This is a genomic window from Amycolatopsis sp. NPDC000009, assembly GCF_055563465.1.
This window is the reverse complement of the sequence record NZ_JBVHDI010000025.1, coordinates 20,752-78,422: the sequence shown is the minus strand read 5'-3', so window position 1 is coordinate 78,422 and position 57,671 is coordinate 20,752. Positions and strand designations below refer to the sequence as shown.

At 69.8% G+C, this 57,671-nt stretch carries 33 protein-coding genes (1 of these 33 running past the window's edge); 16 read left to right on the top strand and 17 right to left on the bottom strand.

The genetic code is table 11. The features are described 5' to 3' along the window. Together ACZ3HL_RS39380 and ACZ3HL_RS39375 are read right to left on the bottom strand one after the other, a co-directional pair. Positions 1-868 carry the 5' portion of an alginate lyase family protein gene (locus tag ACZ3HL_RS39380; RefSeq protein ID WP_465421986.1) on the bottom strand. It extends 302 nt beyond the left edge of the window, so 868 of the gene's 1,170 nt are visible here — the first part of the coding sequence; the start codon lies at positions 866-868; its stop codon lies off the left edge, out of view. Positions 869-1,082: 214 nt separating this feature from the next. After that, positions 1,083-3,299: a glycosyl hydrolase family 18 protein gene (locus ACZ3HL_RS39375; protein WP_465536723.1), complete on the bottom strand. Its 2,217-nt coding sequence runs from the start codon at positions 3,297-3,299 to the stop codon at positions 1,083-1,085. A 220-nt stretch (positions 3,300-3,519) separates the two neighbouring features. Here ACZ3HL_RS39375 and ACZ3HL_RS39370 point away from each other — a divergent pair, with 220 nt between their 5' ends. Together ACZ3HL_RS39370 and ACZ3HL_RS39365 are read left to right on the top strand one after the other, a co-directional pair. After that, entirely contained in the window at positions 3,520-4,122 is a 603-nt protein-coding gene (locus ACZ3HL_RS39370; protein WP_465421982.1) for an RNA polymerase sigma factor, read from the top strand. After that, positions 4,115-5,014 (top strand): CU044_5270 family protein, encoded by a 900-nt coding sequence (locus ACZ3HL_RS39365; protein WP_465421980.1) that lies wholly within the window; start codon positions 4,115-4,117, stop codon positions 5,012-5,014. Before ACZ3HL_RS39370 ends, ACZ3HL_RS39365 begins: the two co-directional genes overlap by 8 nt. Positions 5,015-5,018: 4 nt before the next feature. Here ACZ3HL_RS39365 and ACZ3HL_RS39360 read toward each other — a convergent pair whose 3' ends face one another. Together ACZ3HL_RS39360 and ACZ3HL_RS39355 are read right to left on the bottom strand one after the other, a co-directional pair. Then, complete coding sequence (locus tag ACZ3HL_RS39360; RefSeq protein ID WP_465536721.1) at positions 5,019-5,798, bottom strand: enoyl-CoA hydratase/isomerase family protein; 780 nt, start codon at positions 5,796-5,798, stop codon at positions 5,019-5,021. Positions 5,799-5,832: 34 nt separating this feature from the next. Next, on the bottom strand, positions 5,833-6,723 hold the full coding sequence (locus tag ACZ3HL_RS39355; RefSeq protein WP_465421976.1) for a PaaX family transcriptional regulator: 891 nt from the start codon (positions 6,721-6,723) through the stop codon (positions 5,833-5,835). Positions 6,724-6,869: 146 nt separating this feature from the next. Between ACZ3HL_RS39355 and ACZ3HL_RS39350 the strand changes: the two genes are divergently transcribed. Then, a complete protein-coding gene (locus ACZ3HL_RS39350) occupies positions 6,870-8,507 on the top strand; it encodes an ABC-F family ATP-binding cassette domain-containing protein (protein WP_465536719.1) in 1,638 nt (545 codons plus the stop codon). A gap of 54 nt (positions 8,508-8,561) precedes the next feature. Here the strand turns inward: ACZ3HL_RS39350 and ACZ3HL_RS39345 are convergent, their stop codons facing one another. The 6 genes from ACZ3HL_RS39345 to ACZ3HL_RS39320 form a co-directional block, all read right to left on the bottom strand. Further along, complete coding sequence (locus tag ACZ3HL_RS39345; RefSeq protein WP_465421972.1) at positions 8,562-9,383, bottom strand: carbohydrate ABC transporter permease; 822 nt, start codon at positions 9,381-9,383, stop codon at positions 8,562-8,564. Next, the gene (locus tag ACZ3HL_RS39340; protein WP_465536716.1) at positions 9,380-10,267 is read right to left on the bottom strand and encodes a carbohydrate ABC transporter permease; all 888 of its coding nucleotides are present in this window, start codon (positions 10,265-10,267) and stop codon (positions 9,380-9,382) included. Before ACZ3HL_RS39340 ends, ACZ3HL_RS39345 begins: the two co-directional genes overlap by 4 nt. Positions 10,268-10,274: 7 nt before the next feature. Next, complete coding sequence (locus tag ACZ3HL_RS39335; protein ID WP_465536714.1) at positions 10,275-11,546, bottom strand: extracellular solute-binding protein; 1,272 nt, start codon at positions 11,544-11,546, stop codon at positions 10,275-10,277. Positions 11,547-11,670: 124 nt separating this feature from the next. Beyond that, entirely contained in the window at positions 11,671-13,776 is a 2,106-nt protein-coding gene (locus tag ACZ3HL_RS39330) for an alpha-galactosidase (protein ID WP_465536711.1), read from the bottom strand. Positions 13,777-14,145: 369 nt separating this feature from the next. Next, positions 14,146-14,583 carry a PPOX class F420-dependent oxidoreductase gene (locus ACZ3HL_RS39325; protein WP_465536708.1) on the bottom strand — a complete coding sequence of 146 codons (438 nt, stop codon included), beginning with the start codon at positions 14,581-14,583 and terminating at the stop codon, positions 14,146-14,148. Between the two features lie 40 nt (positions 14,584-14,623). Beyond that, entirely contained in the window at positions 14,624-15,571 is a 948-nt protein-coding gene (locus ACZ3HL_RS39320; RefSeq protein ID WP_465536706.1) for a methionyl-tRNA formyltransferase, read from the bottom strand. A 137-nt stretch (positions 15,572-15,708) separates the two neighbouring features. Between ACZ3HL_RS39320 and ACZ3HL_RS39315 the strand changes: the two genes are divergently transcribed. The 4 genes from ACZ3HL_RS39315 (at position 15,709) to ACZ3HL_RS39300 (ending at position 40,710) form a co-directional block, all read left to right on the top strand. Further along, the gene (locus ACZ3HL_RS39315; protein ID WP_465536704.1) at positions 15,709-17,052 is read left to right on the top strand and encodes a lysine N(6)-hydroxylase/L-ornithine N(5)-oxygenase family protein; all 1,344 of its coding nucleotides are present in this window, start codon (positions 15,709-15,711) and stop codon (positions 17,050-17,052) included. A gap of 44 nt (positions 17,053-17,096) precedes the next feature. Beyond that, positions 17,097-39,356 (top strand): non-ribosomal peptide synthase/polyketide synthase, encoded by a 22,260-nt coding sequence (locus ACZ3HL_RS39310; protein WP_465536809.1) that lies wholly within the window; start codon positions 17,097-17,099, stop codon positions 39,354-39,356. After that, complete coding sequence (locus tag ACZ3HL_RS39305; RefSeq protein WP_007029404.1) at positions 39,353-39,562, top strand: MbtH family protein; 210 nt, start codon at positions 39,353-39,355, stop codon at positions 39,560-39,562. The genes ACZ3HL_RS39310 and ACZ3HL_RS39305 overlap by 4 nt, the downstream gene beginning before the upstream one ends. 122 nt (positions 39,563-39,684) lie before the next feature. Next, on the top strand, positions 39,685-40,710 hold the full coding sequence (locus tag ACZ3HL_RS39300) for a metallophosphoesterase family protein (protein ID WP_465536703.1): 1,026 nt from the start codon (positions 39,685-39,687) through the stop codon (positions 40,708-40,710). Positions 40,711-40,894: 184 nt separating this feature from the next. On the opposite strand, the gene ACZ3HL_RS39295 is transcribed toward ACZ3HL_RS39300, so the two are convergent. The 3 genes from ACZ3HL_RS39295 to ACZ3HL_RS39285 form a co-directional block, all read right to left on the bottom strand. Continuing rightward, on the bottom strand, positions 40,895-41,980 hold the full coding sequence (locus ACZ3HL_RS39295; protein WP_465421953.1) for an iron-siderophore ABC transporter substrate-binding protein: 1,086 nt from the start codon (positions 41,978-41,980) through the stop codon (positions 40,895-40,897). A 113-nt stretch (positions 41,981-42,093) separates the two neighbouring features. Then, a complete protein-coding gene (locus ACZ3HL_RS39290; RefSeq protein ID WP_465536701.1) occupies positions 42,094-43,851 on the bottom strand; it encodes an ABC transporter ATP-binding protein in 1,758 nt (585 codons plus the stop codon). After that, positions 43,848-45,533: an ABC transporter ATP-binding protein gene (locus ACZ3HL_RS39285; protein ID WP_465536699.1), complete on the bottom strand. Its 1,686-nt coding sequence runs from the start codon at positions 45,531-45,533 to the stop codon at positions 43,848-43,850. Before ACZ3HL_RS39285 ends, ACZ3HL_RS39290 begins: the two co-directional genes overlap by 4 nt. Before the next feature lie 105 nt (positions 45,534-45,638). Here ACZ3HL_RS39285 and ACZ3HL_RS39280 point away from each other — a divergent pair, with 105 nt between their 5' ends. Both ACZ3HL_RS39280 and ACZ3HL_RS39275 read left to right on the top strand, forming a co-directional pair. After that, positions 45,639-46,682 (top strand): FecCD family ABC transporter permease, encoded by a 1,044-nt coding sequence (locus tag ACZ3HL_RS39280; protein ID WP_465536697.1) that lies wholly within the window; start codon positions 45,639-45,641, stop codon positions 46,680-46,682. A 23-nt stretch (positions 46,683-46,705) separates the two neighbouring features. Further along, positions 46,706-47,743 carry a FecCD family ABC transporter permease gene (locus tag ACZ3HL_RS39275; RefSeq protein ID WP_465536696.1) on the top strand — a complete coding sequence of 346 codons (1,038 nt, stop codon included), beginning with the start codon at positions 46,706-46,708 and terminating at the stop codon, positions 47,741-47,743. Here ACZ3HL_RS39275 and ACZ3HL_RS39270 read toward each other — a convergent pair. Beyond that, the gene (locus tag ACZ3HL_RS39270; protein ID WP_465536693.1) at positions 47,724-48,575 is read right to left on the bottom strand and encodes a DMT family protein; all 852 of its coding nucleotides are present in this window, start codon (positions 48,573-48,575) and stop codon (positions 47,724-47,726) included. The genes ACZ3HL_RS39275 and ACZ3HL_RS39270 overlap by 20 nt on opposite strands. A gap of 176 nt (positions 48,576-48,751) precedes the next feature. On the opposite strand from ACZ3HL_RS39270, the gene ACZ3HL_RS39265 reads away from it, so the two are divergent. Both ACZ3HL_RS39265 and ACZ3HL_RS39260 read left to right on the top strand, forming a co-directional pair. Beyond that, entirely contained in the window at positions 48,752-49,276 is a 525-nt protein-coding gene (locus ACZ3HL_RS39265; protein ID WP_465536691.1) for a DinB family protein, read from the top strand. A gap of 17 nt (positions 49,277-49,293) precedes the next feature. Next, a complete protein-coding gene (locus ACZ3HL_RS39260; protein WP_465536689.1) occupies positions 49,294-50,004 on the top strand; it encodes an MBL fold metallo-hydrolase in 711 nt (236 codons plus the stop codon). Between the two features lie 22 nt (positions 50,005-50,026). On the opposite strand, the gene ACZ3HL_RS39255 is transcribed toward ACZ3HL_RS39260, so the two are convergent. After that, a protein-coding gene (locus ACZ3HL_RS39255; RefSeq protein WP_465536687.1) for an IS5 family transposase occupies positions 50,027-50,886 on the bottom strand; the annotation gives its coding sequence in 2 pieces (ribosomal slippage) (positions 50,027-50,493 and positions 50,493-50,886; 861 coding nt in all). Between the two features lie 127 nt (positions 50,887-51,013). Between ACZ3HL_RS39255 and ACZ3HL_RS39250 the strand changes: the two genes are divergently transcribed. Continuing rightward, positions 51,014-52,117 carry an LLM class flavin-dependent oxidoreductase gene (locus ACZ3HL_RS39250; protein WP_465536685.1) on the top strand — a complete coding sequence of 368 codons (1,104 nt, stop codon included), beginning with the start codon at positions 51,014-51,016 and terminating at the stop codon, positions 52,115-52,117. Positions 52,118-52,120: 3 nt separating this feature from the next. Here ACZ3HL_RS39250 and ACZ3HL_RS39245 read toward each other — a convergent pair whose 3' ends face one another. Next, complete coding sequence (locus tag ACZ3HL_RS39245) at positions 52,121-52,888, bottom strand: IclR family transcriptional regulator (protein ID WP_126732100.1); 768 nt, start codon at positions 52,886-52,888, stop codon at positions 52,121-52,123. A gap of 41 nt (positions 52,889-52,929) precedes the next feature. Here ACZ3HL_RS39245 and ACZ3HL_RS39240 point away from each other — a divergent pair, with 41 nt between their 5' ends. Continuing rightward, positions 52,930-53,832 carry an acetaldehyde dehydrogenase (acetylating) gene (locus ACZ3HL_RS39240; RefSeq protein WP_465536683.1) on the top strand — a complete coding sequence of 301 codons (903 nt, stop codon included), beginning with the start codon at positions 52,930-52,932 and terminating at the stop codon, positions 53,830-53,832. Beyond that, a complete protein-coding gene (dmpG, locus tag ACZ3HL_RS39235; protein WP_465536680.1) occupies positions 53,829-54,863 on the top strand; it encodes a 4-hydroxy-2-oxovalerate aldolase in 1,035 nt (344 codons plus the stop codon). Before ACZ3HL_RS39240 ends, dmpG begins: the two co-directional genes overlap by 4 nt. On the opposite strand, the gene ACZ3HL_RS39230 is transcribed toward dmpG, so the two are convergent. Beyond that, complete coding sequence (locus ACZ3HL_RS39230) at positions 54,854-55,447, bottom strand: TetR/AcrR family transcriptional regulator (RefSeq protein ID WP_125678355.1); 594 nt, start codon at positions 55,445-55,447, stop codon at positions 54,854-54,856. The genes dmpG and ACZ3HL_RS39230 overlap by 10 nt on opposite strands. A gap of 90 nt (positions 55,448-55,537) precedes the next feature. On the opposite strand from ACZ3HL_RS39230, the gene ACZ3HL_RS39225 reads away from it, so the two are divergent. Together ACZ3HL_RS39225 and ACZ3HL_RS39220 are read left to right on the top strand one after the other, a co-directional pair. Continuing rightward, a complete protein-coding gene (locus tag ACZ3HL_RS39225) occupies positions 55,538-56,458 on the top strand; it encodes an oxygenase MpaB family protein (protein WP_465536678.1) in 921 nt (306 codons plus the stop codon). 12 nt (positions 56,459-56,470) lie between these two features. Beyond that, positions 56,471-57,496 (top strand): LLM class F420-dependent oxidoreductase, encoded by a 1,026-nt coding sequence (locus ACZ3HL_RS39220; protein ID WP_465421926.1) that lies wholly within the window; start codon positions 56,471-56,473, stop codon positions 57,494-57,496. Positions 57,497-57,671 lie beyond the last annotated feature (175 nt).

The window sequence follows — 57,671 nt, the reverse complement described above, 5'->3', positions numbered from 1 at the left end:
AGTTCGCGATGGCGGCGAGGCCGTAGCCGGTATGGGTGAAGTCGCGGCAGGTCTCCTGGGAGAGGCCGTTGACGAAGGTCGTCTGGCCTTGCCAGTACTTGACGATCTTGTCCCGGGTGTTCAGGCCGCTGCCGGGCGCGGTCTTCGGGAGTGCGCCGTCGCCGGTCAAGTAGAGGTAGGCGGGGACGCGGGTGCGGAACTTCGCGACGGCCTTGTCGTAGGCCGCCTTGTCGTCGAGGAACACCGCGATGCCGATCGCGGCCTCGGTCATGCTGAGTTCCCAGTTGCCGTTGCTGTGACTGCCGTTGATCACCTCGGGCAGGTACACGTTCCGGAGCATGGTGCCGAAGCGGCCGGAATTCGGCCAGCTCGGGTACGTGTGCTTGATGATCTCCGCCGCACGTGGCCACGAGGAGGCCGACCACGCCGACTGCAGGGGAGCGTTGCTGTTCGTGTGATCCTTCAGCACCGCGGACCACGCGTCCATGATCTCGATCGCCTTGGCCGCGTATTTCGTGTCGCGGGTGATGTACCAGGCCAGCGAAAGCGAATAAGCGGCGATCGCGTCTTGCCGTTCATCGGTACAGCCGATGTTCGGATTCGAATAGGAACCGCATTCGACGACGGCGCGGGGTTTCGGTGACCGGGACAATGAGGCGTACGAACTCGACATCATCGCGTCGTACGCCTGTTTCCACGGCTGCGCGCCGGTCTGCACCTTGGCGCGGACGAAGTCCAGTTGCGGGCGGCTGACCAGCACGCCTGGATGGGTGAAGGTGGCGGGCGCGGCCTGCGCGGGGGCGCTGAAAAGGCCTAGCGCCAAGGGGACGAGCGTGGTCAGGGCGAGCAATCTCCTTGTTAGGGACATGGGTCTCCTCGAGTGGGTGTGAACCAGGTCACCGGCGGCGCGCGATTCAGTGTCATGGTCTGAACCAGTTGCGTCAAGACCTTTGTTCACTCCAAAAAGAAAGAATCCCCTGCTGTTCGGCGGGCCGGTCATACGCCGTGAAGGCCTCCTTGAGGGACTCCGGGTCCCTCAAGGAGGCCTTCACGGACTTGATCTCAGGGCGAGCGCCTGGCGGTCACTTCAGTGAGTTGTCCACTGTGGTCATGAGGGCTCCGGTGTCCCCGGACATCTCCCAGGCCATGACCCCGAGCAGTCCTCTGGTCTTGAGCCAGGCGACCTTCTGCTGGATGGACCAGGCGTCGTCGAAGGTCCACCATTGCCCTCCGTTGCCCGTGTAGCACGACGTGGCCACGGCCGCGGTGTCGTGCTGGACGGCGCAGTTGGGGACACTGGCCAAGAGATTCGCGTAGCCACGAGTACCTGCTTCCTCGGCGAACTGGCCTGGCGCGGCTCCGGTCGCGCTCTGCCATTCGCCCTTCTTGCCGCCGTCCGTGACCCCTTGCCAGCCTCTCCCGTAGAAGGCGAGGCCGAGGGTGAGTTTCCGTGGATTGGCCCCGGCTTCGGTGTAGGCGTTGATCGCCGACTCCACGCTGAACTTGAAGTTGTACGGATCGTCCGCGTCGGCGTAGAGGTTCCCCTGGTGGCCGGTGCGGTTCGGCTCCCACGAGTTGTCGCTGCCCGAGCCGTGGAAGTCGTAGCCCTGCACGTTCGCGACGTCGAGGTAGTCGAAGATCTTCGGGATCTCCCAGCCGCCCTTCACCTTCGCGGGGTCGGCGGGGGTGAACGCCTGCAGTTCGTACCGTTTGCCGGTGGTCGCGCCGTAGGCGTCCATCTGCGTGCGGAACTCGGCCAGCAGGGCGGTCAGGTTCGTCTTGTCGTTGGCGCTCCAGTGGTTCCCGGGGTGCCCGTCGGGGCTGCCCGGCCACTCCCAGTCGATGTCGATGCCGTCGAAGATGCCCGCGGCCGTACCCGGACCGCCGGCGCCGCCGTACGGCTTCACGTTCCCCTTGAGATAGGTGTCGATGCACGACGCGACGAACTTCTGCCGCGACGCGGGCGTGGCCGCGACGTCGGAGAAGTACTTCGAGTAGGTCCAGCCGCCCAGCGAGATGAGGATCTTCAGGTTGGGGTACTTGGCCTTGAGCTTCTTCAGCTGGTTGAAGTTGCCGCGCAGCGTCTCCCAGCCGGTGTCGCCGACGCCGTCGACGGACTGTGCCGCCGACATCGGCCGCGAGTAGTCGGCTTCCGCGTCGCCCGCGCCGTCACCCTGGTTGGGGTCCTGGGGATTCGACGTCGTTCCCTTGGTGACGCCCGAAAGGCAGGTGTGGTTGACCGGGTCGATGTTCCCGAAGGCGTACAGCAGATGGGTCAGCTTGGCGGCGGATCCGTTGGTCACCAGGTTCTTGACGAAGAACTGGCGGCCGTAGATCCCCCACTGGACGAAGTAGCCGACCCGGGCGTACCCGTTCACGATGTCGCCGGTGCGAGCGCTGACGGCGGCGCTCGCCGCGGAGACGTTGTCGTACCCGTCGCGGGCTTTGACCGTGAACGAGTACGAAGTGGACGGTGAAAGCCCGGTCACCGTGGCGGACGTCCCGGTCACCGTGGTGGCCAGCGTCGTGCCGCGGTAGACGTCGTAGGAGACGACGCCGGTGTTGTCCGTGGACGCGTTCCACGCCAGCGAGATCGAGCCCGAGGTGACCGCGGTCGAGCGGAGGTTCGACGGCGCGGTCGGCGCCTGGGTGTCGTCGCTCGGGTTGTTGGTGGTCACCGCGAGTGCCGGGGTGGGCGGCGACTTGGCGTCCTTCCGGTCCTTGGCGACGACGGTGAAGCTGTACGCCGTGTTCGGCGTCAGTCCGGTGATCCTCGCTTCGGTGCCGGTGACCGACGCCGCCAGCGTGGTGCCCTGGTAGACGTCGTAGCCGACGACGGGCAGCGAGCCCGGGGCGGCGGCGTTCCAGGCCAGCGCGGCGGTCGTGGTCGTCTTCGCCACGAGTCGCAGGTTGGCCGGGGTCGACGGCGGGGCGTCGCCGGAACCGTCGCAGTTGGCGTCGTCGATCCGGCACGTGACCGGGTTGACCGCGGAACTGAGCCGGAACGACGGGCTGTAGGGATAGGTCGAACGGCCCGGCGCGAGGGACTTGATGTAGAACGCCGGGGTGAGGGTGACCTGGTTGCCCGTCTGGGAGACCGTGGCGTGGGAGCCGCTCGTGGCGGTCACGCCGGCGGGGACGGTGAAGGTGATGGACCAGTCGGCGACGGTTTCGCTGCTGGGGTTCGTGACGGTGTACTCGCCGGTGGTCCCGGTCAAGGTGAAGGCGGCGCGGAGGCGGCCAGCCGCCAGCGCCGGAGTGCCCGCGGCTACCAGGAGCCCGGCGGCGAGGAGTGTCACGGTGAGTGCGCTGAGTAGTCTTCTTCTGGTGCGTCTCATGGCGGTTCTCTCCAAAAGAGGCGGCGAGACTGACCTGCTCGGAACATGGCGCGTGTGGTCTAGACCACACTTGAATGTAGCGCGGAGCGCATAAAAGGTCTAGACCGATTCGTCGGTCGTGAACCCGATAGGCCCCGGATGCGGACAACGGGTGACACCGACGAACGGCGAAAGGCGGTTCATGAGCTCACCCAGGGCGGATCCGGACGATCTCGACGACGCGGAGTTGATCGCGAGATCGGTGACCGGACCGGAGTGGTTCTCCGCGATCTTCGACCGGCATGCCGCGCATATCCACCGTTACCTGGTCAGGCGCATCGGCCCCACCGCCGCCGAGGACGCGCTGGGGGAGGCGTTCCTGGTGGCCTTCCGCAAACGCGCGGGGTACGACACCGAGCGCCGCGACGCCCGGCCTTGGCTCTACGGGATCGCCACCAACCTCGTGGCGCAGCGGCGTCGTGAGGAGGCCAAGGAGCTGAGACTGCGGGAAGCCCTCGGCCCGCCGTCTCACGAGGAAGGGCACGCCGAGCGCGTCGCGGAGCAGGTGACCGCCGAGGCGATGGGGAAACTGCTGGACTCCGCGCTGGCGGAACTCGCCGACGGCGACCGGGACGCGCTCACGTTGTTCGCCGGGGAAGGCCTGAGCTACGAGGAGGTGGCTTCGGCGCTGGGCATTCCGCTGGGCACCGTCCGCTCACGGCTCAATCGCGCTCGCCGGAAGGTCCGAGAGGCGCTGGGGCGCCCGGACACCACGACTTCGAAGGAGATCTCCACCCATGGATGAGCTGCAGTCGATCGCCGAGCGGACCGGCTCGGTCCCGCTCGCGGAATCCGGAGCGCTCGCCAAGGCGCGCGCGAGATTGATGGCCGAGATCGCCGGCGCGGAACGGGAAAACGTCGCGCCGCTGAGGAAACGGCGACGCTGGGCGCAGGCAGGGGCGGGGACGCTCGGGCTCGCCGCGGCCATCACCGCCGTCGTCGCGCTGACACCGGTCGACCAGGTCGGTCTCCACCCTCCCGCGGCCGCCGCGGATCCCGTGACGGTGCTCCGGAACGCCGCCGCGGCCGCGCTGAAGTCTCCCGCCACACCGCCGAGGCCCGGCCAATTCCTCTACACCAAGACCAAAGACCCCGAGGGTGAGCGGGAATCCTGGCGTTCGGCGGACGGCACCCACGACGGGCTGATCAAGCTCGCGGACGGAAGCTCCTTCCCGCTTCCAGGCTGCCGGAACGGGCGGGCGCAGGCGTACAAGGGCGAGGAGCCGCTCAACGGTGTCACGGAGCCGTGCACGCCGTCGCCCGGCTATCGGGCGGATCTCCCCACCGACGTGGACGCGATGTTCGCCCACCTCAACGCTGGTCACGACGGCGACTTCAACGCGATGGGCAAGGACGTCCTCTCGCTGGCGAGCGAGAGCTACCTTTCGCCGGAGGTCCGGGCGGCCCTGTTCGGCGCGGCGGCGAAGGTCCCAGGGCTGCGCGCCATCGACCACACCCAGGACGCGGCGGGCAGGCCGGGGGTGGGCATCACCTGGCCGCTGAGGCCGGGGGACGATCCCAAGGTGGCGAAACCGGTGGTGATCGTCTTCGCCGCCGGCACCTTCCAGTTCCTGGGCACGAATTCGACCGCGGTGACCGCGTCCGGCGTGGTGGACGCGGTCGGTCAGCGGCCCTAGCGGCTCAGCGCCCGGTGAAGGTCGCCTTGCCCGGGCCGTCGGCGAGGAACGACTTCACCGCGGCGCGCAGGTCCCCGGTGTCGAAGAGGCCGGCGGCGATGGTCGTGATGTGTTCGTTCGCCTCGGCGACCCCGCCGTGCTCGTAGTGCTCGATGACCTTCTTGGTGGCGGCGTGCGCCCGGGTCGGCCCTTGGGCGAGGTCGTTCGTGAAGGCGCGCGCGGCCTCGTCGAAGCCGTCCACCGGGAGCACCCGGTTGACCACGTTCCAGCGTTCGAGTGTCGCGGCGTCGTAAGTCGCGCCCGTCATCACGAACTCCTTCGCGCGGCCGACGCCGGCGCGGGCGGCGAGTCGCTGCGTGCCGCCCATGGTCGGGGTCAGGCCGACGACTCGTTCGACGAGGCCGAACTTGGCCTTCTCGCTCGCGAGGATGATGTCGCAGGCGACCGCGACCTCGAACGCCCACGTCAGGCAGAGACCGTGAGCGGCGAACACGGTGGGGAACGGGAGCGCGGCGATCCGGTCGGGGATCGCCAGCATCTCGTCGAAGAGCACCTTCGCCTCGGCCGCGCTCGCCTGGGAGTCGAACAGGGAGACGTCCACGCCGCCGCTGACGATCTTCCCCTCGGCACGGATCAGCGCCGCGCGCGGCGGCGTGGTCTCCAGTTCGCCGATCGCCTCGCCCAGTTCGGCCTGCAGTTCCGCCGTGTAGAGATTCAGCGGCGGCGAGGCGATGGTCAGCACGGCGAGGTCGTCTTCACGGTCGAGGCGGATCGAGGCGGCCAAGGCGGTTCCCTCCGATGGGTCGTTTTCCGTGACCCTAGCCCGACGCCGCCACGAGTTCGTCCCATTGCGCCTGTGCTTCTGGTCGCCATTCGACGTGTTTGCGGTGGAACAGGTCCGCCGCGCGCACGCCGCTCCAACCGTCGGGGAGGAGTTTTAGCGGCAGGCGTGGATCGAGGAAGGGGAAGCTGCGCCATTCGTGCACGAGTTCGGTCTGCGCACGCAGGACACCGCGCTCACCGGAAGGGTGCAGACCGGTGAACCGGTCGATGAAGTCCTCGTAGCGGTCCTTGAGGTCACTCAGGTCCCAGGACCGCGCGACCATCGTCTCCTGATCGCCGACGTCACCGTAGGCGGCGGTGAACGACATCGCCTGCGCGTCGAGACCGAGTTCCTGGACGATCTGCTGCGCTTCCCGCTGACGGCTGAGATCCGGGCTGACCCAGACGCCCGCCACCGGCGAGCCGAACCCGGCCCACGTCAGGCGGGTGCGCAGCCGGTGCCGGAGATCCCGTTTCGCTTCGGGGACCGAGACGATCAGCATCAGCCAGCGATCGTCCCAGGCCTTCTCCTCGTTGCCGAACGCGTAGATCCGCTCCGCGCCTTCGGTCAGGAGGCGCCTGCCTGGTGGAGTGAGCGACCAGCGCACTCTTCGCCCGACGCGTTCGGAGACGACCCAGCCCTCGGCGGACGAACGGGCCAGCGCCTGCCGTGCTGACTTCTCCTCGATGTCCAGTACGTGCAGCGCCTCGACCAGTGCCGAGGTCCAGATCGCTTGGTCTCGGGGCAGGACGTACTCGCCGAGGATCGTCATCAGCAGCGACCGCGCGCTGGCATGACCGACTTCCCGCCGCCTGCTCAGCGTCGGCCTACGGGTACCGCCTTTCTGCTGGTGGACGACGGGGACCGGGGTGGCGGAGTCCGCCATTTGCTGTCACCGACCTCAATGCTCGGGGATTCGTTCGGGTCCAGAAGAACAATCAGGTTACCCACGTTGCGTGATCGCTTGGATACTTGCCACTCTTCCGAGGGACCACGAGGTGTTCAATCGGCCCCCGTAGACTTACCGATCTCATGAGCGCCACACTCGTTGCCAAGAATCTCGCCGCCGGTCACGGCGACCGCGTGCTGTTCTCCGGTCTCGACCTGGTCGTCGCCCCCGGTGAAGTGATCGGTCTCGTCGGGGTCAACGGCGCGGGCAAGTCGACCCTGCTGAAGACCCTCGGCGGCCTCGTCCCGCCGGAGGACGGCAGCGTCCGGCTGAACCCGCCGACGGCCACCGTCGGTCACCTCCCGCAGGAACCGGAACGCCGTGAGGGTGAGTCCGTCCGCGCGTTCCTCTCCCGGCGTACCGGCGTCACCGCCGCGCAGGCCGCGCTCGACGCCGCCACGGAGGCGCTCACCGCGGGCGAATCCGGCGCGGACGACGCGTACGGTGTCGCGCTCGACCGCTGGCTCGCGCTCGGCGGGGCCGACCTGGACGACCGGGCCGGTGAGGTCGTCGCGGATCTCGGGCTGACGGTGAACCTCGACCAGCCGATGCTGTCGTTGTCGGGCGGGCAGGCGGCCCGCGCGGGAATGGCGTCGCTGCTGCTGAGCCGGTACGACATCTTCCTGCTCGACGAGCCGACCAACGACCTCGACCTCGACGGGCTGGAACGGCTGGAACGGTTCGTGACCGGGTTGCGTGCCGGGACGGTGCTGGTCAGTCACGACCGGGAGTTCCTGGCCCGCACCGTGGACCGGGTCGTCGAACTCGACTACGCGCAGCAGCAGGTGCGGACCTACGGCGGCGGCTACGAGTCGTATCTGGAGGAACGGGCCGTCGCGCGGCGGCACGCTCGCGAGGAGTTCGAGGAGTACGCGAACACCAAGGCCTCGCTCGAAGCCCGTGGCGCGATGCAGCGTTCGTGGATGGAGAAGGGCGTCAAGAACGCCCGGCGCAAGGCCACCGACAACGACAAGGTGGGCCGCAAGTTCCGGAGCGAGGCGACGGAGAAGCAAGCGTCGAAGGCCCGCCAGACCGACCGCATGATCGAGCGGCTCGAAGTCGTCGAGGAACCGCGCAAGGAATGGGAACTGCGGATGGAGATCGCCGCCGCACCCCGGGCGGGTGCGGTCGTGGCGACGCTGCGCGGCGCGGTGGTGCGGCGGGGCGACTTCACTCTCGGCCCGGTGGACCTGCAGATCGACTGGGCGGACAAGGTCGCGATCACCGGGGCCAACGGTGCGGGGAAGTCGACGCTGCTCGCCGCGTTGCTCGGCCGGGTCCCGGTCGACGAAGGCGCAGCGTCACTCGGTTCCGGTGTCGTGGTCGGTGAGGTCGACCAGGCGCGGAAGCTGTTCCTCGGCGACCTTCCGCTGGTGGAGGCCTTCGCCCGCGAGGTCCCGGAACTGGCCGACGCCGATGTGCGGACGCTGCTGGCGAAGTACGGGCTCAAGGCGGTGCACGTCCTCCGGTCCGCGGCCACGCTGTCGCCGGGGGAGCGGACCCGGTCCGCGCTGGCTCTGCTGCAGGCGCGCGGGGTGAACCTGCTCGTGCTCGACGAGCCGACGAACCACCTCGACCTGCCCGCGATCGAACAGCTGGAGTCGGCGCTGGCGGAGTACCCGGGGACGCTGCTGCTCGTGACGCACGATCGCCGGATGCTGGACGCGGTGGCGACCACGCGGCGGCTGGAAGTGGCCGACGGCAAGGTCACGGAGCTCTGAGCATTTAGTCCTCTGGATGCTCAACGCATTCAGAGGACTAAATGCGGCGGGGGATCAGCCCTTGGTCGCGCCCCCGGTGAGTCCCTTCACGAACTGCTTCTGCAGCGCCAGGTAGAAGATCAGCACCGGGAGCGTCGCCAGGAACATCAGCGCGAACACGCTGCCTAGATCCGCCTGGTACTGCCCGATGGACCGGTAGATCCCAGTGGTGATCGTCGTGCCCTGGCTGGGCCCGAGGATGATCAGCGGATCGATGAAGTCGTTCCAGATCCACACGCCGAGGAAGATCAGCACGCTCGCGGTGGCCGGACGCAGCAGCGGGAACACGATCCGCCAGAACACCTGCGTCCTGCTCGCGCCGTCGAGCAGCGCGGCCTCCTCGAGCTCCACCGGCACCCCGCGGATGAAGCCGGTGAACACGAAGACGCCGAACGGCACGTAGTAGCCGACGTTGAACAGCACCAAACCCTGGATCGTCGCCATCAACCCGGTCAGCCGCAGCACCTCGGTGACCGGGATCAGGATCACCTGGGGCGGGATCATCAAGCCCGCCAACAGGATCAGCGCGAGCACCTTCGTCCATCGCCGACCGGAACGCGCGAGGTAATGCCCGAGCATGGCCGAAAGCACGGTCAGGACGATGATCGACAGCAGGGTCACGAGCACGCTGTTCGCCAGGCTCACCCAGAACAGGCCATCGGGCCGGGTGAGGACGGCGTGGATGTTGGACAGCGTCGGTGGCAGCGGGACCGACGCCGGCTCCTGGGCGATCCGATCGCCGGGTTTGAAGACGTTGACGAGCACGTAGTACAGCGGCACGGCGAAGAGCGCGCTCGCCAGGATCGCCGCGGCCGGCCGGAGCCACTTCGCGGTCACAGGTCCACCTCCCGCCGCCGCAGGAACCGCAGCACGATCGTGGTCAGGACCGCCACGATCATCAGCATCACCACGGCCATCGCGGACGCATAGCCGACGTGGTTCGCGTCGAGGCCGGTGGCGAGGACACTGAACGCGATGGTGGCCGTGGTCCCCGAACCCGGCCCGCCGTTGGTGACCACCTTGACGTGGTCGTAGGTCTTGAACGCCGAGATCAACAGGACCACGGTGTTGATCGTCAGCGACGGCGCGAGCAGCGGCCACGTCACCGCGCGGAACCGGCGGACCGGTCCGGCGCCGTCGATCTCCGCGGCCTCCAGCAGTTCGGCAGGAACACCCTGAAGTCCCGCGAGGTAGACCACCACGCAGAATCCCAGCATCTGCCAGCACACGATCGACGCGACCGAGTACAGCGCGAGGTCCGGATCCGAGAGCCAGCCCGGTGGATGCTCGACGCCGAGGGCGCGGAGCGCTTCGTTGACCGGGCCCCGGTCGTCGAGCAGTTTCGTCCAGATGATGCTGACCACGACCGAGCTGAGGATCACGGGCGTGAAGAACACGCTCCGCAAGACGTTGTACAGCCAGCCCTTCCGGTCGAGCAGCAACGCGACGCCGAGCCCGAGCACGTTCGGCACGATCACGACGATGACGGTCAGGATCGTGGTGACCCGGAGCGCGGTGAGGAACTGCTCGTCCTGGAACAGCAGCCGGTAGTTTTCGAGACCCACGAATTCCGCGGGCGGGTCGAAGGGGTTGTGGTTCGTCAGGCTGTAGCCGAAGCTGATGAGGATCGGCGCCATGACGAAGCAGAGATAGATGACAACGCCGGGCGCGCCGAACGAGGCGAAATGCCACACGCGCGGCAGGATCGGTTTCCTCCCCATCGCGGTGTCAGCGCGCCTTCGCCCATTCGGTGTCCAGGAACGCGCACGCGTCGGCCACCGTTTTGCGGCCGGTGATGACGTCCTGCGCGGCCTGGTAGACCTTGTCCTTCATGCCCGGCAGGAGCCCGTCGTCCGCGGTCTCCCAGCTGAAGGCGTTCACGACGGCGTTCTTCGCGACGGCTTCCCTGTACAGCTCGTATCCCGCTTTGAAGACCGGTCCGACGTCGGCGGGCGGTGTGTAGCCCTTGATCGCGGGGAACAGGCCGTCGGCCTTGACCGAGGCGTCGATCTGCTCCTTGTCGAGCTGGAACGCGAGCGCGAACTTCCTTGCCGCGTCGAGGTTCCGCGACTTGGCGTTGACGACGATGCCGCCACCGGTGTACGCGGGCACCACGAGTTTCCCGTCCTCGGAAGGGAAGTTGAAGACGCCGATTTCGAACGACGGCTTCTTGGCATCGGCGCTGGCGGCGAACCAGTTGCCCATCGGGTACATCGCGCCTTCACCGTTGAGGAAGGCCGCTTCGGTCGCCGAGTAGTCCCGCGAGACCTGGGTCTTGTCGAGGTAGCCCTTGGCCACGAGGTCGGCGAACTTGCCGAACGCCTGCCGGAAGGCCGGATCGGTGAACTTGACCTTGTCGGCCCGCCGCTGGGAAAGCCAGTCCGGTGTCGTGCCGTAGACATCGACGCTGACCAGGCCGTCCAGCAGCATCGCGGACGGGAACCCTTCCTTGCCGCCGCCGATGGTGAACGGAGTGATGCCCTTCGCCTTCAGTTTCTCCGACGCGGCGAGGAGTTCGTTCCACGTCTTCGGTGTCGACGTGATCCCGGCGTCGGCGAAGAGCTTCTTGTTGTAGTAGATCGGCGGGATGGTCTGGGTGTTGGCGGGCAGCTGGTGGTGGCCGCCCTTGATCGGATTGGCCGCGGGGAACTGGAAATCCTTGAGTTCCTCGGGCGTCCAGGCGTAGAGGTTGCCCGATTCGGCGAAACCGGCGGAGTCGACGGCGATCGCGACGTCGGGGAACTGGCCGGACTGCAACAGTTGCTTGGCATAGCCGGTGCGGTCGGTCGACGGGGCGACGAGTTTCTTCACGCTCAGGCCGGGATCGCGGTCCGTGACGCGTTTGATCGCGGAGTCCCAATAGGACGGTGGGAGGTTCGGCGTCTCGAACGTCAGGAAGGTGATCTCGTTTCCCGAGGCGTTCGTCCCGCCGCCGACGGTGCATCCGGTGAGGCTCGCGGCGAGGAGTAGCGCGGCTCCCAACGCGAAGGACCTTCTCATGCCCCAGTCACCCTTCTCGCGGCGATAGACGACGGCATTCGATCGGATGTCTAGGGTGATGTCAAGCGGCTTCTTGCACGCGTTCCTGGCGAATTGGGGTGATACATCTGATCTATCGACGCGCTCAGAGCTTCGTCAACCGGATCACGACGCTGGCGAAATCGCCCTCCGGAAGTCCGGGGAACAGGCCGTGTGCCAGGAGCGGGGCACCGTGCCACACCTTTCCGGTGTCCTCGTCGCGGTAGCGGGCGGAGGGGTCGAGACCGTCGAGGCGGACCGGTCGTTCGTGAGTGTGGAAATGTGCCGCTTGCCGGAACACGAACACCACCGCGCGTCCGCCGTCGGCCGCCACGTACTGCAACGCGGAGACACCGTCGGTGGCGGGCGGCACGAGACGGTGGAGCCTGCCGTGCTGGACGATGGGCCGGATCTCCTTGTACAGCGCGATCTGTTCGCGCGCGTGGTCCAGATCCTCCTCGGACCACTTCACGATGTCGCCGCCGATGCCGAGCACCCCCGCCATCGCGACGTGGAACCGGAAGCGCAACGGTGTGGATCGGCGGGTGACGAAGTTGGGATCGTCGGTGACCCATGCCGACATCGCGCGCGCCGGGTACACCTGGCCGTAGCCGTGCTGGATGACGAGCCGGTCGAGCGCGTCGGTGTTGTCGGAAGTCCAGACCTGGTCCGTCCTGGCCATGATCCCGAGGTCGATCCGGCCGCCACCGCCGCCGCACGCTTCGATCCGCAGCCCGGGATGGCGGGCGCGCAGGAGGTCCATGATCGCGTAGACCGAGCGGGTGTGCTCCACCCACAGCCGGTCCGGATCGCTGTCGGCGGGCCAGCCCGCCTCGCTGAACGGGCGGTTCATGTCCCATTTCAGGAAGTCGATCCCGTGCCTGCCGACGAGGGCGTCGAGCGTGCGGAACGCCCACTCGGCGACGTCCGGGCGGGCGAAGTTGAGCACCAGCTGCCGCCGGAGTTCCGACCGTGTCCGATGTGGATGGTGGAGGACCCAGCCGGGGTGGGCGCGGTGGAGATCGCTGTCCGGATTGACCATTTCGGGTTCGACCCAGAGGCCGAACTTCATGCCGAGCCGGTGCACTTCGGCGACGAGCGGTTCGAGGCCGTCGGGGAACTTGTCGCGGTTGACCTGCCAGTCGCCGAGGCCGGCGTGGTCGCCGTTCCGGGCGCCGAACCAGCCGTCGTCCATCACGAACAGTTCCACGCCGAGCGCCGCCGCCTTTTTCGCGAGCGCGCGCTGGCCCGCGTCGGAGACATCGAAACCCGTTGCCTCCCAAGAGTTGTAGAGCACCGGCCGGAGTTCGCCGGGATGCGGGAGAACATGGCCGATCGTGTACGCGTGCCACGCGCGGCTCGCGGTACCGAACCCGCCGTCGGTGTACAGCCCGGCGAAAACCGGTGTGGTGAGGGTGTCGCCGGGTGCGAGCCGGGGGACGACGCCGTCTTGGCCGAAACCGCCGGTCACGGTGAGACGGCCGGTGGACGAGCGGGTGGTGGTGATGCGCCACGAACCACTCCACGCGAGTATGGCGCTGTAGACCTCGCCGTGCCGTTCGGTCGTCTCGCCGTCGTCGAGCATCACCCACGGATTGGCGTGATGGCTCGTGATGCCGCGCCTGCTGCCGAACGTCGTTTCGCCGTGGGGGACAGGTTCGCGGAGCAGTTGAGTCTCGGCCGCCCAACGGCCGGTGACGTGGCTGATCCGGTAGCCCGGCCGGGGCGGCACGACCCAGGTCGCCGAGTCGGCGCGGATGATCTCGATCGGGCCGTCGGTACCGTCGTGGGCGAGTTCGGTCCAGCGCTCGACGACGTCGGTGCCCTCTCGCACGCGATAGCCGAGCGTGATCCGGAGGGGGTAGTGGCGATCGCGGAAGCGGACGCGCAGGCGTCCCCTGTCGATGTCGTGGCCGAGGTAGCGCCATTCGAGGGCGCGGGTCCCGTCGGCGAACCGGATTTGGAGGGCGGGGGTCCAGTACCGGGTGCCGCCGTCGGCGGCGAGTTCGTCGAGTCCTTCGTTGGGATCGTTGAAGCCGTCCCAGCGTTCTTCCGTCCGGGGGAGGACGTCGGCGAGCTGGCAGGCGGTGAGCGCCGGACCCCAGTAGACGTGGGAGGGCGTGTCGTCCTCGGCCAGCCTGAGCGCGTAACTCGTGGCTGCCGTGCTGATGAGCCAGGAACGGGTCTTCTCGTCGAAAACGATCTCGGCCACGGGGCCATCCTGGCGCCGGACGGTGGCCGCGGCCAGCTTGCTCCCGCTCGGCGGTACATCAGGTTTCGCGAGTGACCCGTCCGATCACGGTCCAATCACGAGAGCCCCGCCGGAGTACATGAAGGACCCCTTCCTGTACATAGGCGCAAGGAAGGGGGCCTTCATGTACTGGGATGGTGTGAAGGACCCCTTCCCTCGGCTGAGCCGAGGGAAGGGGTCCTTCACGCGCAGCCGCTGTGACTGCTGGTACCTGTGGGGCGCACGTGGCGATCACCGAGTCCGTGAAGGCCTCCTTGCCTACCTTCAGGGTAGGCAAGGAGGCCTTCACGGACTCGGCCCGGCAAGCGCGGTGCCGAGACCGAAGCGACCTCAGCCGCCGACCTTCGCGATCGCCACGAAGTGCTCAGGCCGCACCCGCACGATCACCTTCCCCGGCGACGTCGCGTAGGCGAGCCAGCCGTCGATGGCCTCCTGCCCGGCTTCGCCGAGATACCGCCGGGCGATCGACTCCGAACCGGCGCGAATGCCCTCCGGATCCGAAACGAACTCCGCGACCCCCTCGACGCTCACGAACGAGTAGGGCGGAGCGGGGTCTTCGGCGACCACCGAAACGCGCGGATTCTCCTTGAGCGCCTTGCCCTTGACGGAGTCCGTGCCCACGTTGACCAGGATGTCGTCCCCGTCGAGGGCGAACCAGATCGGGACCGCGTGCGGCCTGCCGTCCGGGCGGACCGTCGCGAAGACGGCGGTGCGGGTGCCTTCGGCGAGGAAGGCGCGGCGCTGATCGTCGGTCATCTTCTCCGGCATGACTGTCCCTCCAGGGTGGCTGTCGAACCGTGAGCACACCCTAGGGGCGCGAGGTCAGATAACCGCCCATGGTGCGGAAGTACTCGTTCGCCGTCAGTTCGGTGCCGTCCTCGGTCCGGACCCGCTCGATGACGAGACCGTGCGACCGCCCCCGGCGCGACTCCGGCCCGGCGACGATCACGACGCCTTCCCCCTCACGGATGAAGATCCGGCCGGGGGTGCCGCCGTAGCGACCCACCGACACCGACGAGCGGATCACCCGCAGCTGCTTCCCGCGGTGGTAGGTGAAGGCGTTGGGGTACGGGTCGGACTGCGCGCGCACCAGCCGCTCGATCTCCTCGGCGGGCCAGGACCAGTCGATGAGGCTGTCTTCGAGGGCGCGCTTGTGGAAGAAGCTGGCCTTCGACCTGTCCTGTTTGACCGGGGTGTAGTCGCCGCTCGCGATGAGCTCGATCGCCTCGGTGGTGAGCGGCGCGATGAGGTCGACCGTCCGGTGGAACAGATCGGTCGTCGTGTCCTTCGGGCCGACCGGCACGGAGCGCTGGAGCACGATGTCGCCCGCGTCGAGGTCGGCGTCCATCATGTGGGCGGTGAGGCCCACTTCCTTCTCGCCGTTGATGAGCGCCCAGATCAGCGGCGAGAAGCCGGCGTAGGCGGGCAGCAGCGAGTCGTGGACGTTCAGCGTGCCGTACCGCGGCAGCTCGAAGATCTCGGGCGGCAGCCAGGTACGCCAGTTGTTGGCGACGATCAGGTCGAGATCGGCTTCCTTCAGCTCCGCCAGCAGTTCCGCGTCGTCGGGACGCTGCCGCAGCAGCGCTCGGATCCCGTTGGCCTCGGCGAGGTCCGCGACGGAGTCGGACCAGATCTTCTCGTAGGCGTGGTCGCTCTTCGGGTGGGTGACGACGAGGGCGACCTCGTGGCCCGCGTCGATCAAGGCCCGCAGGGTGCGGTGTCCCCAGGTCTGGTATCCGAACATGGCGACCCGCATGGGACCGGCCTCCTCCTGGTCGAGGGATGAACATCACCACTGAAAGTACTAGTTGAGCCTCACCTAACTTAGGTTAGGGTTCCCTGGTCTTTGTAACGAAGTACCGAGATGCGGCTGAGCCGCGCTAGGGGTTCAAGATGGCACGAGCAGTGGTCGGTGAACGGGTTCCGGTCTACGACGTGGTCGGGGTCGGGTTCGGTCCCTCGAACCTCGCGCTCGCCATCGCGGTCACCGAGCACAACGCCGCGCCGGGGGCCGGGACCGTCACCGCCCACTTCCTCGAGCGCCAGGTGCGTTTCGGCTGGCACCGCGGGATGTTGATCGACAACGCGACCATGCAGGTCTCCTTCCTCAAGGACCTGGCGACGATGCGGAACCCGACGAGTTCGTTCAGCTTCCTGTCGTATTTGCACAGCAAGGACCGATTGGTCGATTTCATCAACCACAAGAACCTGTTCCCGTTGCGGATCGAGTTCCACGACTACTTCGAGTGGGCGGCGGAAAAGGTCGACGACCTGGTTTCCTATGGCACCGAAGTGCTCTCCGTCACGCCGGTGTTCGAAGGCGACGAGATCGTGTTCTTCGACGTGCACGCCCGCACCGACGGCGAGCTGGTGAATTTGCGTGCCCGCAACCTGGTGATGGGCACCGGGCTGCGGCCGAACCTCCCCGAAGGTGTGACGCCGGGCACACGGATCTGGCACAACAGCGAACTCCTGCACCGGCTCGAGGGGATGGCCGCCGAGGAGCCGAAGCGGTTCGTCGTCGTCGGCGCCGGTCAGAGCGCGGCCGAAGTGAGCGCCCTGCTGCACGACCGTTTCCCCCGGGCCGAGGTGTGCGCGGTGTTCGCGCGGTACGGCTACAGCCCGGCCGACGACAGCGCGTTCGCGAACCGGATCTTCGACCCCGAGGCGGTCGGGCGGTTCTACGAAGCGCCGGAAGCGGTCAAGGACCGCCTGATGCGCTACCACGGCGCGACGAACTATTCGGCCGTGGACATCGAACTCATCGACGAGCTGTACCGGCGCGTCTACCGCGAGAAGGTCCAGGGGATCGAGCGGCTGAAGCTCATCAACGTCTCCCGCCCCACCGAGGTCACCGACACCGGCTCCGAAGTGCGGGTCACGGTCGAAGCCCTGGAGACGGGGGAGCGGACCCGGCTCGACGCCGACTTCGTCGTGTACGCCACCGGGTACAGCCCCGCGGACCCGACGCCGCTGCTCGGCGAGCTCGCCTCCGCGTGCACGCGTGACGACGAGGGCAGGCTCCGGGTCGAGCGCGACTACCGGATCGTCACCGAACCGCCGCTGGACGGCGGGATCTACCTGCAGGGCGGCACCGAGCACACGCACGGCATCACGTCGTCGCTGCTGTCCAACACCGCCGTCCGGGTCGGCGAGATCCTTCAGTCCATCGTGGACCGGCGGTCCGCCGGGGCGTCCCGGCCCGAGTACGCGGTGAGCGGGACCGGGTCCGCCTGAGGCACGGACGATCCCGAACGCTCTGAACGGTGGAGGCAAACCCGATGAACCGCGGCTTTCCCCTGACCCCGGCACAGCAGGGGATCTGGCTCGCGCAGCAGCTCGACCCGGCCGACCCGGTCTACACGATCGGCTGGGTCGCCGAGCTTCGCGGCGACGTCGACATCGCCCGGCTGCGTGAAGCCGTCCGGCGGGCGGTCGCGGACGCGGAATGCCTGCACGTGACGGTCGGGCTGGACGGTGACACGCCGGTCCAGCGTCCGGTCGCGCCCGGTGAGGTCGCGGTCCTCGACTTCACCGGTGAGCCGGATCCGGAGCGGGCCGCCGACGAGTGGGCGCGGGCCGAGCTCGCCGTCGTGACCGACATCGAACGGGGGCCGCTCACCGCGCACACCCTGCTCGTCCTGGCCGCGGACCGGGTCCGCTGGTTCCAGCGCTACCACCATCTGGTGATGGACGCGCACGGCCAGGCCGTCCTGACCCGTCGCGCGGCGGCCCACTACTCGGGCACCGCCGAGGAGATCTCCTGGCCGCTCTCGGGCCTCGCGGAGCCGGAGTACGACACGAAAGCCGACCGCGACTACTGGCTCGGCGACCTCGCGGGCAGGCCCAACCCGGTGCGGCTGCTCGGCCGCGCGTCGTCCGGTCAGGTGCGGCTCCGGCGGCATTCGTGGGAGCTGTCCGCGGCGAACGCCGGCAGCTTGCGGAAGTTCGCACTCGACGCGGGAACGAGGCTCTCCCGGGTCGCGATCGCCGCGGTGGCGGCGTACGCCCACCGGGTGACCGGCGCCGAAGACCTCGTCCTCGGCCTGCCGGTCACCGCGCGGACCACCCGCGCCCTGCGTGAGCAGCCGGGCATGGTCTCCAACGTCCTGCCATTGCGGCTCACTGTCCGCCCGGAGACGACGCCGGCCCAACTCGTCGCCCAGGTCGCGGAGAAGGTCTCCGCGCTGCTGGAACACAGCCGGTACCGCGGGGAGGACCTCGCGCGCGAGCTCGGCGCGAGCGGCGGGGTGCACGAACTCGTCGGGCTGAGCGTGAACTACATGGCCGTGGACGGCGAACTCGCGTTCGGGGACGCGAGCGCCACGGTGCACAACCTCGAACTCGGGCCGATCAGCGACGTCGCCATCGCCGTGTACGACGCCGGCGAGGGCCGCGGGCTCCGCTTCGACTTCGACGCCGACCAGGCCGTGTCTACCGACGGCGAACTCGCCGATCACCGCCGCCGATTCGCCGCGGTGCTCGACGCCCTCGTCGCGGGACCGGACCTGCCGCTGGCCGCGATCGATCTGCTCTCCGCCGAGGAACGGGACGGAGTCCTGGCGTTCGGGTCGGCGGTCGCGGAGTCGCCGGAGGTGTCCTGGCCCGAGGCGTTCGCCCGGGTCGTAGCGCGGAAGCCGGACGCGGAGGCCGTCGTCTGCGAGGACGTGCGGATGACCTACGCCGAGGTCGACGCCGCCGCCAACCGGCTCGCCCGGCTGCTGCGGCGACACGGTGTCGGTGACGAAGACGTCGTCGGCGTGGCGATGCCGCGGTCGGCCGATCTCGTCGTCGCGTTGCTCGGCGTGATGAAGGCCGGGGCCGCGTACCTTCCGCTCGACCTCGACCACCCCGAAGATCGCCTCGCCTACATGCTCGGCCACGCGGGGGCGGGGATCGTCGTGTCCACTGTGGAGGAATCCGCGCAGCTGCCGTCCGGTGTGGACGTCGAGCGGATCCTGCTCGACGATCCCGGAACCGCCAGAGAACTCGCGGCGCTCGACTCGTCCACTGTGGACGTCAGCGGGATTGCGCTGAGCCGGGCCGCGTATGTCATCTACACCTCGGGCTCGACGGGCAAGCCGAAGGGCGTGGTCCTGTCCCACGACGGGATCGGCAGCCTGATCAGCACGGCGACCGAACGGATCGGCATCGTCGAGGACAGCCGGGTGGTGCAGTTCGCGTCCACCGGTTTCGACGTGACGGTCTGGGATCTGGTCATGTCGCTGTGCGTGGGCGGGACGCTGATCGTGGTCCCGTCGCATCGCCGGGTCGCGGGCGTCGAACTGACCGGCTACATCGCGGACAACGCGGCGACGCACATGATCCTGCCGCCTTCGCTGGTCGCGGCGCTGCCCTCGGACTGCGAACTGCCGAAGGGCGCGGTGCTGATCGTCGGCACCGAGACCGTCCCGCCGGAACTGATCGCGCGCTGGGCCGAAGACCTGCGGGTCGTCGCCGCGTACGGGCTGACCGAGGCGACGGTGAACTCGACGTTGTGGGCGGCCGAGCCCGGCTGGACCGGCCCGATCCCGATCGGGGTCCCGGATCCGAACACCCGCTGCTATGTCCTCGACACCGCGCTGCGGCCGGTCCCGGTCGGCGTCGAGGGGGAGCTGTACGTCGGCGGGCGCGGTCTCGCGCGGGGCTACGCGGGACGTCCGGGGCTGTCGGCGGAACGCTTCGTCGCCGACCCGTTCGCCGGTGCCGGCGCGCGGATGTACCGCACCGGCGACCGGGTCCGCTGGCGGGCGGACGGGAACCTGGACTTCCTCGGCCGCACCGATCACCAGGTCAAGATCCGCGGGTTCCGGATCGAACCCGGGGAGATCGAGTCCGCGCTCGCCACGTTCCCCGGGGTCGAGCGGATCGCCGTCGTGCCCCGCGAGGTCAAGCCGGGTGACCGGCGGCTGGTGGCGTACGTCGTCCCGGCCACGGACGGGTCGCCGGCGCTGCTCAAGGACCTGCGCGCCCACGCGGAAACGGCGCTGCCGCACTACATGGTGCCGTCGGCGTTCGTGGACCTCGACCGGCTGCCGATCATGCCGAACGGCAAACTCGACCGCACCGCGCTGCCGTTGCCGGATTTCGGCGCCGCCGCCACCGGCCGCGCACCGCGCACCGAACGCGAGCGGATCCTGTGCGACGTCGCCGCGCGAGTCCTCGGGCTGGCCTCGATGGGGGCCGATGACGACTTCTTCTCGCTCGGCGGCGACAGCATCCTGTCCATCCGGCTGGTGCTCGGTGCGGCCGGACACGGTCTCGCCATCACGCCGCGCCAGGTGTTCCAGCATCGGACTCCCGAGGCGCTCGCCGCCTGCGCGGAGGCCGTCGTTGTCGAGTCCACTGTGGACGACCGGCCGTTGCTGGAGCTGACCGGCGCGGAGCGGGCGTCGCTCGCCGAGTATGCCGATGTCCTGCCTGTGACGCCGTTGCAGGAAGGGTTCTTCTTCCACGCGGAGTTCGAAGGCGGCCAGGCCGCGGACATCTACACGGTGCAGGAGGTGCTGGACCTCGAAGGCGACGTCGACGCCGACGCGTTGCGCAGGTCGGCACAGGCCCTGCTGGACCGGTATTCGTCCCTGCGGTCGGGTTTCCGGCAGCTCGACGGCGGCCGGGTCGTCCAGACGGTGACCCGGCACGCCGAACTGCCGTGGCGCGAGGTGGCCGCCGAAGAGGCCGCGGAGGCCTTCGAGGCCGATCGCGCGCGCCGGTTCGACTTCGCCCGGCCGCCGCTGCTGCGGGCCACCTTCAGCCGGGTCGGCGAGCGTCATGCCAAGCTGGCGCTGACGTTCCACCACATCATCGCCGACGGCTGGTCGGTCGTGGTGCTGCTTCGTGAACTGCTGGCGGGGTACGGAAAACCGGAAAACCCGCTCCCGGAGGAGGACACCCGCGCCGACCACCTGCGGCGGCTCGCGTCACGGGATCACGAGGCTTCGCGCGAAGCCTGGCGCGCGGCACTGTCCGGAGTGGACGAACCCACCAGGCTGGTCGAAGGGCGGTCAGGGGCGGCGAGACAGCCGTCGCGGCTGCATCTGAGCCTCGGCGGGCAGGCGACGAAGGCGTTGTCGGCCATGGCTCGTGCGCACGGGCTCACCCTCGGCACCGTCCTGCACGGCGCCTGGGGTCTGCTGCTCGGCGGGCTCACCGGCCGGGACGACGTGCTGTTCGGCAGCACGGTCTCCGGCCGTGACACCGGTGCCGCCGGTATCGAGTCGGCGGTCGGTCTCTACATCAACACGGTTCCGGTGCGGCTGCGCTGGTCGGGCTCCGAGACCGTCGCCGCCGTGCTGCGGCGGCTGGGGGACGAGCAGGCGGCGTTGCTGGAGCACCAGCATCTCGGCCTCGGCGAACTGCAGCGCATCGCGGGTGCGGGCCAGGAAGAACTGTTCGACACCCTCGTGGTCGTCGAGAACTTCCCGCGTGACGGCGAACGCGCGTCCGGGACCGTCCGTCTCACCGGTGTCGACGTCACCGACGCGGTGCACTTCCCGGTCGCGGTGATCGTGACACCGGGTGAAGAACTGGAGTTCAGCCTCAAGTTCGACGCCGCGCGGATCGACGCCGTCGCGGCCGGGCAGCTCGCCGAACGGTTCGCCCGCCTGCTGGAGACGCTGGCCGAGAACCCCGTGCAGCCGGTCGCCGCCCTCGACCTGCTGTCGCCCGCCGAACGCGGCCGTCTCGCCGACCTCAACGCGACCTCGCATCCGGTGCCCGGGCGCACGCTGGCCGAGGCCATCGCCGAGCAGGTCGCCAAGACGCCGTCCGCGACGGCGGTGATCTTCAGGGACACCGAACTGTCCTATGCGGACCTCGACGCCCGCGCGGAGAACCTGGCTCGCAGGCTGCGAGCCCTGGGCGCCGGCCCCGAAGAGGTCGTCGCCGTCGCCGTGCCGCGGTCGGCCGAGCTGATGGTCGCCCTGCTGGGTGTCCTCAAGGCCGGGGCCGCCTACCTGCCGATCGACCTCGACTATCCGGCGGACCGGCTCGAATACATGCTCGCCGATTCCGGTGCGCGTCTCGTGCTCTCCGAACCCGGGACGGCCGCGCGGATCCCGGTCGTCGACGGGCTCACGCAGGTTCCGGTCACCGGCGAACCCGCCGACGACGTTCCGGGCGCGGCCGCCGGACCGGACAACACCGCCTACCTGATCTACACCTCCGGATCGACCGGGCGGCCGAAGGGTGTGGCCGTCACGCACCGCGCGATCGTCAACCGGCTCGCGTGGATGCAACACGAGTACCGGCTCACGGCATCGGATCGTGTGCTGCAGAAGACGCCGTCGAGTTTCGACGTGTCGGTGTGGGAGTTCTTCTGGGCGCTGTGCGAGGGCGCCGCGGTGGTCCTGGCGGAGCCGGATGGTCACCGCGATCCGGCGTATCTCGCCAGAGTGATCCGGGATCGGGAGATCACCACCCTGCACTTCGTCCCGTCGATGCTCGCCGCGTTCCTCGCCAGCGACGAGGTCACCGGTGAGCTCGGGTCGTTGCGCCGGGTGTTCTCCAGCGGCGAGGCGCTGAGCGGTGAGACCGCCGCCCGCTGGCGTTCGCTCACCGGCGTTCCGCTGCACAACCTCTACGGCCCCACCGAGGCGGCCGTGGACGTCACCTTCTTCGCGAGCACAGGGACCGAGGGCGCCACCGTGCCCATCGGCCGTCCGGTGTGGAACACGCGGGTGCACGTCCTCGACGGCTGTCTCCGCCCGGTGCCCGACGGCGTGGCGGGCGAGCTGTATCTCGCCGGTGTCCAGCTGGCCCGCGGTTACCACGGACGGCCCGGCCTGACCGCCGAACGCTTCGTCGCCGACCCGTTCGGCGAGCCGGGGCAGCGGCTGTACCGGACCGGCGACCTGGTGCGGCGCCGCGCCGACGGCGAGATCGAGTACCTCGGCCGCACCGACCGGCAGGTGAAGATCCGCGGCAACCGGATCGAGCTCGGCGAGATCGAAGCCGTCCTCGTCGCGCTGCCGGAGGTCACGGCCGCCACGGTCGTCGCGAAGGACGGCGCGCTCGTCGGTTACGTCGTCGGCGATGTGGACCCGGAGCGGCTGCGTGCCGCCGTCAGCGAGGCGCTGCCGGCGCCGATGGTGCCGCACGCGTTCGTCGTGCTCGACGAATTCCCCTTGACCCCCAGCGGAAAGCTCGACGTCCGCGCCCTGCCCGCGCCCGAGGCCGGCAAAACCGCCACCGCCCCGGAGAATGATCAGGAACGCACCCTCGCGCGGATCTTCGCGGAGGTCCTCGGCCTGGACGCCGTCGGCGCCGACGGGGACTTCTTCCTGCTGGGCGGCGACAGCATCTCGTCGATCGCGGTATCGAGCCGCGCCCGGCGGGCCGGGTTCGAACTGAGCCCCAAGGACGTGTTCGAGCTCCGGACCCCGGCCGCGCTCGCCGCCTCCGCCGCACCCGCCGAGCCGGCGGCCGTCGCCGACGGTGTCGGCGCTCTGCCTCTCCTTCCCGAAATGCTCAGGCTGCGGGAACTCGGCGACGCGATCCAGCCGGAGTCCGTGCTGCTGACCGTGCCGCCCGGCGCCGACGTCGAGACGCTCGCCGCCGCCCTGCAACTCGTACTCGACCACCACGACGGCCTGCGGCTCGAACTGTCGCGGGTCGCTTCGGTGCTGTGGTCGCTCGAAGTCCGTCCACAAGGGACGGTGCAGGCGGCGGAGCTGCTCCGTCACGGGACCGGTTCCCCGGAGGACGAGTACCGCGACGCCGCCGACCGATTGCGGGACAACCTGCTGCAGGCCGTCTGGTTCGACGAGCCGGGCAGGCTGCTCCTGGTCGCGCATCCGGTCCTGCTGGACGCGCGGAGCTGGGCGACGCTGGCGGCCGATCTCGCGATCGCCTGGCAGGCCGTGACCGACGGCCGTCCGCCGGTGTTCACCCCGGTGCGGACGTCGCTGCGGACGATCGCCCGCCGGGTCACCGGCGAAGCGCAGGATCCCGCGCTGCTCGGCGAGATCGAGCACTGGGCCGGGACCTTGGCGCCCGGCTCCGCCGAGATCCCCGGCGACGTCGCCGAACGTCACATCACCCTGTCGATCGAGGACACTCGGACGCTCGTCGGCGCGCTCCCGTCCGCGGTGCACGGCGACGTGACCGACGTCCTCCTCACGGCGCTGAAAGTCGCCGTCGACGGTGACCTCCTCGTCGATCTCCACGGCAGGGTGGACAGCTCGGACGCGGTCGGCGCGCTGACGTCGGTCCGCCCGGTGCGGATCACCGCCGCCGGCGAACCGCTCGCGATGCTCAAGGCCGTCAAGGAGACCGTCCGCAATACGCCCGAGGGCTACGGCCCGCTGCGGTACCTCAACGTTCAGACCGGCCCGGTGCTCGCTGGGCTCCCGAAGCCGCGAATCGCTCTGCGCTACGAAGGCCGGGTCCCGGCCGGGGCGGGGGAGTGGCAGGTCGCCGGGCACGCGGCCGTGCCGCCGTCCGGAGACCACGCCCTGCGGATCGGGGTGGCCTGCGAGGAGACCGTGGACGGGCCGAGGCTGACGGCGACGTTCGCGGGTGCGGCCGGAGCGCTCGCCGACCGCTGGCTCGCGGCGATGCGCGAGCTGGCGGCGGTGGATACCGGCGCGCCGGTGGGCCTCACGCCGTCGGACCTCGAACTCGTTTCGCTGACGCAGGAGGAGATCGCCCGCGTCGAGCGGGTCAGCCCGGTGCCGGTCGCCGACGTCTGGCCGTTGTCGCCGTTGCAGGAAGGCCTGTTCTTCCACTCCAGCTACAACTCCGACCGGGTCGACATCTACACGATCCAGGAGGCGATCGACTTCGATCACCGCCTGGACGCCGACCGGCTGCGGGCGGCGGTGGCGGCGCTGCTGCGCCGGATCCCGAGCCTCGGCGCCGGGTTCACCAGCGAGGGGCTGCGCGGGCCGGTGCAGTTCGTGGCGGCCGAGGTCGAACCTCCAGTGTCCGAAGTGGACCTTTCGGCCCTGCCCGAAGGCGAACAGCGGGCCAAGCTCGACGACCTGATGGCCGAGGACCGCGCGACAAGGTTCGACCTCGGTGCCCCACCGCTGTTCCGGCTGAAGCTGGTGCGGCTCGGCGACGGACGCGACCGTGTCGTGCTGAACCGGCACCTGCTGCTCTGGGACGGCTGGTCCGCCTGGCTGTTCATCGAGCAGCTGTTCGCGCTGTACGACCTCGGCGGCGACGATCGTGCCCTGCCCGCCGCCGGGTCCTATGTGGACTTCCTGCGCTGGCTGGACCGGCAGGACATCGAGGCGGCCACGAACGCGTGGCGCGAGGCGCTGTCCGGTCTCGCGGAGCCGACGGTCGTCGGGCCGGAAGGCCGGGACCTCGTCCCGGCGACCCCGGTGAACCTGGACACCGTGCTTCCGGCCGAACTGGGTCGCGCGTTGCGTGAGCAGGCCAGAAGGCACGGCCTGACCGTCAACTCCGTGCTCAACGCCGCCTGGGGCCTGGTCCTCTCGACCATGACCGGGCGGACCGACGTCGTGTTCGGCGCCGCGGTCGCGGGCAGGCCCGCCGCCGTGCCCGAGATCGAGAACACCATCGGCCTGTTCCTCAACACCGTGCCGACCAGGGTGCGGCTCGACGCGGCCGAATCCGTCCTGGACCTGGTGCGGCGCTTGCAGTCCGAGCGCATGGACCTGACACCGTACGAGTTCATGAGCCTCGGCGTGCTTCAACGGGAAGCCGGACATCGCGTCTTGTTCGACACGCTCTTCGTGCTGCGCAACGCCGACGGCGACGAACGACGTGACGGCCTGCGCCACCGGCACGGCATCACCGGCCTGCTGAACATCGACGCCACGCACTACCCGCTGACGCTGGTGGTCACGCCGGGCGAGGAGATCCGGATCACGGTGTCCTACCGGGACGACGTGATCGACGCCGCCGAGGCCGCGTCGGTGCTGGACCGGTTCACGTCACTGGTCGCGCAGATCGTCGACGACCCGGCGAAGCCGGTGGCCGCGCTCGCGACGGTGTCCGCCGAGGACCGTGCCGCGCTGGAGGCGGGCTGGGCCGAGGCGGAGCATCCCGTCGTCGAGGACACGATCGCCGACCTGCTGGCCGTCCAGGCCGAGCGGACGCCAGACGAGACGGCTCTGGTCTTCGGTGACGAGCAGCTGACCTATGCCGAACTCGACGCGCGTATCAACCGGATGGCCCGCCTGCTGCTGGCGAAGGGGGCCGCGCCGGAGCAGGTGATCGCGCTCGGGCTGCCGCGCTCGATCGACATGGTCGTCGCGCTGTTCGCCGTCCTGCGGACCGGCGCGGCGTACCTGCCGCTGGAGCTCGACTACCCGGTCGAGCGGCTCGCGGTGATGCTGGAGGACGCCCGGCCGCTGTGCCTGGTGTCCACAAAGGACGTCTCGGCGACGCTGCCCGATGACGTCCTTCGTGTGCTCGTCGACGACCACGAAGACAGGGCGTTCGGCGACGGCCCGATCTCCGACGCCGAACGCCCGCTGTTCGCGCGCGGCCGCGCGGACCGCATGGAGCACCCGGCGTACGTCATCTACACGTCGGGCTCGACCGGGAAGCCCAAGGGTGTGGTCACGCCGTATCGCGGCCTGACGAACATGCAGCTCAACCACCAGGGCGCCATTTTCGACCCGGCCATCGCGTCGGCGGGCGGACGGCGGCTGCGGATCGCCCACACCGTGTCGTTCGCCTTCGACATGTCGTGGGAAGAGCTGTTGTGGCTGGTGGAAGGGCACGAGGTCCACGTCTGCGACGAGGAACTGCGGCGGGACGCGCGGGCGCTCGTGGCGTACTGCGACGAGCACCAGGTCGACGTCGTCAACGTGACGCCGACGTACGCGCACCTGCTGATCGAGGAAGGACTGCTGGAGGGGCACCGGCCCGCACTCGTCCTGCTCGGCGGCGAAGCCGTGTCCGAGTCGGTGTGGAACCGGTTGCGGGACACCGACGGGACCTACGGCTACAACCTGTACGGCCCCACCGAATACACGATCAACACGCTCGGCGGCGGCACGACCGACAGCGACACCCCGACCGTCGGCAAGCCGATCTGGAACACGCGCGCCTACATCGTCGACGCCTGGCTCCGGCCGGTCCGCGACGGCGTCGCGGGTGAGCTGTACATCGCGGGTGAGGGCCTCGCCCGCGGCTACCTCGGTCGCCCCGGGCTGACCGCCGAACGGTTCGTCGCCGACCCGTTCGTGCCCGGTGGCGGGCGCATGTACCGCACCGGAGACCTGGTGCGGCGCCGCGCCGACGGGAACATCGACTTCCTCGGCCGCACCGACGACCAGGTCAAGATCCGCGGCTACCGCGTCGAACTCGGCGAGATCGAGACCGCGCTCAGCCGGTACCCGGAGGTCGCGCAGGCAGCCGTCATCGCCCGGCCGGACCCGTCGGCGCCCGGCCTGCAGCGGCTCATCGGGTACGTCGTCCCGGCCGAACTGAGCGGGGACGCGCGTGCCGAGGCCGAAGCCGACCAGGTCGGCGAATGGCAGCAGATCTATTCGGACGAGTACACCGAGATCCCGACGGCCCTGTTCACAGAGGACTTCGCGGGCTGGGACTCCAGCTACGACGGTGACCCGATCCCGCTGGAGCACATGCGGGAGTGGCGGCGGGCGACCGTCGACCGCATCGCCGAGCTGAAGCCGGAACGGGTGCTGGAGATCGGCGTCGGCACCGGTCTGCTGATGGGGCAGATCGCGCCGCTGGTCGGGGAGTACTGGGGCACCGACCTCGCCGCGCCGGTGATCGCGAAGCTGGACCGCGAGCTGGAACAGGATCCGGCGCTGGCGGCCAAGGTGAATCTGCGCGCCCAGCCGGCGCACGTGTTCGACGGCCTGCCCACCGGCCGGTTCGACACGATCGTGATCAACTCCGTCGTCCAGTACTTCCCGAGCGTCGACTACCTGACCGACGTCATCACGAAGGCGATCGGCCTCCTGGCGCCCGGCGGCGCGTTGTTCGTCGGCGACGTCCGCAACCTGCGGCTCGCCCGCGCCTTCCACACCGCGATCCAGCTCACCCGCGCCGACGCGACCTCGGACGTCGCCCAGGTACGGCGCGCGATCGAACGCGGTGCCGCGCTGGAGAAGGAACTGCTGATCGACCCGGACTACTTCACCGCGCTCGCGCGGCAGCTGCCGGATGTCGCCGCCCAGGTCCGGATCAAACGGGCCCGGCTGCACAACGAGCTGAGCCGGTACCGCTACGACGCGGTCCTGGTGAAAGAGCCGGCCGAAACCGTGTCGGTCGCGCAGGCGCCACGATTGTCGTGGGACGAGGTCGGTTCTCTCGCCGAGCTGGAAGAGCGCCTCACCGGTGTGGAAACGCTGCGGGTCAACCGGATCCCGGACGCCCGGCAGGCTCCGGAGGTCGAGGCGACGCGTGCGTTGGACGCCGGTGCGCCGTTGATCGACGTCCTCGCGGTGTTCGGTTCCTCCCGTGGCGTGGAGCCCGAGGACGTGCACGAGCTCGGCGACCGGCTCGGGTTCCGGGTGTACTGCACCTGGTCGGCCGAGGGCGCGTTCGAGGCCGTGTTCGTCCACAAGGGACAGGCGAGTGCGCTGGTCACCGGAGTGCATCAGCCGGTCTCGCTCGGCACGAACCTGGCCAAGTACGCCACGAGCCCGACGGCGGCCCGAGGTGGCGGCGAACTGGTGCAGCGCCTGAGGGACAGGCTCAAGACGGAGCTGCCGGACTATATGGTCCCGGCCGCGTTCGTGACGCTGGGCGCCCTGCCCCTCACCGACAACGGCAAGCTCAACACCCGGGCGCTCCCGGACGCCGAGCAGACGGTGCGGCTCGCCGAAAGCCGTCCGGCCGAGACCGCCGAGGAGGAGACGCTGTGCGCGCTGTTCGGCGAGGTCCTCGGTGTGGAGGGGGTCGGCGTCGAGGACAACTTCTTCGATCTCGGCGGTCATTCCCTGCTCGCCACCCGGCTCATCAGCCGGGCCAGGACCGAACTCGGCGCCGAACTGGCCATCCGTGACCTGTTCGAGGCGCCGACGGTGGCCGAGCTCGCCGCCCGCGCGGGCGGCGGCGAACCGGCGCGGCCCGCGGTGGTCCGCGCCGAGCGTCCCGAGCGGATCCCGCTTTCGGCGGCCCAGCGCAGCCTGTGGCTCGTGGACCGCATGGAAGCGAACGCGATCGCCTACAACTTCCCGCTGACCTTCCGGCTGCGCGGTGACCTGGACCTCGAAGCGCTGCGTGCGGCGCTCGGCGACGTGCTGGGCAGGCACGAGGTCCTGCGGACCGTGCTCGTCGAGCACGACGGGGAGCCCTACCAGCGCGTTCTCGACGCGCCGGAGATCCCGTTCGCCGTCGAGGAGTGTGACGGGGACGGCCTCGCGGCGCGGATCGCCGAGCTCTCGCGGACTCCGTTCGACCTGGCGACGGAGATCCCGGTCCGATTGCGGGTGCTGCGCCTCGGCGACGGCGACCACGTGATTTCGCTGGTCCTGCACCACAGCGCGACCGACGAATGGTCCGACCGGCCGTTCCTGGACGACCTGACCTCGGCCTATCGAGCGCGGCAGGCGGGTGAGGCTCCCGTGTGGACGGACCTCCCGGTCCAGTACGCCGACTTCGCGTTGTGGCAGAAGGACTTCCTCGACCAGCGCGGAGCCGATCAGGTCGCTTTCTGGGCCGAATCCCTGCGTGGGGCGCCGGACGAGCTGACTTTGCCACTGGACCGCCCCCGTCCGCTCCAGCCCACGGGGAAGGGCGGCAAGGTCAAGTCCCCGCTGTCGGAGGAACTGTCGGCTGCTGTACGCGACCTGGCGGCGAAGGCGGGCGCGAGCCCGTTCATGGTGCTCCAGGCGGCGGTGGCCGCCTTGCTGCACCGGACCGGAGCCGGGGACGACATCCCGCTGGGTGCCCCGATCGCCGGACGCACCGACGCGGCGCTCGACGACCTCGTCGGATTCTTCGTGAACACGCTGGTGCTGCGCACCGATCTGTCCGGCGAGCCGACGTTCGCCGGTCTGCTCGACAGGGTGCGCGAGGCGGACCTCGCCGCGTTCTCGCACGGCGATCTGCCGTTCGAGCGCGTGGTCGAGGAGCTGAACCCGCCGCGGGTGCCGGGGCGCAACCCGCTGTTCCAGGTGATGGTGGGTTACCACCGGCAGAGCGAAGCGCGCGACGTGCTCGGGCTGCCCGCCGAGTGGTTCGAGATGGACACCGGCATGGCGAAGTTCGACCTGCACTTCACGATGGTCGACGACGGGACCACCGCGACGCTCATGCTGGAGTACGCCGAGGATCTCGCCGACGAGACGACGGCCGACCGTTTGCTGACCCGGCTGACGTCCCTGCTGGAGCAGGTCACGGCCGAACCGGAGCGGCCCGTCGCGGCGCTCGACGTCCTCGTCGGCGACGAACTCGCGCGGATCGCGGAGTGGAACCGCACGGCTCGTGAGGTCCCGGTCGCGACGTTGCCGGAGTTGTTCGAGGCGCAGGTGACGCGGACTCCGGACGCTCCCGCTGTGGTGTTCGAAGGCTTGGAGCTGTCGTACGCCGAGTTCGACGCGCGGGCCAACCGGTTGGCACGGTGGCTGGTCGAGCAGGGTGTGGGTGTGGAGTCGGTGGTGGCGGTGTCGCTGCCGCGGTCGCTCGACCTGGTCGTCGCGCTGTACGCCGTGCACAAGGCGGGTGGCGCCTACTTGCCGGTCGACCGTGACTATCCGGCCGATCGCGTCGCGTTCATGCTCGATGACGCCGCTCCTGCGGTCGTTCTGGACGAGTTGCCCGTTCTGGACGGGTATTCCGGTGAGAGCCTGGGGCGGGTCGTGGATCCGTCGTCTCCGGCGTATGTGATCTACACGTCGGGTTCGACCGGTCGTCCGAAGGGCGTGGTGGTGCCTCACGAGGGCATCGTGAATCGCCTGCTGTGGATGCAGGCCGAATACGGCCTGACGCCCGATGACCGGGTGCTGCAGAAGACACCGTCGAGTTTCGACGTGTCGGTGTGGGAGTTCTTCTGGCCGCTGATCACCGGCGCGACCCTGGTGGTCGCCAAACCCGAGGGGCACAAGGACCCGGCGTACCTCGCCGAGCTGATCCGCACCGCCGGGATCACCACCGTCCACTTCGTCCCGTCGATGCTCGCGCTGTTCCTGGAGACCGCGACGTGTACGGGCCTGCGGCGCGTGATCTGCAGTGGTGAGGCACTGCCGTCGGAGCTGGCGGCTCGCGTGGACGTCCCGCTGTACAACCTCTACGGCCCGACGGAGGCGTCCGTCGACGTGACGGCCTGGCAGGCCGGTACCGAGACGACGCCGTCGGTCCCGATCGGGCGCCCGGTGTGGAACACGCGGACATACGTGCTGGACGCGCGGCTGAACCCGGCCCCGCCGGGTGTCGCGGGTGAGCTCTACCTCGCCGGCGCGCAGCTCGCGCGCGGGTACCTGGCCAGGCCGGGGCTGACCGCCGAGCGGTTCGTCGCCGACCCGTTCGGGGGTCCGGGGGCGCGCATGTACCGCACGGGGGATCTCGCGCGCTGGTCGGACGACGGTGTGCTGGAGTTCCTGGGCCGCGTCGACGACCAGGTCAAGATCCGCGGCTTCCGCGTCGAACTCGGTGAGGTCGAAGCCGCCCTGACCGCGTTCGAGTCCGTCACGCGCGCTGTGGTCGTCGCTCGCGAAGACCGGTTGGTCGCCTACGTCGTCGGCTCCACGGACGGCCTTCGTGAGGCAGTGGCGTCGAAGCTGCCGGAGCACATGGTGCCGTCGGCGTTCGTCGTGCTCGACGAGATCCCGTTGACCCCGAACGGCAAACTCGACCGCAAGGCCCTGCCCGCGCCGGAGTTCGGGGTCACCGAAGGCCGCGAGCCGCGGAACGCGCGGGAAGAGGCCCTGTGCGCGCTCTTCGCCGACGTGCTCGGCGTCGAGCGGGTCGGGATCGACGACGGGTTCTTCGCCCTCGGTGGGCATTCGCTGTTGGTGATGCGCCTGGTCAGCCGGATCTCGGCGAGCCTGGACGCGACGGTGTCGGTTCGCGACGTCTTCGACGCCCCCACCGTGGCCGCGCTGGCGGAACGGCTCTCGGGCCCGTCCGCACAACCGGTCCTGAGCGCCGGGAACCGGCCGGACGTGCTGCCGCTTTCGCCCGCACAGCAACGGTTGTGGTTCCTGTACCGGCTCGAAGGGGTCACCTCCACCTACAACATCCCGCTCGCCTGGCGCCTGCACGGCGAGCTGGACGCGGAAGCACTGCGCGCGGCGATCGGCGACCTCGTCGAACGGCACGAACCGCTCCGGACCGTGTTCGCCGAGGAGAACGGTGTCGCGGCGCAGCGGATCCTGGCCGGCGCGCGTCCGGAGGTCCGTTTCGAGGAAGCCGGAGACCTTCCGGCGCAGCTGGCCGCCGAGGCCGGTCGCGGATTCGCGCTTGACGAGGAACTCCCGATCCGGGCCACGGTCTTCGCCGTCTCGCCGCGGGAACACGTCCTGCTGCTGGTGATCCATCACGTGGCGACGGACGAGTGGTCACAGGGGCCGCTGATGGCGGACCTCGCCACGGCGTACGAGGCTCGTACGGCGGGTATTACTCCACAGTGGACCGAACTGCCGGTCCAGTACGCGGATTACGCCGTGTGGCAACGCGAACTGCTCGCCTCGGCAGCGCCCCAGCATCTCGACTTCTGGCGGGAAGCACTGGCGGGCCTGCCGGACGAACTGGCCCTGCCCGCCGACCGTCCCCGTCCGGCGGAGTCGAGCCACCGCGGTGGTCTCGTCACCTTCCCGATCGACGGCGGGCTCACCGAACGCCTGCGCGCGGTCGCCCGGCGGCACGACGTCAGCATGTTCATGCTGGCGCAGGCCGCGGTCGCGGCCCTGCTGCACCGGCTCGGCGCCGGGGACGACATCCCGCTCGGCGCACCGAGTTCCGGCCGCGTCGACGAACGGCTGGAGCCGCTGATCGGCTTCTTCGTGAACTCGCTCGTGCTGCGCACCGACCTGTCCGGCGACCCGGCGTTCGGTGACCTGCTCTCGCGGGTGCGCGCGACCGATCTCGCCGCCTTCGAACACCAGGACCTGCCGTTCGAGCGCCTGGTCGACGCGGTCAACCCGGAACGTTCGCTGGCCAGGCACCCGCTGTTCCAGGTGATGGTGGTCTACCTGCCCGAATCGGGCGACGGGCTGGAACTGCCCGGCCTCCGCGCGGATCGGGAAGAGTTCGCGCAGGGCGTCGCCAAGTTCGACCTCGAGTTCGGGTTCCTGGAGAACGCCAGTGACACTGGCGGGATCTCGGGCGCCATCGAGTACAGCGCCGACCTGTTCGACCACGGCACGGCCGAGTCGATCGCGCGGCGGCTGGTCGCCGTTCTGGACCAGGTGGCCGCCGATCCGGCGATCCCGGTCGGGGAGCTGGACGTCCTCGGCGAGGAAGAGCGCGTCCGGCTCGGGCGCTGGAACGACACCGCGCACGATGTCCCGGCGACCACACTGCCCGAGTTGTTCGAGGCGCAGGTGGCGCGGACGCCGGACGCTCCCGCTGTGGTGTTCGAGGGCGCCGAGTTGTCGTATGCGGAGTTCGACGCGCGGGCGAATCAGCTCGCGCGGTGGCTGGTCGAGCAGGGCGTGGGTGCGGAGTCGGTGGTGGCGGTGTCGCTGCCGAGGTCGCTCGACCTCGTGGTCGCGCTGTACGCCGTGCACAAGGCGGGCGCGGCGTATCTTCCGCTCGACACGGACTATCCGGCCGACCGGCTGGCGTTCATGCTCGAAGACGCCGCGCCTGCGGTCGTGCTGGACGAGTTGCCCGTTCTGGACGGGTATTCCGGTGAGAGTCTGGGGCGGGTCGTGGATCCGTCTTCTCCGGCGTACGTGATCTACACGTCCGGCTCGACCGGTCGCCCCAAGGGCGTCGTGGTGCCTCACCAGGGCATCGTGAACCGGTTGCTGTGGATGCAGGACGAGTACGGCCTCACCGCGGACGACCGGGTGTTGCAGAAGACGCCGTCGAGTTTCGACGTGTCGGTGTGGGAGTTCTTCTGGCCGCTGATCACCGGCGCGACGCTGGTGGTCGCCAAACCGGACGGCCACCGCGATCCGGCGTATCTCGAAGCGCTGATCCGGGATCAGCGGATCACGACGCTGCACTTCGTCCCGTCGATGCTGGAAGCGTTCCTCGCCGAAGAGCCATCGTGGCATGGCGTCCGCCGCGTCCTGTGCAGTGGCGAGGCGCTGTCGCCGGAGCTGGCGGCTCGCGTGGACGTCCCGCTGCACAACCTCTACGGGCCGACAGAGGCTTCGGTGGACGTGACCTCGTGGGAGGTCGTCGATGACACCGTCCCCATTGGACGTCCGGTGTGGAACACCCAGGTCCACGTGCTCGACTCCCGGCTGCGACCGGTGCCGCCGGGCGTGGCGGGGGAGCTGTACCTGGCGGGCGCGCAGCTCGCGCGCGGCTATCTCGGCCGGTCGGGCCTGACCGCCGAGCGGTTCGTGGCGAACCCGTTCGCGGCCGGGGAGAGGATGTACCGCACGGGCGATCTCGCACGGTGGCGGGCCGACGGCGCGCTCGACTATCTCGGCCGGGCCGACGACCAGGTCAAGCTGCGCGGTTTCCGGATCGAGCTGGGCGAGATCGAATCCGTGCTCTCCGCGCGAGTGGTCCTGCGCGACGGCAGGCTCGTCGCCTACCTGACCGGGGAGGCGGACGTCGAGGCGGCTCGGCGGCTCGCGGAGGCCACGCTGCCGGAGTACATGGTGCCGTCCGCGTTCGTGGTGCTGGACGCGTTCCCGTTGACGCCCAACGGGAAGCTCGACCGCAAGGCGCTGCCCGCCCCGGACTTCTCCGGCGAGGTCACCGGCGACGCCCCGCGCACCCCGCGCGAGGAACTGCTCGCGTCACTCGTCGCCGGTGTGCTCGGCCTGGACGAGGTGGGCATCCACGACGACTTCTTCCGCCTCGGCGGGGACAGCATCGTCGCGATGCAGCTGGTCGGCCGTGTGCGGAGCGCCGGGCTGCTGCTGAGCCCGCGCGACGTCTTCCGGCACCGGACCGTCGCGGCTCTGGCCGAGGTCAGCTCGGTGCGGCTCGACGCGCCCGCGACCAGGAAGCCGTTGGTGGAGCTGGACGCGGCCGAACAGACGGAGATCCTCGACGTCGCGCCGGACACGGCCGAGGTGTGGCCGCTGACGCCGTTGCAGGCCGGGCTGCTCTTCCACGCGACGATGGACGGCGACGGACCCGACGTCTACACCGTCCAGGTGTCCTTCGATCTCGACGGGCCGCTCGACCCGGCGCGGCTGCGTGACGCGGCGCAGTCGCTCGTGGACCGGAACGCCGTCCTGCGCACCGGTTACCGGTACCTCGCGTCCGGCCGTCCTGTCGCGCTGGTGGCGCGTTCGGTCACCGTTCCGTGGCGTTTCGTGGCCTCGGCCGACAGTGTCGAAACAGACCGTGCCGAGGCCGAGCTCGCCCACGACCGGCGCCGCTTCGACCCGGCCACCGCGCCGCTGCTGCGGTTCCTGCTCCTGGCCCTGCCCGACGGACGGCACCGCCTGGTGTTCACCCACCAGCACGTGCTGCTCGACGGCTGGTCGGTGCCGCAGCTGTTCGCCGAGCTGTCCCAGCTGTACGCCGGTGCGGACCTGGCGCCCGCCCGTCAGTTCCGCGACCATCTCGGCTGGCTCGGACAGCAGGACCGGGAGGCAGCCGAGGTCGCGTGGCGGCAGGCGCTCGACGGCCTGACCGAGCCGACGCATCTGGTCCCGCACGACCCGCAGCGGGTCCCTGCCCTGCCGGAGCGGTTGTCACTGGAGCTGCCGGAGCAGGCGACCGAGGCGCTGTCCGCGGTGGCCCGATCGCGGGGCCTGACGCTGAACACGCTCGTGCAGACCGCGTGGAGCATCGTGCTCGGCAGGCTGACCGGCAGGCCGGACGTCGTGTTCGGCGCGACGGTCGCCGGCCGCTCGCCGGAACTGGCCGGGGTCGAGCAGATGATCGGCCTGTTCATCACCACGATCCCGGTGCGGATCGCGCTCGACCCGGCCGAAAACCTGGGTGACCTGCTCGACCGGGTCCAGGACGAGCAGTCGGCTTTGCTCGCGCACCAGCACTTCGGGCTCGCCGACATCCAGCGCGTCGCCGGGCTGGGGGAGCTGTTCGACACGCTGATGGTGTTCGAGAGCTACCCCGGCGCGGACGAGGACGAGACCGGTGCCGGGTTGCGCGGGGAGATCGTGCGGCACGAGGACTCCACGCACTATCCGCTCACCTGGGCGGTGGAACCCGGCACCCGGCTGAAGCTCACCGCCGAGTACCGCGCCGACCTGTTCGACGCCGGTCTGCCGGAACGGCTTCTCCCCGCGATGGAACGCGTGCTCGCCGCGATGGTGTCCGATGTGGACGCACCTGTCGGCAGGGTGGACATCCTGGCCGAGGCCGACCTCGACCTGATCGTGCGGGAGTGGAACGGCACGGCGCTCGCCGTCGAACCGTCCACTGTGGCCGGTCTGTTCGAAGACCAGGCGCGGCGTTCGCCCGACGCGACGGCGGTGGTGTCGGGCGAGGTCGCCTTGACCTTCGCCGAACTCAACGAGCGCGCGAACCGGCTCGCCAGGGCCTTGGTCGCCCACGGTGTGGGACCCGAGGACTTCGTCGCCTTGGCGTTGCCGCGGTCGGCGGACGTGCTGCTGGCGATCCTCGCGGTCCACAAGGCGGGCGCGGCGTATCTGCCGCTCGACCCGGATTACCCGGCCGAGCGGCTGGCCGCGATGCTCGCCGACGGGCGGCCCAAGCTGATCCTGACCGAGCCCGAGCTGCTGGAGTCGTTGCCGCGGAACGAGATCGAGACGCTGGCGCTGTGCGCGCTCGTCACCGAGGACCGGCAGGCGCACGACCTGACCGACCGTGACCGGGTCCGTCCGCTCGACCCGGAGCATCCGGCGTACGTGATCTACACGTCCGGCTCGACCGGGACGCCCAAGGGGGTCGTCGTCCCGCATCGCGGCGTGGTGAACCTGTTCCACAGCCACCGCGCCACCCTGCACCGGCCCGCGGTCGAGGCCACCGGCAAACCGCACCTGCGGGTGGGACACGCGTGGTCGTTCTCCTTCGACGCCTCCTGGCAGCCGCAGCTGTGGCTGCTCGACGGGCACGCCGTGCACATCGTGGACGAAGAGACCCGGCGCGACCCCGAACTGCTGGCCGCGATGATCGAGCGCGACGGCTTCGACTTCATCGAGGTCACCCCGTCGTTCTTCGCGCAAATGGCGGACGCGGGGCTGCTCGACGGCGGCCGGTGCCCGCTCGCCGTGATCGGTGTCGGCGGTGAGGCGGTGCCCGAGAGCCTGTGGCGCCGTCTGGCCACTTTGGACGGGACCGAGGCCTTCAACCTGTACGGACCCACCGAGTCGACAGTGGACGCTCTCGTCGCGAGGATCGGGGACAGTGAGAAGCCGCTGGTCGGCAGGCCGGTCGCGAACACCCGCGCCTACGTGCTGGACGCGGCACTGCGGCCCGTGCCGCCCGGGGTCACCGGCGAGCTGTACCTCGCGGGCTCCGGGCTCGCCCGGGGTTACCTTGGGCGGGCGGCCCTGACGTCGGAGCGGTTCGTGGCGGATCCGTTCGGCCCGGCGGGGGCCCGGATGTACCGCACCGGCGACCTCGCCCGCTGGACCGCGGACGGACGGCTGGACTTCGGCGGGCGCGCCGACGACCAGGCGAAGATCCGCGGGTTCCGGGTCGAACCCGGTGAGGTCGAGGCCGTGCTCGAACGGCACGAGGACGTCGCACAGGCCGTCGTCCTCGTGCGTGAAGACCGCCCGCGGGTCAAGCAACTGGTGGCGTACGTGGTGTCCACTGTGGACCGGGAGGAGCTGCGGCGGTTCGCGGCCGAGACACTGCCGGACTACATGGTGCCCGCGGCGTTCGTCTCGCTCGACGCGCTTCCCGTGCTCTCGAACGGAAAGCTGGACCGCCAGGCGCTGCCGGCGCCGGACTACACGGAGCTGGCAGGCGGCCGGGCGCCCGAGACCGTGCGGGAGAAGGCGTTGTGCGCGCTCTTCGCGGAGGTGCTCGACGTACCGGAACTCGGCGCCGACGACGACTTCTTCGCACTGGGCGGGGACAGCATCGTCGCGATGCGGCTGGTCAGCCGGGCGCGCGCGGCCGGGCTGAAGATCACGCCGCACGACGTGTTCGCGCGCCGGACGGTCGAGGCGCTGGCCGAGGTCGCCGAAAGCATCGAGGACGACGGCACGGTCGCGCTCACGCCGATCATGCACGCGCTCCGCGAACTCGGCGGCCCGATCGACGGTTACCACCAGGCGGCGTTGCTGCGGACGCCGTCCGGGATGACCGGTGACCAGCTGAAGACCGTGCTCGGCGCGGTCGTGGCGCGGCACGACATGCTGCGCGCGCGGCTCGACCGGTCGGTGGACGGCTGGGCGCTGCGGATCGCCGATTCCGCCGACGTGCACATCGACCGCGTCGAGGCCGGGGGTGGCGACCTGTTCGCCCTGATCGAGCGGCACGCGGAGCCGACCCGCTCCCGGCTGGACCCGGACGCCGGCGTGATGCTGAGCGCGACGTGGTTCGACGCGGGGCCGTCGGAGCCCGGACGGTTGCTGCTGATGGTCCATCATCTCGCCGTCGACGGGGTGTCGTGGCGGATCCTGTTGCCGGACCTCGCTTCCGCCTGGGACGCGGTCGCGCTTGGCGATGTCCCGGATCTATCCTCTGTGGACACGCCGTTCCGGCGATGGTCGCGGGCGTTGTCCACGCAGGACCGTACCGGTGAGCTGGACCGCTGGAAGTCGGTACTGGGCGGCGCGAAGCCGATCCCGCTGGACCGGCCGCTCGACCCCGCGCGGGACGTGGCGGCGACCGTGAAGAAGGTGTCGCTGACGTTGCCCGCCGAGCGGACGGCCCCGCTGCTGTCCCGGGTACCGGCGGCGTTCCGGGCGACGATCAACGACGTCCTGCTCACCGGTCTCGCCCTCGCCGTCACCCGGTGGCGCCGGGACGGGGGACAGGCGGTGCTGGTCGACGTCGAGGGGCACGGCCGCGAAGAGGAACTGGTCGCCGGTGCGGATCTTTCGCGAACGGTCGGCTGGTTCACCAGTGTCGTCCCGGTGTGCCTGGACCTGGGTGACCTCGACCTCGACGACGCGTTCGACGGCGGTGCCGCCGCCGGGGAGGCGCTCGAACGGGTCCGGGCGCATCTCGACAGGCTGCCGGACGGCGGTGTCGGGCACGGTCTGCTCCGCTATCTCGACCCGCGCACCGGCCCTGAGCTCGCGAAATTCGCGAAGCCACAGATCGAGTTCAACTACCTGGGCCGGATCGGTGTCCCCGAGGCGACCGACTGGTCGTACGCAGCGGAGGCCGCGGCGGCCGAACTCGGTCCCGACGCCGGAATGCCGGTCTCGCACGCGCTCACGGTCAACGTCCTGACGGAGGACCGCCCCGGCGGCCCCGAACTGGGCGCACAGTGGTCCTGGCCGGAGGCCGTGCTCACCGAAGACTCGGTGCGGGAACTCGCCGAAGGCTGGTTCCTCGCGCTGGACGCGCTCATCCGCCGGGCGGATTCACCGGCCACGAAGAAGGAGAACAAGGAATGACGAACCCGTTCGAGAACCCCGACGGCACGTACCTGGTGCTGGTCAACGACGAGGGCCAGCACAGCCTGTGGCCCGAGTTCGTCGAGGTCCCGGCGGGCTGGACCACGAAGTTCGGCCCCGCGTCGCGTCCGGAGTGCCTCGAGTACGTCGAGACCAACTGGACGGACCTGCGGCCCGCCTCGCTCGTCAAGGCCATGGAGTCCTGACGCGCTCCAGTCCGTGAAGGCCTCCTTGAGGGACTCTGGGTCTCTCAAGGAGGCCTTCACGGACTTGCGTTGTTCAGAAGCGCGACCGAATCCGGCCATAGAACGTGAGTAGCGTTCGGGTTATGGATCGAAGAGCGTTCATGGTGACCGCCGGTGGTGCGGCGGCGGGGGCGGCGATGCTGCCGGGACAGGCGGAAGCGCAAGGGAAGTGGGGCCCGCACGGGCCGGTCGTCCGCTTCAACATCCTGAGTGACATCCAGGGCGACCTCACCGATTTCGGCAAGGCGCTCGACGACCTGCACGCGATCAACCCGCGCAGCGCGGGGCTCGGTATCGCGGGTGACCTCACCCCGCGCGGCTACGACTTCGAGTACGCCCAGCTTCGCGCGACCTTCGACAGGCACCCGCATCCGCGCGAAGTGGCGTGGGCGATCGGCAACCACGAGTTCTACGTCCCGAAGTGGCGGGATCCCGACACGCTCGCCCAGGAGACCTGGCCCAACGGGACGACCGAGGATTCCCTCTTCCGCAGCTTCTACCGGTTCGCGGGCCGCAACACCGTCTACAACGAGACGTCGTTCGGCGGTGTTCCGGTGCTCTGCCTGGGAACCGAGCGGTACGCGAAGTACCACGACCCCAAGCTGTGGGACGAGGTCTGGATGAGCGACCGCCAGTTCACCTGGCTCGAACAACGCCTCCGGTACTGGTCCAACCGGCGCAGCCCGGTGATGGTACTGACGCATCATCCGTTGCCCAACACCGTTTCCGGCACGCACAACAAGCTCTACCGGTCGGACTACCTCCAGCCGGACAGGCTGCTTTCGATCCTCGGCCGCCACCGGGACGTGTTCCTCTTCTCCGGGCACACGCACTGGGATCTGAACCTGTCGGACTGGGTGGTCCGCCGGGTGGTGCCGGGGACCGGCAACCTCGAAGGATTCACGGTGGTCAACACCGCGGCCGTGCAGACCGGCTGGACGGACGACGGCAAGGGCGGGGAGGTGTCCCTCGGCGGCGCGTTCAACCAGGGGCTGCAGGTCGAGGTCTCGCCCGGCTCGGTGGTCATCAAGGCCCGCGACTTCACCACGAAGACGTGGTTGAAGCAGATCACCGTTCCGCTGCACGACTCCTGGGGATTCCCGCACTGAGGCGCACCCAGGGTCTGGGGAGGCGGGGTTGCGAAAGCCACTTTCGCAACCTTCAACGTTGCGAAAGTGGCTTTCGCAACACCTCCGGCTAGGCACGGCCCCCAGAAGGACCTCGAAGTACGTGAAGGCCCCCTTCCCAGCGCCAGGCGCAAGGAGGGGGCCTTCACGTGAACCGCGAGCGGGCTCAGCTGGCCGGCTTGACCTCGGTCTTCGGGTCGCCGTCGACCGCCGCGGCGAGCTGCGGGACGATCCGGTCGATCACGTACGGCAGGCTCAGCACGGTCACGAAGGAGACCGCGCTGCCGTAGGTGCCTTCGTTCTCGATGAAGACCTCGCGCTTCTCCTTCGCGACCTTCAGGCCGCTGTAGAGCGCGTCCTTGCCGAGGATCTCCTGCGCCTTGGCCGGGGTGTCGATGAGCCACACGAGCGCGTCGCGGTCGAGCAGGTCGGTCCGCTCGGCGCTGAGGCTCTTGCCGAACTTGTCACCGATGGCGGCGTCGAGGTCGGCGGGCAGCTTGAACCCGAGCGATTCGAGGATGTGCGAACGCCCGTCCTGGCTGCCGTAGACGAAGTAGCCCTCGTAGGTCGAGGCCATCAGCGCCGACTTGCCCGCGAACTCCGGGTGGTCCTTGCGGGCCTGGGCGAACTTGTCCTCGACACCCTTGACCAGTTCGTTCGCCTTGGTGGAGCGGCCGACGGCCTGGCCGACCTTCTTGGTCGCCTCGTTCCACGGGATGCCGTAGTCGTTGTACTCCTTCGGCTGCGCGACGACCGGGACGCCGATCTGGCTCAGCTTGTCGTACTGCTCCTTGGTGAGCCCGGAGTACAGCGCGATGATCAGATCCGGCTTGAGCGCGGCGATCTTCTCGTACTGCGGCCCGTCCACGTCCTTGAGGACCTCGGGCAGCGCGGCGCCGCCGAGCTTGTCGGTCGCCCACGGTCCGATGGTGCCGGGGAACTTGCCGAGCCATTCGGTGACACCGACCGGGACAACGCCGAGCGCGAGCAGCGCGTCCTGCTCGGTCAGGCCGACCGTGACGACGCGCTTGGGCTCCTGCGTGATGGTGGTGCTGCCGTACTTGTGCTCGATCGTGGTCGGGAACGCGTTCGCGTCGACCGCGGAGCCGGCGGAGTTCTGCGCGGCCGGGGTGGCCGACTCGCCGCCTCCTCCGCACGCGGTGAGCGAGGCGGCCAGCACCAGGGTGGACGCCAGGAGGCCGGCGGTCTTCAGGCGCCCGCGCACGGCGGAGAGGGTGGGGATTCGGGCCATCGTCCGTCCTTCGTGATCGGCTGTCCGGCGGAATGCCGGATTAATCGAGGATCAGGTTTGGCTAACCTAAGACGCCGACCGCCCGATTGCAACCGGTGACGGTGCGTCCCGGGTCACGTCCGTGAACGGTTGTCCGACCAGGCCGCCCAAAGCGTTGCGTATTGACCGCCGGAGGCCACGAGTTCTTCGTGTGTCCCGCTTTCGACGATCACGCCGGCGTCGAGCACGACGACGCGGTCCGACGCCGCGGCCTGCGTCAGCCGGTGCGCGACGACCAGACCGGTCCGGCCCTCCAGTGCCGCGGCCGCGGCGGCTTCGAGGGTCTTCGCGCCCGCGCTCCCGGCTTCGGCGGTCGCCTCGTCGAGGATCGCGATCGGCGGATCGGCGAGCACGAGCCTCGCCAGCGCCAGCTGCTGGGACTGGGTGACGGTCAGCCGATGCCCGCCCTCGCCGACCACGGTCGCGAGACCTTCGCCCAGCGCCTCCGCCCAGCCGCGCGCACCGACCTTTTCCAGTGCTGCCAACAGTTCTGCGTCGGTCGCGCCCGGCCGGGCGAGGCGGAGGTCGTCGGCCAGCGAACCGGCGAAGACGTGCACCTCCTGGCTGATCAGCGCGACCGCCTGCCGCGTGGCGGACGGCCCGAGCTCGTCGAGCGGGACCCCGCCGACGGAGATCGTCCCCGAGGCCGGAGTGTGGATCCCGGCGATCAGCTTGGCCAGCGTCGTCTTGCCCGCCCCGCTCGCGCCGACCAGGGCGACCCGCTCACCGGGGGAGAGGCTGAGGTCGACGTCCCGCAGCACCGGGTGACCGTCCACATAGGAATGGGAGATCCCCGCCACCTTCACCGAGGCGTCGACGGGTTTCGCCGGCCGTTCGGGTTCGAGCGGCGCGGGCAGGTCGGCGACGCCGATCAGCCGGGCGAGGCTCGCGGCGGCCGCCTGCGCGTCGTCCACCAGCGCCAGCGCGCTGTTGATCGGACCGAAGAGACTGTGGAAGTACAACGCCGCCGCGGTCGCCGCGCCGACGGTCACGGCGTCGGCGCCCACCAACAGGAATCCGGCCGCGAGCACGGCCGAGAGACCGACGAACTCGGCGAGGTTGAGCCGGGCGAAGAACCTCGTCATCAGCCGGACACCGCGCAGCATCAGGTCCATCGCGCCCTCGGACCGCTGCCGGACCCGCTCCACGTGGGCGTCGGCGAGCCGGAACGCGCGGACGGTCTTCGCGCCGCCGATCGTGTCGAGCAGTTGCTGCTGCTGCGAACCCGTCGCGATCCGCTGCTTCGCGTACAACGGCACGGCGTTGCGGACGTACCAGCGCACGGTGTGCAGCTGGATCGGTGTCGCGAGCAGCGCGGCCAGGAGGAAACGCCAGTCGAGGACGGCGAGCGCGCCGAGGGTCAGCACGATCGTCAGCACCGAGCGGCCCAGTTCGGGCAGGGCTTCGCGGACCGCCCTCGCGACCACCGTGACGTCGTTGGTGACGCGGGCGGTCAGGTCGCCGGAGCCCGCACGTTCGACCTGTTCCAGCGGGAGCCCCAGCGCCCGGTCTACGAATCGTTCGCGGAGTTCCGCGAGCAGTGTTTCGCCGAGCTTGGCGGTGAGCGAGACACCCAGAGCCGTCGCGATGGCCTGTGCGACGGCGACCAGGACCAGCGCCACCACCGGGGTGGTCAGCTCGGTCGCGGGCCGCTTCTCGATGACCAGGTCGACGATGTGGCCGAGCAGCCGGGCGGTGAGCAGTCCGATCGCGGTCGCGCCGACGAGCATCGCCAGCGCGCCGACGGCGCGGGCCTTCGAAGTGCGGAGCAGTTCGCCGAGGACAGCGCGGATCCGCTTGCCGTCGGCGGTGGGGAGGAGTTCGCGGGTCATGACAGCACCGCCGCGCGGTAGTCGGCGCGATCGCGGGCCAGTTCGGCGTGGCCGCCCTCGCCGGTGATCCGGCCGCCGTCGAGGACGACGACGCGGTCCGCCACGGCGAGCAGGGCGGGGCTCGTGGTCACCAGGATCGTGGTCCGTCCTCGTCGTAGCCGGGCGAGCCCGGTGGCGATCTTCGCTTCGGTCACCGTGTCGACCGCCGTCGTCGGGTCGTGGACGACGAGCACCGGCGCGTCCGCGGCGAGCGCGCGGGCGAGCGCGACCCGCTGCCGCTGGCCACCGGAGAGGGAGCGTCCGCGTTCGGTGACCGCGGTCGCGGTGCCGTCCGGCAAGGCCGCCGCGACCTCGTCCGCGGCCGACGCGGCCAGTGCCTCGTCGGAGGAACGGCCTTCCGCGTGGACGTTCTCGGCGAGCGTCCCTTCGAACAGGTCCGCGTCGTGCGCGGCGACCAGGACCACCTCCCGTACCCGGTCAGGGTCCACAGTGGACAGATCGACGCCGTCGACGTGGACCTTCCCCTCGGCCGGATCTCCCGCGCGGCCGAGGCAGTCGAGCAGGTCGGTCGCGGCGGCCGGATCGGCCGCGACGACACCGATCAGCTGCCCGGCCGGGATGTCGAGGTCGACCCCGCGCAGGCTGCGGTAGGAGACCCCGGTGAACTTGACGTTCCCGGCGGCGGGGGAAGGCAGTTCGCCGTCACCCGGTTCGACCGCGACCGGCGTGGTCAGCAGGTCGGCGACCCGCGACGCCGACGCGCGGCCCTGCGCCAGTTCGCCGTTGACCCACGAGAAGATCAGGAACGGCGTGAGCAGGAACTGGGCCAGCCCCACCGCGGCGACGAGGTCGCCGACGCTGATCGAGCCCGACGCCGCGAGATGCCCGCCGACCAGGGCGACGACCGCGATGAAGATCCCGGTCAGCGCGAGCACCGCGCCGTCGTGCCAGGCCTTCGCCCGCGCGGCGCGCAAGGTCGCCTTGAGGGAGTTCTGGCTCGTGTCGCGGTAGCGGGCGACCGCGGCGGGTTCGGCGCCGATGCCCTTGAGCACCCGCAGGCCGGACACCAGGTCCGTGGCGACGCCCGAGGCGTGCGCGGACCGCTCCTGTTCGGCTTCGCTGCGGCGCTCAAGCGGCTTGCCGATGAGATGCGCCAGGTACAGCAGCGGCGGTGTGCCCAGCAATACGAGCAACCCGAGCGGAAGCGAGATACGCAGCAGAGCGATGGCGCTGACCAGTACTCCGGCGAGCGCGGCGATCCCGAACGGCAGCGCCGCGTTCACCACCCCGACGCGTTGCGCGTCGCTGGTGCCGATGTTGACCAGTTCGCCCGCCAGCTTGCCCTTGTCGGCGCCGCCGCCGGGATGGAGGACCCGCCGGCTGATCGCGATACGCAGGTCGTGCGCCGCCCGCAGCGACGCGCCCTCGGCCGCGCGCGCGGCGAACCGGTAGCTGTAAGACAGTCCGGCGAAGATCACGCCGAGCACGGCGATCCAGAACACGAGCGTGCCCACCGAGCCGCCGTCGACCGCCTGGTCGATCACCACCCCGATGATCACCGGGACGAGCGCTTCACCGCCCTGGTGCCCGGCGGCGAGCACGGAGGCGAGAGTGACCCGCCGTCGTTGCCCGGAAATCGCCTGTCGCAGGACACTCCGGCTGGTGGTGGCCGTTGCGGTCACCGGCGCCTCCGTTCGTGGTGGGGAAGGTAAGGCTAGTCTAAGTAGGTAGCTCGTTGAGGTGAACTCCGGCGTTCGGTTAGCCTCGCCTCACTCGAAGGAGGTTCCGTGGTCGTCACCGAACGCCCGCCCGCTGCGGCGTCCCCGCCCAGCGCGGCGGCACGGACGTTCCGCGCCGGCGGTCTGGTGGTCGGGCTCGCCCTGCTGGCGCTGGTGTTCCTGCTCAGCATCTGGGTGGGGTCGAAGAGCATCCCGTTCACCTCGACGTGGTCGGTGCTGTGGCACAACGACGGCTCGACCGAGGCGGTGATCATCCACGACCTCCGCATCCCGCGGACCCTGCTCGGCGTGGTCGTCGGCGTGGCGCTCGGCCTGGCGGGCGCGGTGATGCAGGCGCTCACCCGGAACCCGCTCGCCGACCCTGGCCTGCTCGGGGTCAACACCGGCGCCGCGGCCGCGGTCGTCTCGGGGATCGCGTTCGTCGGGGTCACCGGCGTGCTCGGCTACATCTGGTTCGCCTTCGCCGGGGCGGCGATCGCCTCGGTCGTGGTGTACGTGCTCGGCTCGGCGGGACGCAGCGCCACACCGGACCGGCTCGTCCTCGCCGGCTCGGCCGTGATGGCGGTGCTCCAGGCCTACATCGTCGGGATCCTGCTGCTGCTGCCCGAGACGTTCAACCAGTTCCGCTTCTGGAACGTCGGTTCGCTCAGCGGCCGCAAATGGGACGTGTTCTGGCAGATCTCACCGTTCGTCCTGGTCGGCGTGATCATCGCGCTGCTGCTGGCCCGGCCGCTCAACGTCCTCGCGCTCGGCGACCAGACCGGCAAGGCGCTCGGCGCCCACGTCGGCCGCACCCGGGTGCTGGGCGCGATCGTGGTGACCCTGCTCTGCGGCGCGGGTACCGCGGCCATCGGCCCGGTCATCTTCCTCGGGCTCGCCGTGCCGCACGCCGCGCGGATGCTGGTCGGCCCCGATCAGCGCTGGGTCCTGCCGTATTCGATGCTGCTCGCGCCGATCGCGCTGATCGGCGCCGACGTCGTCGGCCGCGTGCTGAACCCGCCGGAGGAACTGCAGGCCGGCATCGTCGTCGCGTTCCTCGGCGCGCCGGTGTTCATCGCGCTCTGCCGACGCAGGAAGCTGGCCCGGCTGTGACCGCGATCAAGGAGCACCCACGGATGAGCACCCGCGTCCTGCGCACCTCGGGCGGCGGACTTTCCCTTCGCGTCACCCCGCGGACCACGATCGTCGTCGTGCTGCTGGCCATCGCCGTGTTCTTCCTCGGCGCGGTCAGCATGACCACCGGCGACTACCCGTTGTCCGTCGGCGAGGTCATCCAGACGCTGTTCGGCTTCGGCGACCGGAGCACCGAGTTCATCGTGACCACGCTGCGGCTGCCCCGGCTGCTGACCGCGCTGCTGGTCGGCGGCGCGCTCGCGGTCAGCGGCGCGATCCTGCAGAGCCTGTCCGGGAATCCCTTGGGCAGCCCCGACTTCATCGGCTTCACCGAGGGCGCGGCCGCCGGCGCGCTGCTGACGATCATCGTGGTGCACGGCGGCATGCTCCAGGTTTCACTGGGTGCGCTGGTCGGCGGCGTCGTGACCGCGGGCTTGATCGCGTTGCTGGCGCTGAAGGGCGGCGTGCACACCTTCCGGCTGATCCTCGTCGGCATCGGGGTGAACGCGATGCTCATCGCGTTCAACTCCTACTTGATCACCAGGGCCTCCTGGCAGGACGGCCTGGCGGCGCAGGCGTGGCTGGTCGGCGGGCTCAACGGGCGCGGCTGGGAGCACGTCGTCCCGGTCGCGATCGCCATCGCCGTCCTGCTGCCGCCCGCCTTCGTCTACGGCAGAAGGCTTTCCCTGCTGGAGATGGGGGACGACTCGGCCAAGGGGCTCGGCGTGCCGGTGCAGCGGAGCCGGATCGTGCTCCTCGGGGTCAGCGTCGGGCTGTGTTCGATCGCGACGGCGGCCGCCGGCCCGATCGCGTTCCTGGCGCTCGCCGCGCCTCAGCTCGCGAAGCGGCTCACGCGGTCTTCGGGGCCTGGGCTCGCCGCTGCCGCGCTGATGGGGATGCTCCTGCTGGTCACGAGCGATCTGCTCACCCAGCAGTTCTTGGCGGGACTGCCGGTCGGCCTCGTGACCGGGGCGATCGGCGGGCTGTACCTGGCCTGGCTGCTGGTGTCCCGGCGCGGGGTCAGCGGAGCTGCGCGCTGACCGGCTCGATCGGCGCGGGCTCACCGAAGCGGGCCAGCGCCAGCGCCGCCGACACCGCGAGCACGAAGCCGACGGCCGCCAGGGCGGCGAACCCGGGGCGCGTGGTGTCGCCCAGCACGAGCACCCCGATCAGGGACGGGAACACCGTCTCGCCGATCACCATCATCGCGGTCGAGGTCGTGACGCTGCCGCGCTGCAACGCGGTGGCGTAGAACAACATCGCCAGCGCGCCCGCCACGCCCAGCGTGTACGTGGCCGGGTCGGTCAGCAGATCCAGCGGGGCGAGGCTGGTGAGCGCCCGCCCGGAGAGGGCGACGACGCCGAAGCACAGGCCGGCGATCAGGCCCAATGCCGGTGTCCGGATCCGGCGTGACGCGCGCCCGGCGAACATCCCGGCCATGCCGAGTACCACGACCGCGCCGATCAGCACGAGCCGGAAACCCAGCCCGGTCGACGCGGAGCCCTCGCTCTCCGCCGACATCCCGAGCAACGCGAGCCCGGCGCAGACGACCGCGACCGCCGTCCACTCGCGACGGCCCAGCCGGACCCCGAGCGTCCGCGCGGCCACCGCCGTCACGGCGAGGCTGCCCGCCAGCGCCGCCTGGACCACGAACAGCGGCAGCACCCGCAGGGCGGCGACCTGGGCGACGAACCCGATGACGTCGAGCGCCAGCCCCGCGACGAACTTCCCTTGCCGCAGCACCCGCACGAGAAGGCGGGGATCGACGCGGTCTTCGGCGCCCGACGTCGCTTTCGCGGCGATCGCCTGCATCACCGAAGCGACGCCGTACGCACAGGCCGCGAAGAACGCGCAAGCCAAACCCCACCACATGAATCGTGAGCCTAGCCCTGCGGTGGCCAACGGAGATCTCGCGTGATCGGGCACGTAACTCACGTGATCGGGCACGTAACTCGCGTGATTGCGCGCGTAACTCACGAGTTACGCCTTCAATCACGCGAGTTGCGTCCTCGATCACGCGAGTTCGCCGTATGTGTAGGGTGACCGGCATGTCGAACGCGAGTTCGAGTGCCGCCGAGCCGGTGGTGCGCTCCTGGCCCGACCCGATCGCCGAGGACGAAGCCGGGCTCCAGTGGGACTTCCTGCGTTTCCTCCGCGCGACGGCGGTGACCAAGGTCGCCGGGCTGACCAGGGAACAGGCGGCCGCGACACCGCTGCCGTCGTCCCCGCGGATGAGCGCGCTGGGCCTGCTCAAGCATCTGGCCGCGGTGGAGCGCTGGTGGCTCTCGATCGAGGCGGGCGGCGCGGATCTGCCTTCGCTGTGGGAAGGCTCACCGGATCCGAGCTGGGACCTGACCGAGGACGACGACCCGCGTTCGGTCGTCGAGGCGTACCGCGCCGAGTGGGCCTTGGCGGAGTCGTCGCTGGCCGGTGTCTCACCGGACGACCGCGCGCGTAAGTCGGGGAAGTTCACCGTCCGCTGGGTGCTCGCGCACGTCGTCCAGGAGACCGCCCGGCACGTCGGGCATCTGGACATCCTGCGGGAGCTGGCCGACGGAACCACGGGGGAGTAGCGCCGTAAGGTGTCCGCATGGCTGACAGGCTGTACTTCCGGCAATTGCTCGCGGGCCGTGACTTCGCGGTGGGGGATCCCGTCGCGACGCAGATGGTCAACTTCGCCTATCTGATCGGCGACCGGGAGACGAACGAGGCCGTCGTCGTCGACCCGGCGTACGCCGTCGGTGATCTGCTGGACCTGCTGGAAGCCGACGGTATGCGGCTGACCGGCGTCCTCGCCACGCATCACCACCCCGACCACGTCGGCGGCGAGATGATGGGCTTCTCGCTGCCGGGGATCGCGGAGCTGCTGGAGCGCGTCCAGGTGCCGATCCACGTCAACGGCGCGGAGGCCGAGTGGGTCCGCCGGATCACCGGCGTCTCCGGAACGGATCTGCGATCGCACGAACACGACGACGTCCTCGAGGTCGGCGCGGTGCCGATCCGGTTGCTGCATACGCCGGGGCACACGCCGGGCAGCCAGTGCTTCCTGGTCGACGGGAAGCTCGTCTCGGGGGACACGCTGTTCCTCGAAGGCTGCGGCCGGACCGATTTCCCCGGCGGTGACGCGGAAGCGATCTACCGGAGCCTGCAATGGCTGGCCGGGCTGGACGGCGATCCGGTCGTCTATCCGGGGCACCAGTACTCGGCGGAACCGTCGGCGAACCTGTCGCGGGTGAAGGACACGAACTTCGTGTTCCGGCCGAAGTCGCTGGACGAATGGCGGCTGATGTTCGGCGGCTGACCGTCTTCCGCATTTAGGGGTCCTAACAGATTGAGTGGGTCTTGAGTCTGCGCCAGCAGATGATGGCGCAGCCGAGGGTGAGGAAGGCTTCGTGGATGTCGTCACGGATCTCCCATCGGATGCGTAGGCGCCGGAACCAGTGCAGCAGGGCGAAGGCGCCTTCGACGACCCAGCGGTGAACGCCGAGGCCGGAGCCGTGTTCCTGGCCTCGGCGGGCGATGAGAGGTGTGATTCCGGCGGCGCGGACAAGGTTGCGGTACTTGTCGTGGTCGTAGGCGCGGTCGGCGTAGAGCCGTTGTGGCCGTCGCCGCGGGGGCCCGGGCCGGCCTCGCACTGGCGGGATCGCGTGGATCAGCGGCATCAGCTGGGTGACGTCGTGCCGGTTCCCGCCGGTCAGGGTGGCTGCGAGCGGGATGCCGGTACCGTCGGTGATGACGTGGTGTTTCGACCCGGTACGGGCTCGATCTACCGGGCTGGGGCCGGTTTTCGGCCCCCTTTTAACGCCCGCACATGCGATCCGTCGACCGCCGCACGTGACCAATCCAGCTGATTCGCCGCGTGCAGCTCCGCCAGCAGCAGCTCGTGCAGCTGCTGCCACACCCCGGCCTCGGTCCAGTCCCGCAGCCGCCGCCAGCAGGTCATGCCTGAGCCATACCCCAGCTCTTGCGGCAGGAACTCCCACGGGATCGCCGTGTAGAGCACGAACATGATCCCGCACAACGCCTTACGGTCGTCCAGCCGCTTACGTCCCGGATGCCGAAACCGACGCTCCACCCGCGGCAACAACGGCTCGATCCGTTCCCACAGACCGTCATCGACCTCCCACGGACGCCGCTGCCCCACCCAGCCCACCCCTCCCAGACGATCACCGAGACACGGCATCAAACCACACCCCAAGATCATTGTGTTACGACCCCTTAGTCCTCTAAATGCGGGAAGGGGCGTCCAGATCGCGGGACGTGAGGCTTGCCGATTGACCCGGCTCGACCAGGAAGCCGAAGCTCGAACCGTGACGCTCAAGCTGCATTGGTTCCTGCCCACCACCGGTGACGGACGGACGATCGTGGAGCACTTCCACGCCAGCCGCGCCACCGGGGCGTCCGCCGCCCGCGAGCCGAGCCTGGACTACCTCGGGCAGGTCGCCCGCGCCGCCGAGGCCAACGGTTTCGAAGGCGTGCTGACCCCGACCGGGACCTGGTGCGAGGACGCCTGGCTGACCACGGCCGCGCTGATCCGCGAGACGAGAAACCTCAAGTTCCTGGTCGCGTTCCGGCCCGGCACGGTCTCGCCGACACTGGCCGCGCAGATGGCAGGCACGTTCCAGCGGATCTCGCAAGGGCGTGTGCTGCTCAACGTCGTCACCGGCGGCGACGCGGTCGAGCAGCGCCGGTTCGGCGATTGGCACGACCACGACCAGCGTTACGCCCGCACCGGTGAGTTCCTCGAGATCGTGCGCGGGGTGTGGAGCGGCAACCCGTTCGACTTCGAGGGCGAGCATCTCAAGGTCGAGGGCGCGACCACCCGCGCGGCGCCGGATCCGGCCCCGCCGATCTATTTCGGTGGTTCGTCCGCGGCCGCGCTGCCGGTCGCGGCGAGGCACGCCGACGTCTACCTCACGTGGGGTGAGCCGCCCGCGCAGGTCGCCGAGAAGATCGTCAAGGTCCGGGAGCTCGCCGAGGAGCAGGGACGGAAGCTCAGCTTCGGCATCCGGCTGCACACCCTCTCGCGTGACACGTCGGCGGAAGCCTGGGCGGAGGCGGGGAAACTGCTGGACGAGATCGACCCGGAGCGGATCGCCCACACCCAGGAACAGTTGTCCGCCAGCGAATCCGTCGGCCAGCGGCGGATGGCCGCGCTGCACGGCGGGAAGACCGACGGCGGCGTCCGCGGCTTGGAGGTGTATCCGAATCTCTGGGCCGGGATCGGCCTCGTGCGCGGTGGCGCGGGCACTGCGCTCGTCGGCAGCCATCAAGAGGTGGCCGACCTCATCGAGGAGTACCACGCGCATGGCATCGAGGAGTTCGTCCTCTCCGGGTACCCGCATCTGGAGGAGGCGTACTGGTTCGGCGAGGGCGTACGTCCGGAACTGGTCCGGCGAGGGCTCGTAGCGTAGCGCTCACAAAGTGCGCGACAACGCCAAAGCGGCGGTCCGCACGGCTGGCGCGACCCGGTTGGTGTGCATGCGATTCGCCCAGCCGGAGATCGACAACGCCGCCACCGCCACGCCTTGCGCGTCGAGCAGCGGGCTCGCCGCGCAGACGACGCCGACGCCGGATTCCTCCCGTTCGAAGGCGATTCCCTCTCCGTGGATCTTGGCCAGCTGACGGCGCAGCAGGCCCGCGGCGGTGATCGTCCGTACGCTGACGCGGGGCAATCCGGCGTCGATCACTTGGGACACCACGGATTCCGGCGAGAACGCGAGGATCGCCTTGCCGACGCCGGTGGCGTGCGCGGGGAAACGTCCGCCGATCCGGGACGGCAGTGACGGCGCGTCGGGCCCCCGCAGGATGTCGAGGTAGACGACCTCGGTGCCTTCAAGGACCGCGAGATGCACGGTGTTGCGGGTCGCTTCGCGGAGATCGGCGAGGTACGGCCGCGCCGCCTCGACGAGCCCGCGGCGCCGAACCGCCAGCTGGCCGATCTCGAACAGTTTCAGCCCCAGCCGCAACGCCGCGCCCTCGCGTTCGAGGAGGCCGGTCGCCACCAGGTGCCCGGTGAGCCGGTGGACGGTCGATTTCGCCAGGCCGGTCCGCCGCGCCAGTTCGGAAACGCCGAGCGCGTCGTCGCCGGGGCGGAAGGCCGAGAGCAGCGCGGAGATCCGGGCGGCGACGAGGCCGTCCGCTCCGGTTCGTTCCGGGTCGTCGTTCCGCCCAGCGGCACGCATGGGTTGAGTGTGCCCTATCCGCTCGGGGAGCGTCACCTGGCATGGCGCAACGGAAAGCGGTGGCCGCGATCGTCGGTCCCGGGAACATCGGCACCGACCTGCTCGCGAAGCTGAGGCGCAGCGAGCACGTCGAGGTGCGGTACATGGTCGGCGTGGACCCGGATTCGGACGGGCTGGCCAAGGCCGCGGAGCTGGGATTGGAGACCTCGGCCGGCGGCGTCGACTGGCTGCTGTCGCGCGACGAGCTGCCGGACCTGGTCTTCGAAGCGACTTCGGCGAAAGCGCACCTGGCGAACGCGCCGCGGTACGCGACCGCCGGGATCCGCGCGATCGACCTGACCCCGGCCGCGGTCGGCCCGTTCACCTGCCCCGCCGTGGGCCTGCCCGACCGGCTGGACGTGCCGAACGTCAACCTGATCACCTGCGGCGGCCAGGCCACGATCCCGATCGTGCACGCGGTGTCGCGCGTGACGCCGGTGCCCTACGCGGAGATCGTCGCGTCCGTCTCGTCGCGCTCGGCCGGGCCGGGAACCCGCGCGAACATCGACGAGTTCACCGCGACGACGGCGCGCGGGATCGAACTCGTCGGGGGAGCGAGCCGCGGCAAGGCGATCATCATCATCAATCCGGTGGAGCCGCCGATGATCATGCGCGACACGGTGTTCTGCGCGATCGACCCGGACGCGGACTTCGACGCGGTGAGCGAATCCATCCACCGGATGGTCGAGACGGTCCAGGGTTACGTGCCGGGTTACACGCTCAAGGCGGACCCGCAATACGATCCGCCCCGGCCGGGATGGAGTGGGCAAGCGCGGGTCGCGGTGTTCCTGGAGGTCGCCGGGAACGGGGACTTCCTGCCGAAATACGCCGGCAACCTCGACATCATGACGGCCGCGGCCGCCCGCGTCGGCGACCTGCTGGCCACTCAGGAGGTGGCGGCATGAGCTGGGACGACGTGAGCCGAGAGGTCCGGATCGTCGACACGAGCCTGCGCGACGGCAGCCACGCGATGGCGCATCAGTTCACCGAGAAGAACGTGCGCGACACCGTCCGGGCGCTGGACGACGCCGGGGTCTCGCTGATCGAGGTCAGCCACGGCGACGGTCTCGGCGGCTCGACGTTCAACTACGGCTTTTCCCTTGTGGACGAACGGAAACTGATCGAGGCGGCGGTCAATGAGGCACGGCACGCGAAGATCGCGGTGTTGCTGCTGCCGGGCCTCGGCACGGTCGGCGACCTGCGCGTGGCGGCCGACCTCGGCGCGGGCGCGGTCCGGATCGCGACCCATTGCACCGAGGCCGACGTCTCCGTCCAGCATTTCGGCGCGGCGAGGGAACTCGGGCTGGAGACGGTCGGTTTCCTGATGCTGTCCCATATGTCCACGCCCGAGGCGCTGGCGAAACAGGGCCGGATCATGGTCGACGCCGGATGCCAGTGCGTGTACGTCGTGGATTCCGCCGGGGCGCTGATCCTGGAGGACGCGGGTGAACGCGTCGCCGCGCTGGTCGCGGAATTCGGCGACGAGGCGCAGGTCGGCTACCACGGGCACCAGAACCTGAGCTTCGGTGTCGCGAACTCGGTGCTCGCCTACCGGGCCGGCGCCCGGCAGATCGACGGTTCGCTCGTGGCGCTCGGCGCGGGCGCGGGCAACTCGCCGACCGAGGTCCTCGCGGCGACGTTCGAGCGGCTCGGGATCCGTACCGGCGTCGACAAGGACGTGCTGATGGACGCGGCGGAAAACGTCGTGAAGCCCTACATCACCCGGCTACCGGTGATGGACCGGTCGTCGATCGTGCAGGGTTTCGCCGGGGTGTACTCGAGCTTCCTCCTGCACGCCGAGCGCGCCGCCGAGCGGTACGACGTCCCGGCACACGAAATCCTGTATCGCGTCGGCGCCGCGAAATACGTGGGCGGGCAGGAGGACATGATCATCGACATCGCGCTGCAGCTGGTCGCCGAGCGTGGTCAGGGTTGACGGTCGGCGCCGAGTACGAGGCGGACGCAGTGGTCGATCAGGCGCTCGCGGCTCACCTTGAGCGAGCCGTCGAGGTAGGCGATGAACACGTTGCTCAGCGCGCCGACCAGCCCGATCGAGGTCATCTGCCGTTCGGCCGCGTCGCCGTGGGACAGCTGGCCGCTGACCAGTTCCGCGAAAGAGGGAAGGAGCGCGATCCCGCGCGTGGTCAGCGCGGGATCGGTGATCGGCGCGAGCAGGAGCACGCGGCCCTTACGCGGGTCGTCGAGCATCAATTCGACGAAGGCGCGGACCGCGGCCTTCGCCCGTTCGGCCGGTTCGGCCGTGTCGCTGACCGCGTCGACCAGAGCCTGCCGTGCCTGCTCGCCGATGTGCTCGTAGACCGCGACGACGAGTTCCTCGCGGTCGGCGAAGCTCTCGTAGAAATACCGCTCCGTCAGCTTGGCGTGACGGCACACCGCGCGGACGCTCACCCCCGCGCTGCCCTGGGTCCCGAGCAGGTCGAGGCCCGCGTCGACGAGTTGTCCCCGCCGCGCGGCCTTGCGGTCGTCCAGGGTCGTGCCTGCCCAGCTGCGGCCGGCCATGATCGGCTCCTCTTGTTGACTACGGCCGTTGTCAACCTTAACCTGACAACAGTTGTGGTCAATTTAACCAGCTCATTGAGGAGACCGGGGATGACACAGCCGCGGCCGCTCGGACCGGATTCGCTGACCTGGAAGTACTTCGGCGACTGGCGTGGACTGCTCATCGCGCTCTGGGCCGGATCCATGCAGAACATGCACCCCGAGCTGGGTGCGGGCGTCGAGGAACACTCGCGGTTCTTCGAGGAGCGCTGGCAGCGGCTGTTCCGCTCGCTGTACCCGATCGGGGGCGTGATCTACGACGGCCCGCGCGCCCGGCAGACCGCGCTGGAGGTGCGCGGCTACCACGATCGGATCAAGGGCGTCGACAAACACGGGCGGCGCTATCACGCGCTCGACCCGGACACGTTCTACTGGGCGCATTCGACGTTCTTCGTCAGCGCGATCCTCATCGCCGACAACTTCTGCGGCGGGATCGGTGAGGCCGAGAAGCGGAAGCTGTTCGACGAGCACGTCCAGTGGTACGAGATGTACGGCATGAGCATGCGGCCGGTGCCGGAGTCGTGGGAGGACTTCCAGCTGTACTGGAAGCGCATGTGCGAGGACGTGCTGGAGGACAACAAGGCGACCCGCGACGTGCTCGAGATCCAGGACATCGCCAAACCTCATTTCCTGCCCTGGCTGCCGGATTTCGCGTGGAAGCTCGTGCGCGGGCAGGTGGCGCGGAACTTCGTCTGGCTGACGGTCGGCCTGTACGACCCGCCGATCCGCGAACGGCTCGGCTACACCTGGACCGAACGCGACGAGCGGCGGCACCGCCGGGTGGGCAAGCTGATCAACGCGGCGTTCGAGCTGGTCCCGCGAGACCGTCGCTACCACCCGCGGGCGAGGGCGGGCTGGCGCCGGGAGCGCGGCGAACTGGCCCCGGACGCGCCGTTGGTCGAGACTCCCGCGAGGAACCTTCCGCCGCTTTCGGAGCGGGGCAAACCCGAGCACTACTCACCGAACGTCTGACTAGGAGCCTCGATGAAGCTGGGTTACCACCTCGGTTACTGGTCCTCCGGCCCGCCGGAGGGCGCGCTGGACGCGGTTTCGCGGGCCGAAGAACTCGGCTTCGATTCCGTGTGGACCGCCGAGGGCTACGGCTCGGACGCGTTCACCCCGCTCGCCTGGTGGGGCGCGTCGACCAGCCGGATCAAACTCGGCACCAACATCGTCCAGATGTCGGCGCGCACCCCGACCGCCACCGCCATGCACGCGCTGACGCTGGATCACCTGTCCGGCGGGCGGTTCGTGCTCGGACTCGGCGCGTCCGGGCCGCAGGTGGTCGAAGGCTGGTACGGGCAGCCCTATCCGAAGCCGCTCGCCCGCACCCGCGAGTACGTCGACATCGTGCGGAAGGTCGTCGCGCGCGAGGCGCCGGTGACCCACGACGGGCAGCACTTCCAGCTGCCGCTGCAAGGCGGCACGGGGCTCGGCAAGCCGCTCAAGTCCACGGTGCACCCGTTCCGCAAGGAGATCCCGATCTTCCTCGCCGCGGAAGGGCCGAAGAACGTGGCGCTGTCGGCGGAGATCTGCGACGGCTGGCTCCCGTTGTTCTTCTCGCCCAAGAGTGACGCCTTCTATCGGACAGCGCTGCAGGAGGGTTTCTCGCGTCCCGGTGCCCGGCACGGTTTCGACGATTTCGAGGTCGCCGCGTCCGTCCCGGTGCTCGTCCACGACGACGTCGAGGAGGCCGCGAGCTGGATCAAACCGTCGCTCGCGTTGTACATCGGTGGCATGGGCGCGAAATCGGTCAACTTCCACCACGACGTCTTCGCCCGGATGGGGTACGAGGACGTCGCCGACAAGGTCCAGGAGCTGTACCTGGCCGGCCGCAAGGACGAGGCGACCGCCGCGATCCCGACGTCGCTGGTCGAGGACACGTCGCTGATCGGGCCGGCGGAGAAGATCCGCGACGAGCTCGCGGCCTGGGACGAGACCGTGGTGACCACGTTGCTGCTGCGGGGCGATGCCGCGACGCTGACGAAGGTCGCGGAAACCCTCTCGTAGCTGCTCCGGGCGAGCGCAGCGCCGCATTTCGCCGACTGAATGCGTAGGGGGCGCCGGGCGTTTGTCGAGCGTTGGGGGGACCACAATACCCAACAGAAAAAATTGGGAAATTTGGGTTGCCAACCCCCGCCTTTGGGGGGGGGGCGCGTGGTGAACAGGGGGGGCGGGGGGGCGT

Excerpts from the sequence above, each read along its gene's own strand:
- ACZ3HL_RS39370 (WP_465421982.1), top strand. The coding sequence starts at position 3,520 with ATGAGCTCACCCAGGGCGGATCCGGACGATCTCGACGACGCGGAGTTG.
- ACZ3HL_RS39365 (WP_465421980.1), top strand. The coding sequence starts at position 4,115 with ATGGATGAGCTGCAGTCGATCGCCGAGCGGACCGGCTCGGTCCCGCTC.
- ACZ3HL_RS39355 (WP_465421976.1), bottom strand. The coding sequence starts at position 6,723 with ATGGCGGACTCCGCCACCCCGGTCCCCGTCGTCCACCAGCAGAAAGGC.
- ACZ3HL_RS39350 (WP_465536719.1), top strand. The coding sequence starts at position 6,870 with ATGAGCGCCACACTCGTTGCCAAGAATCTCGCCGCCGGTCACGGCGAC.
- ACZ3HL_RS39340 (WP_465536716.1), bottom strand. The coding sequence starts at position 10,267 with ATGGGGAGGAAACCGATCCTGCCGCGCGTGTGGCATTTCGCCTCGTTC.
- ACZ3HL_RS39335 (WP_465536714.1), bottom strand. The coding sequence starts at position 11,546 with ATGAGAAGGTCCTTCGCGTTGGGAGCCGCGCTACTCCTCGCCGCGAGC.
- ACZ3HL_RS39325 (WP_465536708.1), bottom strand. The coding sequence starts at position 14,583 with ATGCCGGAGAAGATGACCGACGATCAGCGCCGCGCCTTCCTCGCCGAA.
- ACZ3HL_RS39320 (WP_465536706.1), bottom strand. The coding sequence starts at position 15,571 with ATGCGGGTCGCCATGTTCGGATACCAGACCTGGGGACACCGCACCCTG.
- ACZ3HL_RS39315 (WP_465536704.1), top strand. The coding sequence starts at position 15,709 with ATGGCACGAGCAGTGGTCGGTGAACGGGTTCCGGTCTACGACGTGGTC.
- ACZ3HL_RS39310 (WP_465536809.1), top strand. The coding sequence starts at position 17,097 with ATGAACCGCGGCTTTCCCCTGACCCCGGCACAGCAGGGGATCTGGCTC.
- ACZ3HL_RS39305 (WP_007029404.1), top strand. The coding sequence starts at position 39,353 with ATGACGAACCCGTTCGAGAACCCCGACGGCACGTACCTGGTGCTGGTC.
- ACZ3HL_RS39300 (WP_465536703.1), top strand. The coding sequence starts at position 39,685 with ATGGATCGAAGAGCGTTCATGGTGACCGCCGGTGGTGCGGCGGCGGGG.
- ACZ3HL_RS39295 (WP_465421953.1), bottom strand. The coding sequence starts at position 41,980 with ATGGCCCGAATCCCCACCCTCTCCGCCGTGCGCGGGCGCCTGAAGACC.
- ACZ3HL_RS39290 (WP_465536701.1), bottom strand. The coding sequence starts at position 43,851 with ATGACCCGCGAACTCCTCCCCACCGCCGACGGCAAGCGGATCCGCGCT.
- ACZ3HL_RS39275 (WP_465536696.1), top strand. The coding sequence starts at position 46,706 with ATGAGCACCCGCGTCCTGCGCACCTCGGGCGGCGGACTTTCCCTTCGC.
- ACZ3HL_RS39270 (WP_465536693.1), bottom strand. The coding sequence starts at position 48,575 with ATGTGGTGGGGTTTGGCTTGCGCGTTCTTCGCGGCCTGTGCGTACGGC.
- ACZ3HL_RS39265 (WP_465536691.1), top strand. The coding sequence starts at position 48,752 with ATGTCGAACGCGAGTTCGAGTGCCGCCGAGCCGGTGGTGCGCTCCTGG.
- ACZ3HL_RS39260 (WP_465536689.1), top strand. The coding sequence starts at position 49,294 with ATGGCTGACAGGCTGTACTTCCGGCAATTGCTCGCGGGCCGTGACTTC.
- ACZ3HL_RS39245 (WP_126732100.1), bottom strand. The coding sequence starts at position 52,888 with ATGCGTGCCGCTGGGCGGAACGACGACCCGGAACGAACCGGAGCGGAC.
- ACZ3HL_RS39240 (WP_465536683.1), top strand. The coding sequence starts at position 52,930 with ATGGCGCAACGGAAAGCGGTGGCCGCGATCGTCGGTCCCGGGAACATC.
- dmpG (WP_465536680.1), top strand. The coding sequence starts at position 53,829 with ATGAGCTGGGACGACGTGAGCCGAGAGGTCCGGATCGTCGACACGAGC.
- ACZ3HL_RS39230 (WP_125678355.1), bottom strand. The coding sequence starts at position 55,447 with ATGGCCGGCCGCAGCTGGGCAGGCACGACCCTGGACGACCGCAAGGCC.
- ACZ3HL_RS39225 (WP_465536678.1), top strand. The coding sequence starts at position 55,538 with ATGACACAGCCGCGGCCGCTCGGACCGGATTCGCTGACCTGGAAGTAC.
- ACZ3HL_RS39220 (WP_465421926.1), top strand. The coding sequence starts at position 56,471 with ATGAAGCTGGGTTACCACCTCGGTTACTGGTCCTCCGGCCCGCCGGAG.